The 56,972-nt window shown below is 38.5% G+C and carries 66 protein-coding genes, 1 tRNA gene, 1 other RNA gene and 1 riboswitch (2 of these 69 cut by a window edge); of the genes, 55 read left to right on the top strand and 13 right to left on the bottom strand.

Going from position 1 to position 56,972, the window contains the following annotated elements; genetic code table 11:
* From PB1_RS14000 to phoU, 5 genes are all read left to right on the top strand, one after another.
* Positions 1–239: the final stretch of a PstS family phosphate ABC transporter substrate-binding protein gene (locus tag PB1_RS14000; RefSeq protein ID WP_004437885.1), read on the top strand. It extends 739 nt beyond the left edge of the window; the window shows 239 of its 978 coding nt (coding positions 740–978); the start codon falls outside the window, past its left edge; it ends in the stop codon at positions 237–239.
* Positions 240–311: 72 nt separating this feature from the next.
* The gene (pstC, locus tag PB1_RS13995) at positions 312–1,262 is read left to right on the top strand and encodes a phosphate ABC transporter permease subunit PstC (RefSeq protein ID WP_004437883.1); all 951 of its coding nucleotides are present in this window, start codon (positions 312–314) and stop codon (positions 1,260–1,262) included.
* The gene (gene pstA / locus PB1_RS13990; protein ID WP_004437881.1) at positions 1,262–2,140 is read left to right on the top strand and encodes a phosphate ABC transporter permease PstA; all 879 of its coding nucleotides are present in this window, start codon (positions 1,262–1,264) and stop codon (positions 2,138–2,140) included. The genes pstC and pstA overlap by 1 nt, the downstream gene beginning before the upstream one ends.
* Before the next feature lie 97 nt (positions 2,141–2,237).
* The gene (gene pstB, locus PB1_RS13985; RefSeq protein WP_238533145.1) at positions 2,238–3,008 is read left to right on the top strand and encodes a phosphate ABC transporter ATP-binding protein PstB; all 771 of its coding nucleotides are present in this window, start codon (positions 2,238–2,240) and stop codon (positions 3,006–3,008) included.
* 78 nt (positions 3,009–3,086) lie between these two features.
* Positions 3,087–3,746: a phosphate signaling complex protein PhoU gene (phoU, locus tag PB1_RS13980; RefSeq protein WP_004437877.1), complete on the top strand. Its 660-nt coding sequence runs from the start codon at positions 3,087–3,089 to the stop codon at positions 3,744–3,746.
* A 72-nt stretch (positions 3,747–3,818) separates the two neighbouring features.
* Here the strand turns inward: phoU and PB1_RS13975 are convergent, their stop codons facing one another.
* Positions 3,819–4,325 carry a hypothetical protein gene (locus PB1_RS13975; RefSeq protein ID WP_004437875.1) on the bottom strand — a complete coding sequence of 169 codons (507 nt, stop codon included), beginning with the start codon at positions 4,323–4,325 and terminating at the stop codon, positions 3,819–3,821.
* Entirely contained in the window at positions 4,318–4,707 is a 390-nt protein-coding gene (locus PB1_RS13970) for a hypothetical protein (RefSeq protein ID WP_004437872.1), read from the bottom strand. Before PB1_RS13970 ends, PB1_RS13975 begins: the two co-directional genes overlap by 8 nt.
* 329 nt (positions 4,708–5,036) lie before the next feature.
* Between PB1_RS13970 and PB1_RS13965 the strand changes: the two genes are divergently transcribed.
* The 7 genes from PB1_RS13965 (at position 5,037) to PB1_RS13935 (ending at position 11,672) form a co-directional block, all read left to right on the top strand.
* On the top strand, positions 5,037–5,717 hold the full coding sequence (locus PB1_RS13965) for a DUF4912 domain-containing protein (protein WP_004437870.1): 681 nt from the start codon (positions 5,037–5,039) through the stop codon (positions 5,715–5,717).
* 1 nt (position 5,718) lies between these two features.
* The gene (locus PB1_RS13960; RefSeq protein ID WP_155816459.1) at positions 5,719–8,127 is read left to right on the top strand and encodes a glycosyltransferase; all 2,409 of its coding nucleotides are present in this window, start codon (positions 5,719–5,721) and stop codon (positions 8,125–8,127) included.
* A gap of 84 nt (positions 8,128–8,211) precedes the next feature.
* Positions 8,212–8,805, top strand: coding sequence for a hypothetical protein (locus PB1_RS13955; RefSeq protein WP_004437867.1), 594 nt, complete (start codon positions 8,212–8,214; stop codon positions 8,803–8,805).
* A gap of 76 nt (positions 8,806–8,881) precedes the next feature.
* Entirely contained in the window at positions 8,882–9,031 is a 150-nt protein-coding gene (gene rpmG / locus PB1_RS13950; protein ID WP_004435679.1) for a 50S ribosomal protein L33, read from the top strand.
* Between the two features lie 51 nt (positions 9,032–9,082).
* Positions 9,083–9,664, top strand: a complete 582-nt coding sequence (locus tag PB1_RS13945) for a 5-formyltetrahydrofolate cyclo-ligase (protein WP_004437865.1) — start codon at positions 9,083–9,085, stop codon at positions 9,662–9,664.
* A 67-nt stretch (positions 9,665–9,731) separates the two neighbouring features.
* The gene (locus tag PB1_RS13940; RefSeq protein WP_034645665.1) at positions 9,732–9,917 is read left to right on the top strand and encodes a hypothetical protein; all 186 of its coding nucleotides are present in this window, start codon (positions 9,732–9,734) and stop codon (positions 9,915–9,917) included.
* A gap of 198 nt (positions 9,918–10,115) precedes the next feature.
* A complete protein-coding gene (locus PB1_RS13935; RefSeq protein ID WP_004437860.1) occupies positions 10,116–11,672 on the top strand; it encodes a rhomboid family protein in 1,557 nt (518 codons plus the stop codon).
* On the opposite strand, the gene PB1_RS13930 is transcribed toward PB1_RS13935, so the two are convergent.
* Complete coding sequence (locus tag PB1_RS13930) at positions 11,638–12,513, bottom strand: hypothetical protein (RefSeq protein ID WP_004437856.1); 876 nt, start codon at positions 12,511–12,513, stop codon at positions 11,638–11,640. The genes PB1_RS13935 and PB1_RS13930 overlap by 35 nt on opposite strands.
* Before the next feature lie 164 nt (positions 12,514–12,677).
* Between PB1_RS13930 and PB1_RS13925 the strand changes: the two genes are divergently transcribed.
* The 5 genes from PB1_RS13925 to PB1_RS13905 all read left to right on the top strand — a co-directional run bounded on the left by PB1_RS13925 (position 12,678) and on the right by PB1_RS13905 (position 18,965).
* The gene (locus PB1_RS13925) at positions 12,678–12,908 is read left to right on the top strand and encodes a YqgQ family protein (protein WP_004437851.1); all 231 of its coding nucleotides are present in this window, start codon (positions 12,678–12,680) and stop codon (positions 12,906–12,908) included.
* Entirely contained in the window at positions 12,901–13,878 is a 978-nt protein-coding gene (locus PB1_RS13920) for an ROK family glucokinase (protein ID WP_004437848.1), read from the top strand. The genes PB1_RS13925 and PB1_RS13920 overlap by 8 nt, the downstream gene beginning before the upstream one ends.
* Before the next feature lie 355 nt (positions 13,879–14,233).
* On the top strand, positions 14,234–16,126 hold the full coding sequence (locus PB1_RS13915) for an LTA synthase family protein (RefSeq protein WP_004437845.1): 1,893 nt from the start codon (positions 14,234–14,236) through the stop codon (positions 16,124–16,126).
* 232 nt (positions 16,127–16,358) lie between these two features.
* Positions 16,359–17,546, top strand: a complete 1,188-nt coding sequence (locus PB1_RS13910) for a M14 family metallopeptidase (protein WP_004437843.1) — start codon at positions 16,359–16,361, stop codon at positions 17,544–17,546.
* A gap of 270 nt (positions 17,547–17,816) precedes the next feature.
* Positions 17,817–18,965, top strand: coding sequence for a YqgU-like beta propeller domain-containing protein (locus tag PB1_RS13905; protein ID WP_034645395.1), 1,149 nt, complete (start codon positions 17,817–17,819; stop codon positions 18,963–18,965).
* A 57-nt stretch (positions 18,966–19,022) separates the two neighbouring features.
* Here PB1_RS13905 and PB1_RS17185 read toward each other — a convergent pair whose 3' ends face one another.
* The gene (locus tag PB1_RS17185; protein WP_004437837.1) at positions 19,023–19,196 is read right to left on the bottom strand and encodes a DUF2759 domain-containing protein; all 174 of its coding nucleotides are present in this window, start codon (positions 19,194–19,196) and stop codon (positions 19,023–19,025) included.
* A gap of 275 nt (positions 19,197–19,471) precedes the next feature.
* On the opposite strand from PB1_RS17185, the gene PB1_RS13895 reads away from it, so the two are divergent.
* On the top strand, positions 19,472–20,107 hold the full coding sequence (locus tag PB1_RS13895) for an MBL fold metallo-hydrolase (protein ID WP_004437835.1): 636 nt from the start codon (positions 19,472–19,474) through the stop codon (positions 20,105–20,107).
* A gap of 215 nt (positions 20,108–20,322) precedes the next feature.
* On the top strand, positions 20,323–21,432 hold the full coding sequence (locus tag PB1_RS13890; protein WP_004437833.1) for a class I SAM-dependent methyltransferase: 1,110 nt from the start codon (positions 20,323–20,325) through the stop codon (positions 21,430–21,432).
* Positions 21,433–21,467: 35 nt separating this feature from the next.
* Here PB1_RS13890 and PB1_RS13885 read toward each other — a convergent pair whose 3' ends face one another.
* The 3 genes from PB1_RS13885 to PB1_RS13875 form a co-directional block, all read right to left on the bottom strand.
* Positions 21,468–21,713: a DUF2626 domain-containing protein gene (locus PB1_RS13885; RefSeq protein ID WP_004437830.1), complete on the bottom strand. Its 246-nt coding sequence runs from the start codon at positions 21,711–21,713 to the stop codon at positions 21,468–21,470.
* An 83-nt stretch (positions 21,714–21,796) separates the two neighbouring features.
* On the bottom strand, positions 21,797–22,498 hold the full coding sequence (locus PB1_RS13880; RefSeq protein WP_004437827.1) for a helix-turn-helix transcriptional regulator: 702 nt from the start codon (positions 22,496–22,498) through the stop codon (positions 21,797–21,799).
* Positions 22,499–22,632: 134 nt separating this feature from the next.
* Positions 22,633–22,704, bottom strand: a tRNA-Gln gene (locus PB1_RS13875).
* 155 nt (positions 22,705–22,859) lie between these two features.
* Here PB1_RS13875 and comGA point away from each other — a divergent pair.
* Genes comGA through PB1_RS17180 form a run of 9 tightly spaced genes read left to right on the top strand, consistent with a single transcriptional unit; the run spans position 22,860 to position 27,567 of the window.
* Positions 22,860–23,930, top strand: a complete 1,071-nt coding sequence (comGA, locus tag PB1_RS13870) for a competence type IV pilus ATPase ComGA (protein ID WP_004437823.1) — start codon at positions 22,860–22,862, stop codon at positions 23,928–23,930.
* Positions 23,911–24,948: a competence type IV pilus assembly protein ComGB gene (gene comGB, locus PB1_RS13865; RefSeq protein ID WP_004437820.1), complete on the top strand. Its 1,038-nt coding sequence runs from the start codon at positions 23,911–23,913 to the stop codon at positions 24,946–24,948. Before comGA ends, comGB begins: the two co-directional genes overlap by 20 nt.
* Before the next feature lie 16 nt (positions 24,949–24,964).
* Positions 24,965–25,276: a competence type IV pilus major pilin ComGC gene (gene comGC / locus PB1_RS13860; RefSeq protein ID WP_004437815.1), complete on the top strand. Its 312-nt coding sequence runs from the start codon at positions 24,965–24,967 to the stop codon at positions 25,274–25,276.
* Positions 25,273–25,722: a competence type IV pilus minor pilin ComGD gene (comGD, locus tag PB1_RS13855; RefSeq protein ID WP_004437813.1), complete on the top strand. Its 450-nt coding sequence runs from the start codon at positions 25,273–25,275 to the stop codon at positions 25,720–25,722. The genes comGC and comGD overlap by 4 nt, the downstream gene beginning before the upstream one ends.
* Complete coding sequence (locus tag PB1_RS13850) at positions 25,697–26,026, top strand: hypothetical protein (protein WP_004437811.1); 330 nt, start codon at positions 25,697–25,699, stop codon at positions 26,024–26,026. The genes comGD and PB1_RS13850 overlap by 26 nt, the downstream gene beginning before the upstream one ends.
* A complete protein-coding gene (gene comGF, locus PB1_RS13845; RefSeq protein WP_238533135.1) occupies positions 25,977–26,450 on the top strand; it encodes a competence type IV pilus minor pilin ComGF in 474 nt (157 codons plus the stop codon). The genes PB1_RS13850 and comGF overlap by 50 nt, the downstream gene beginning before the upstream one ends.
* Positions 26,447–26,830 carry a competence type IV pilus minor pilin ComGG gene (gene comGG / locus PB1_RS13840; RefSeq protein ID WP_004437806.1) on the top strand — a complete coding sequence of 128 codons (384 nt, stop codon included), beginning with the start codon at positions 26,447–26,449 and terminating at the stop codon, positions 26,828–26,830. Before comGF ends, comGG begins: the two co-directional genes overlap by 4 nt.
* A gap of 13 nt (positions 26,831–26,843) precedes the next feature.
* Positions 26,844–27,347, top strand: coding sequence for a shikimate kinase (locus tag PB1_RS13835; protein ID WP_004437803.1), 504 nt, complete (start codon positions 26,844–26,846; stop codon positions 27,345–27,347).
* Positions 27,348–27,390: 43 nt separating this feature from the next.
* On the top strand, positions 27,391–27,567 hold the full coding sequence (locus PB1_RS17180; RefSeq protein WP_004437799.1) for a YqzE family protein: 177 nt from the start codon (positions 27,391–27,393) through the stop codon (positions 27,565–27,567).
* Positions 27,568–27,642: 75 nt separating this feature from the next.
* On the opposite strand, the gene PB1_RS13830 is transcribed toward PB1_RS17180, so the two are convergent.
* Both PB1_RS13830 and PB1_RS13825 read right to left on the bottom strand, forming a co-directional pair.
* Positions 27,643–28,434: a YqhG family protein gene (locus PB1_RS13830; RefSeq protein WP_004437795.1), complete on the bottom strand. Its 792-nt coding sequence runs from the start codon at positions 28,432–28,434 to the stop codon at positions 27,643–27,645.
* Positions 28,403–30,100, bottom strand: a complete 1,698-nt coding sequence (locus PB1_RS13825; protein WP_004437792.1) for a DEAD/DEAH box helicase — start codon at positions 30,098–30,100, stop codon at positions 28,403–28,405. The genes PB1_RS13830 and PB1_RS13825 overlap by 32 nt, the downstream gene beginning before the upstream one ends.
* Positions 30,101–30,275: 175 nt before the next feature.
* Positions 30,276–30,365, top strand: a riboswitch (glycine riboswitch).
* Positions 30,366–30,595: 230 nt separating this feature from the next.
* Here PB1_RS13825 and gcvT point away from each other — a divergent pair.
* The 3 genes from gcvT to gcvPB are packed head-to-tail and all read left to right on the top strand — an operon-like array spanning position 30,596 to position 34,520.
* Positions 30,596–31,714 carry a glycine cleavage system aminomethyltransferase GcvT gene (gcvT, locus tag PB1_RS13820; protein ID WP_034645388.1) on the top strand — a complete coding sequence of 373 codons (1,119 nt, stop codon included), beginning with the start codon at positions 30,596–30,598 and terminating at the stop codon, positions 31,712–31,714.
* Positions 31,715–31,717: 3 nt separating this feature from the next.
* Positions 31,718–33,064 (top strand): aminomethyl-transferring glycine dehydrogenase subunit GcvPA, encoded by a 1,347-nt coding sequence (gene gcvPA / locus PB1_RS13815; RefSeq protein ID WP_004437787.1) that lies wholly within the window; start codon positions 31,718–31,720, stop codon positions 33,062–33,064.
* The gene (gcvPB, locus tag PB1_RS13810; RefSeq protein WP_004437784.1) at positions 33,057–34,520 is read left to right on the top strand and encodes an aminomethyl-transferring glycine dehydrogenase subunit GcvPB; all 1,464 of its coding nucleotides are present in this window, start codon (positions 33,057–33,059) and stop codon (positions 34,518–34,520) included. Before gcvPA ends, gcvPB begins: the two co-directional genes overlap by 8 nt.
* 203 nt (positions 34,521–34,723) lie before the next feature.
* On the opposite strand, the gene PB1_RS13805 is transcribed toward gcvPB, so the two are convergent.
* The gene (locus PB1_RS13805) at positions 34,724–35,104 is read right to left on the bottom strand and encodes a rhodanese-like domain-containing protein (protein WP_004437780.1); all 381 of its coding nucleotides are present in this window, start codon (positions 35,102–35,104) and stop codon (positions 34,724–34,726) included.
* A gap of 180 nt (positions 35,105–35,284) precedes the next feature.
* Between PB1_RS13805 and PB1_RS13800 the strand changes: the two genes are divergently transcribed.
* The 3 genes from PB1_RS13800 (at position 35,285) to PB1_RS13790 (ending at position 40,218) form a co-directional block, all read left to right on the top strand.
* Complete coding sequence (locus tag PB1_RS13800; RefSeq protein WP_004437778.1) at positions 35,285–36,121, top strand: lipoate--protein ligase family protein; 837 nt, start codon at positions 35,285–35,287, stop codon at positions 36,119–36,121.
* Positions 36,122–36,477: 356 nt separating this feature from the next.
* Positions 36,478–39,039: a vitamin B12-dependent ribonucleotide reductase gene (locus PB1_RS13795; protein ID WP_004437775.1), complete on the top strand. Its 2,562-nt coding sequence runs from the start codon at positions 36,478–36,480 to the stop codon at positions 39,037–39,039.
* Between the two features lie 294 nt (positions 39,040–39,333).
* Complete coding sequence (locus tag PB1_RS13790; RefSeq protein WP_004437773.1) at positions 39,334–40,218, top strand: patatin-like phospholipase family protein; 885 nt, start codon at positions 39,334–39,336, stop codon at positions 40,216–40,218.
* A gap of 125 nt (positions 40,219–40,343) precedes the next feature.
* Here PB1_RS13790 and PB1_RS13785 read toward each other — a convergent pair whose 3' ends face one another.
* Together PB1_RS13785 and PB1_RS13780 are read right to left on the bottom strand one after the other, a co-directional pair.
* Complete coding sequence (locus PB1_RS13785; RefSeq protein WP_337999025.1) at positions 40,344–40,736, bottom strand: SA1362 family protein; 393 nt, start codon at positions 40,734–40,736, stop codon at positions 40,344–40,346.
* A 57-nt stretch (positions 40,737–40,793) separates the two neighbouring features.
* On the bottom strand, positions 40,794–41,738 hold the full coding sequence (locus tag PB1_RS13780) for a DUF1385 domain-containing protein (RefSeq protein ID WP_004437766.1): 945 nt from the start codon (positions 41,736–41,738) through the stop codon (positions 40,794–40,796).
* A 191-nt stretch (positions 41,739–41,929) separates the two neighbouring features.
* On the opposite strand from PB1_RS13780, the gene PB1_RS13775 reads away from it, so the two are divergent.
* The 5 genes from PB1_RS13775 (at position 41,930) to ssrS (ending at position 44,906) form a co-directional block, all read left to right on the top strand.
* Positions 41,930–42,445 carry a YqhR family membrane protein gene (locus PB1_RS13775; RefSeq protein WP_004437764.1) on the top strand — a complete coding sequence of 172 codons (516 nt, stop codon included), beginning with the start codon at positions 41,930–41,932 and terminating at the stop codon, positions 42,443–42,445.
* Between the two features lie 89 nt (positions 42,446–42,534).
* A complete protein-coding gene (aroQ, locus tag PB1_RS13770; protein ID WP_004437761.1) occupies positions 42,535–42,996 on the top strand; it encodes a type II 3-dehydroquinate dehydratase in 462 nt (153 codons plus the stop codon).
* The gene (pepQ, locus tag PB1_RS13765; RefSeq protein WP_004437758.1) at positions 42,983–44,044 is read left to right on the top strand and encodes a Xaa-Pro dipeptidase; all 1,062 of its coding nucleotides are present in this window, start codon (positions 42,983–42,985) and stop codon (positions 44,042–44,044) included. Before aroQ ends, pepQ begins: the two co-directional genes overlap by 14 nt.
* Positions 44,045–44,070: 26 nt before the next feature.
* Entirely contained in the window at positions 44,071–44,628 is a 558-nt protein-coding gene (gene efp, locus PB1_RS13760; RefSeq protein WP_004437756.1) for an elongation factor P, read from the top strand.
* Between the two features lie 90 nt (positions 44,629–44,718).
* Positions 44,719–44,906, top strand: a non-coding RNA gene (gene ssrS / locus PB1_RS17175) — 6S RNA.
* A 100-nt stretch (positions 44,907–45,006) separates the two neighbouring features.
* Here the strand turns inward: ssrS and PB1_RS13755 are convergent.
* The gene (locus PB1_RS13755) at positions 45,007–45,675 is read right to left on the bottom strand and encodes an SIMPL domain-containing protein (protein WP_004437753.1); all 669 of its coding nucleotides are present in this window, start codon (positions 45,673–45,675) and stop codon (positions 45,007–45,009) included.
* A gap of 219 nt (positions 45,676–45,894) precedes the next feature.
* Between PB1_RS13755 and spoIIIAA the strand changes: the two genes are divergently transcribed.
* The 16 genes from spoIIIAA to PB1_RS13675 all read left to right on the top strand — a co-directional run.
* Entirely contained in the window at positions 45,895–46,818 is a 924-nt protein-coding gene (spoIIIAA, locus tag PB1_RS13750) for a stage III sporulation protein AA (protein ID WP_004437749.1), read from the top strand.
* Entirely contained in the window at positions 46,819–47,334 is a 516-nt protein-coding gene (gene spoIIIAB / locus PB1_RS13745) for a stage III sporulation protein SpoIIIAB (protein ID WP_004437747.1), read from the top strand.
* Positions 47,335–47,352: 18 nt separating this feature from the next.
* On the top strand, positions 47,353–47,559 hold the full coding sequence (spoIIIAC, locus tag PB1_RS13740) for a stage III sporulation protein AC (protein WP_004435581.1): 207 nt from the start codon (positions 47,353–47,355) through the stop codon (positions 47,557–47,559).
* Between the two features lie 14 nt (positions 47,560–47,573).
* Positions 47,574–47,963, top strand: a complete 390-nt coding sequence (spoIIIAD, locus tag PB1_RS13735; protein ID WP_174269867.1) for a stage III sporulation protein AD — start codon at positions 47,574–47,576, stop codon at positions 47,961–47,963.
* Between the two features lie 36 nt (positions 47,964–47,999).
* Positions 48,000–49,196, top strand: coding sequence for a stage III sporulation protein AE (gene spoIIIAE, locus PB1_RS13730; protein WP_004437741.1), 1,197 nt, complete (start codon positions 48,000–48,002; stop codon positions 49,194–49,196).
* Between the two features lie 11 nt (positions 49,197–49,207).
* Positions 49,208–49,837, top strand: a complete 630-nt coding sequence (gene spoIIIAF / locus PB1_RS13725) for a stage III sporulation protein AF (RefSeq protein ID WP_004437738.1) — start codon at positions 49,208–49,210, stop codon at positions 49,835–49,837.
* Complete coding sequence (gene spoIIIAG, locus PB1_RS13720) at positions 49,827–50,495, top strand: stage III sporulation protein AG (protein ID WP_004437735.1); 669 nt, start codon at positions 49,827–49,829, stop codon at positions 50,493–50,495. Before spoIIIAF ends, spoIIIAG begins: the two co-directional genes overlap by 11 nt.
* Positions 50,496–51,065, top strand: a complete 570-nt coding sequence (locus PB1_RS13715; RefSeq protein WP_004437733.1) for a SpoIIIAH-like family protein — start codon at positions 50,496–50,498, stop codon at positions 51,063–51,065.
* Positions 51,066–51,328: 263 nt separating this feature from the next.
* Positions 51,329–51,835 (top strand): acetyl-CoA carboxylase biotin carboxyl carrier protein, encoded by a 507-nt coding sequence (gene accB / locus PB1_RS13710; RefSeq protein ID WP_004437731.1) that lies wholly within the window; start codon positions 51,329–51,331, stop codon positions 51,833–51,835.
* Positions 51,836–51,848: 13 nt separating this feature from the next.
* On the top strand, positions 51,849–53,207 hold the full coding sequence (gene accC, locus PB1_RS13705) for an acetyl-CoA carboxylase biotin carboxylase subunit (RefSeq protein WP_004437729.1): 1,359 nt from the start codon (positions 51,849–51,851) through the stop codon (positions 53,205–53,207).
* Positions 53,208–53,222: 15 nt separating this feature from the next.
* Positions 53,223–53,630 (top strand): Asp23/Gls24 family envelope stress response protein, encoded by a 408-nt coding sequence (locus PB1_RS13700; RefSeq protein WP_004437728.1) that lies wholly within the window; start codon positions 53,223–53,225, stop codon positions 53,628–53,630.
* A gap of 260 nt (positions 53,631–53,890) precedes the next feature.
* Entirely contained in the window at positions 53,891–54,280 is a 390-nt protein-coding gene (nusB, locus tag PB1_RS13695) for a transcription antitermination factor NusB (protein WP_004437726.1), read from the top strand.
* Between the two features lie 41 nt (positions 54,281–54,321).
* Entirely contained in the window at positions 54,322–55,191 is an 870-nt protein-coding gene (gene folD, locus PB1_RS13690) for a bifunctional methylenetetrahydrofolate dehydrogenase/methenyltetrahydrofolate cyclohydrolase FolD (RefSeq protein ID WP_004437724.1), read from the top strand.
* Positions 55,192–55,322: 131 nt separating this feature from the next.
* Entirely contained in the window at positions 55,323–56,678 is a 1,356-nt protein-coding gene (xseA, locus tag PB1_RS13685) for an exodeoxyribonuclease VII large subunit (RefSeq protein WP_004437722.1), read from the top strand.
* On the top strand, positions 56,671–56,901 hold the full coding sequence (locus PB1_RS13680; RefSeq protein ID WP_034645380.1) for an exodeoxyribonuclease VII small subunit: 231 nt from the start codon (positions 56,671–56,673) through the stop codon (positions 56,899–56,901). The genes xseA and PB1_RS13680 overlap by 8 nt, the downstream gene beginning before the upstream one ends.
* Positions 56,901–56,972, top strand: the start of a protein-coding gene (locus PB1_RS13675) for a polyprenyl synthetase family protein (protein ID WP_004437718.1). Its footprint extends 822 nt past the window's final position; 72 of the gene's 894 nt are visible here — the first part of the coding sequence; it begins with the start codon at positions 56,901–56,903; its stop codon lies off the right edge, out of view. The genes PB1_RS13680 and PB1_RS13675 overlap by 1 nt, the downstream gene beginning before the upstream one ends.

Raw genomic sequence — 56,972 nt, 5'->3', positions numbered from 1 at the left:
GCGGAAACGGTCCTGTAGAACCAACAAACGAAACAATTAAGAGTGGAGAATACTCACCGCTTTCTCGTCCGCTTTTCACTTATGTAAAAAATTCAGCAGTGAAAGAGCAGCCGGAAGTATATGATTTTGTGAAGTTTACGCTTGAAAATGCCGGCAAGTTTTCTGAAGATGTTGGCTACGTAAAACTTCCGGATGAAGAGTATAAAAAAGGTCTTGAAACACTAGAAGGTCTAAAGTAAGATAAACAATTGACAGATGGGAAGCTAATTTTGGCTTCTCATCTTGTTGTGTGGATGAAAGGGGTTTTTATTTTGGCCTACCAATCAACAAACAAATCCATTTCCGTACAAGAAATGATTGAGGCTAAGAAAAGAAAGAAAAGTGCAAATGGGGTTGCTGATAAAGTTGTACCTTTTCTATTGTTGCTGACTGCGATCGTTTCCATTTTAACAACAATCGGCATTGTATTTACATTAATTTTTGAAACGTTTACATTCTTTAATCGAGTTTCAATTGTTGAATTTTTTACAGAGAAATCGTGGTATCCATTTTCTGAAACTCAAGGCTCATATGGAATAATGCCGCTAATTTCCGGAACTTTAAAAGTTACGATTATCGCAGTGTTGGTTGCTGTTCCGGTTGGATTGTCTTCAGCCATTTATTTGAGTGAATATGCATCTGATCGAGTCAGACGAATTATCAAACCGATACTCGAAGTGTTAGCGGGAATCCCGACGATCGTTTACGGATTCTTTGCCTTGACATTTGTCACACCGATATTAAGAGAGTTTATTCCTTCCATGGAAGTCTTTAATGCGCTGAGCCCGGGAATTGTCATCGGAATTATGATCACGCCAATGATTGCATCATTATCAGAAGATGCGATGTCTTCCGTTCCGAATTCGATGCGTGAAGGGGCCCTTGCATTAGGTTCAACAAAGTTTGAAGTTTCAATGAAAGTCGTTCTTCCGGCGGCTATCTCCGGGATAATTGCATCTATTGTTTTGGCCACTTCCAGAGCAATTGGAGAGACGATGATTGTAGCAGTAGCGGGTGGATCAACTCCAAACTTAAATTGGAACATAACAAGTTCGATTCAAACAATGACAGCCTACATTGTTCAAGTCAGTCAGGGTGATGCCGGCTTCGGCACTACTATTTATTACAGTATATATGCTGTCGGTACAACATTGTTCGTATTTACTCTTGCAATGAACCTGCTTGCACAATTTATCTCTCGCCGTTTTAGGGAGGAATACTAATGAAATTAATTGATCATTCCAGAGTCTTGAATCGGATGAAACCAAGACTGGTTTCGAATCAAATTTTTAAGGCGCTGTTTTTTGCAGCTACAATGTTTGCTTTGCTCGTACTTGGCATTTTATTGTATCGGATATTCACTCAAGGAATTGGATATTTGGATCTTCAATTTTTACAAAGTTTTCCTTCTCGAAAGCCAGAACAAGCAGGGGTTTACACCGCCTTAATAGGATCCATCTGGCTCATGGCCGTTGTAGCACCGGTATCCTTATTTCTCGGAGTTGGTACTGCTTTATACTTAGAGGAATACGCAAAGAAAAATTCTTTTACTGATCTTATCCGTGTGAACATATCGAATCTTGCCGGAGTTCCTTCGATTGTTTTTGGGCTATTAGGATTAACGGTGTTCGTACGTGCACTTGCGTTAGATAGAAGCGTACTTGCTGCAGGATTGACTATGAGCCTGCTTATCTTGCCAATTATTATCGTCGCATCCCAGGAAGCAATCCGGTCAGTGCCAAAAGATTTAAGAGAGGCTTCATACGCAATGGGAGCAACGAAATGGCAAACAATTGTCAGAGTTGTTCTTCCTGCTGCCATTCCGGGAATTTTAACTGGAGGAATTTTGGCTTTATCCCGTGCTATCGGAGAAACAGCTCCCCTTGTCGTTCTCGGGCTGCCACTTTTCCTGGCCTTTTTGCCAAAAACAGTTTTTGACATGTTTACTGTCCTTCCGATGCAAATTTATAACTGGACCAGCCGCCCGCAGGAAGAGTTTCATGCATTGGCGGCTGCTGGGATCATCGTATTGCTTGCATTGTTGATCTTAATGAATTCTGTTGCGGTATTGATCCGCAATAAGTTTCAAAAAAGATTTTAAAATGGCATTTATGCTTTTGAGTATAAAGGAGGCTTCCAATATGAACATAACTATTGAAAAAGAAAAAAAGACGTTTAGCAAGGATGAGACAGTAAACATGCCAAAAAAGGAAAAAAAGGCTGTTTATGAAACAAAACAACTAAACTTATGGTACGGTGACAATCACGCATTAAAAAATATAGATCTTGATATTTACGAAAATGAAGTAACGGCAATTATCGGTCCGTCAGGATGCGGAAAGTCGACGTATATTAAGACACTAAACCGAATGATTGAACTTGTACCTGGGGTGAGAACTTCCGGAGAAATTTCTTACCGCGGGCGAAATATATTTGATAGCGACTATCGTGTGGAAGAGCTTCGCACAAAAGTAGGAATGGTATTCCAGAAACCAAATCCGTTTCCTAAGTCAATTTACGAAAATGTTGCCTATGGCCCAAAGATTCATGGCATCCGTGACAAAAAGATTCTTGATCAAATCGTTGAAAAAAGTCTTAGAGGAGCTGCGATTTGGGATGAGGTAAAGGACCGTCTTCATACAAATGCATACGGCTTATCTGGCGGGCAGCAGCAGCGCCTTTGCATTGCACGCTGTCTCGCTATTGAACCTGATGTCATATTAATGGACGAGCCTACTTCAGCATTAGACCCAATCTCAACTTTAAAGGTGGAGGAACTTGTCCAAGAATTGAAAAAAAATTTCAGCATCATCATCGTTACACACAACATGCAGCAGGCAGCCCGAATTTCCGATAAGACTGCGTTCTTCCTAAACGGCGAAGTAGTCGAATACTCTGATACAAATAAAATTTTTTCTAACCCATCTGATAAGCGTACGGAAGATTATATTACAGGTCGTTTCGGCTAATTATCGGATCAATCGTGCGGAATATCACGTTTCGCACGATTTTTCTTCAATATTAAGAGGACGAAGGGAGTTTTTAACATGGTAGTTAGGGAACGATTTGAATATGATTTAAAAGAATTGCAAAACAAACTTATAGAACTAGGAGAATTTGCAAATAATGCGTTATCGCGAGCAGTTAAGGCTTTGGAAGAAAAGAACATTGAATTAGCGATCAAAATAATGGAAGATGATACAGAAGCTGATATTTTAGAGGAAGAAATCAATGACTTGGCCATATTGCTCATTGCAAAACAACAGCCTGTTGCCATCGATTTAAGACGCATTATTGTAGCAATCAAAATAGCAACTGATATTGAAAGAATTGCCGATTATGCGGTCAACATCGCAAAATCTGCGATCCGAATTGGAAACGAGCCGTTAGTGAAACCTATTGAGCATATCAAGAGAATGCATGAAACTACTACTGAAATGTTAAGGATGTCGCTGGAAGCTTTTACTGAGGAGGATGTAGTAAAAGCAAAAAAGGTGGCTGAAATGGATGATGAAGTAGATGATTTATATGGGCAAACAATTCGGGATTTATTACAGTTAAACCAGCAAAAACCTGAATTTCTCCCGCAAATAACCCAGTTATCTTTTATATCCCGGTATTTGGAAAGGTCGGCAGACCATATCACTAATATTGCGGAGAGTATTTTTTACCTTGTAAAAGGCAGACGCTTCGACTTAAATAATTAAATGAAGAGGTTTACTAAAAAGGGTCTGACACCTTCCAACAATGAAAATAGAAATTGGAGGGATCTGACCCTGTTAACTTTTTGTCAAAATTTTGGCAATTTGGCTGTAATCCATTTTATTTGTTAAATGAAAAGTCCCTAGTTGTATTCTCGTACTGTAGCCGTTTTCACTTAAATATTCCTCAAAATCTTCAGCATCTTCGATAATACGGACATTTGAAAGAATGGTAGCGATTTGTTCGGTGTTCATCCCGCTCGTTATTTTTAACTCGTAAGAAATTACGTTGTTTTCTTCAGCGTCTGAATCGGAAGCTTGTATATTATCATTTTCAGTATGTATACTTTTCTTAACATTTTTGGCGGTTTCCTGATTTTGTTCCGCTTCGCTTTTTCGATGTAATTGTTTCTGTAATTTTGTATATTCAGATTGCGACAATACAATAAATCCTTTATCTTCAAGTGTTTGTTTTGCTTTGCTTATCGACTCATTTCCAATTTGAAAATAATAATAATACGTTCCAATCAGACTTACAGAAAAAAGAATCCCTAAAGCAAACGCTCTGACCTTTCTTTTATTCATCGTTTTCTCCCCGGATTTGAATAAAATCGTGCAAGATTGTGTTTACATCATCAACTGTTAACGAAGATTGCTTTGCAATTTGTTCTATAGAAAGACCTTGTTGCGCCAACAGAAGAACTTGATTGCGAATGATAGCATGTATTTCTTTCTTTTCCTTAGGAATATTAGGTTTTGTAAATGCTTTTTTGATATCTTCGTCGCTGATCAGCAATTCCTCTTCTAATATTTTTAATTTCTTCTTAATTTGATAAAGCTCTTTAATTTGCTGCATCGAAAGCTCATCGATCTCTTCGCGGATCTTTTTTAATGGATCACTTATAAACAATGAAATTAATAAGAGAAGAACTGAAAATATCAGGAGTCCTGCAAAAATCCACTCCATAAATTACACCCCGAAATAATAGAAGTAACAAACAACAATAATATTTTATCATACATATGACAAAATTCGAGGATTTTTGTTTAAAGAAAATGGACGCAAAAAATCAGATTTTTATGAAATGATACTGTCGAAATATGAAAAGACTGCACCATTGTTGTCGAAAACAAAATATTTTATCTTTCGTTGTACTTGACATAACTGGCATAAACAAATTCCGACAAAATGCGTTCATTGTTTAGCCATTCGGTCAATGCTAACATTAATACAAAGAATATTCAGTTTTTAATTTCATACAATTTATAGTTTATAGAAATGAGGTGCCTCTATAGATGATAGAAGAGATTGTCAAGCTTCGCAAAAAAGGCCTGTCATTTCGAAAAATTGCTCTTGAGCTGAATACGACCGTCGGGAAAGTTCAATATCAGTGGAAGAAATATATGAAAAAGAAAGCCGAACCTTTACGCCATGTCACCCGTTCTCGAATCCAACATAATAAAGAAGAGAAACCATTGTTTATTGCGAAAAAAAATAAACATGTCGATCAAAAGGATCATCTTTGTATTTGGCTCGTTTCGCCAAATAAACTTTACAGTTTTTGGCGCCTGTCAGAAGAGCAGCAAAAACTGATTTCTCATTATTATCAGAGGCCGTTCGCTCATTTTCAGCTTGTGCTTAGATTGTATGATGTGACTTGCATCCTGTTTAATGGGAGCAATGCACATGAGGTATTTGAAATTTTCTTGCCGGAAAATAAAAATAGCTGGTTTATTAAAGGATTAAGACCAAACAGATGTTATTGCGCCGAATTAGGCATAAAATTATCTGATCATAAATTTTTACCGCTTCTGCGCTCAAATGCAATTCATGTACCTAGATCAGCTGTTGAACAAGCAGGGGAATTGGCGAAAGAACTTGAATGGTTTCAAAACAGACGGGAAAGTGCGCCTAAGTGGGTTGAACATATTAGCACATACAGTTTTTATGAAACGAAAGAAGGCATGGTGGACTAAAATGATGAAACCTTTCTTTTTGCCCATTCTGTATACGGATATACCAATAATAAGCATAAAAAACAACTCGATCGTAAGAAAAGACATATTTGTTTTTACAGCAAAATTAATAGAAATACTATCTAAACTTGAAAATGGACTGAAAAAAGCAAAAATATATTTGGCGATTCCCCCTATCTATTATGAAGTTGCAGGACAAGCAAAATTTAAAGATAAAATGACGCAATTTTTAGAAAAAGAAACAGATCAGTTTCCTGGTCTAATTGATATTTGGATGAAATGGGACCAAAGTGTTAACAAAAGCTTGCGCAGTATGATCAGTCAAGAAAAAATTGAACTTCTGGCGGTGCCTGTAACAGGGGCAATTTTGCCGTTTATTGCAACTTCTGCAGGCATTCAAGCACATATTCGTGAAGGATTATCGATATTGGAAAGTTGTTTCTCGGTCCGTCCGCGAGGATTTTGGTTTCCAAAAGGAGCATTTGAGCCTGGGCTTGACCTTTTTCTTATGAATGAGGGAATTCAATACAGTTTTATCAATGAAAATACGATTAAATTTGCCGACCCGACACCCTCGGGAAATGGAAAGAAACCGATACGCTCTCCGCACGGTCTAATATTTTTTCCGATACAGAAAGTGGTAAAGCAAGGAGGAATTTCTGTCGGACCAAGTGACTCCGACTTTTCTATTTATAAATCAAGTCAAGTGTTTGTGGCAGCCGAAAACATATTATCAGATGAAATAGCTGACTTTATTGATTTCGCAAAAAATATGGCGATCAACTCATCCGTTTCGATGGAAGCTTCCAAATTTCTAACAGAATTCGGGAAAACAGCGGAAACAGTTCATATTTGTTCTTCTTTTTCAATAACTGAAAGCAGTTCACCGCTCATTTCGAAAGAATCAATAATTTTGGAAGAAAGCTTTTTGATCGAAACAGAAATTAAAAAGATGGGAAGGTTAATTGAAAATTCTTTTGAAAAAAGAATATTGAAACAGATGATTAAGCATTGGCTTTTGTTATCAGGTTCAGCAGCGGATAGCGGGCAAGCAGAAGAGGCGGCGAAAGAGCAAATATTATCCTTTTATAAATTAAAAGAAATATTGACTGGCAAAAGGCAGGCTGATGAACTGGATGAAATGGAAAATTCGGATTCATTTTTAGAAAACCTTTCATTAAAGGGATGGATCAATAAAGCAAAAAGCAATCTATCAATGGAATCAAAAAGTCAAGGCTTGAAAATTTTAATGCAGACATGGGAGTTTCCTCCGAACATTGTTGGAGGACTTTCCAGACATGTTCACGGACTTTCGGAAAGTCTTGCAAAATTAGGTTATGAAATTCATGTGCTCACCGCACAGACTGCTGATCTTCCTTCTTTTGAAAAGCGAAATGGGGTTTTTATCCACAGGGTAGCCCCATTAAATGAAAAGGATCATGACTTTTTAGCATGGGTGGCAGGGCTTAATTTGGCGATGGCAAACAGAGCAAGAGAGCTCGCTGCTGTTCATGATTTTCATGTTATACATGCCCATGACTGGCTCGTTGGTTCTGCTGCAGTTTCCTTAAAGACTTTTTTAAATATTCCGTTAATCACAACAATGCATGCTACCGAACACGGAAGAAATAATGGAATTTATACAGACATGCAGCACTTTATTCATAAGAAAGAAGAACTTCTCCTTCAAGCATCCGATCAAATTATTGTTTGCAGTGAACATATGAAGGATGAATTGAAGAATGTATTTAATACTAGTGAAGAAATGATAGCGATTATTCCTAATGGTGTATTTAAACAAGAAGAACAATTAAATTTGCATGGATTATTGGATGAACTTCCGGTTTTTCCTGAAAGAAAAATGGTATTTTCAATTGGAAGAATGGTAAGAGAAAAAGGTTTTGATACAATTATTGAAACTGCAATAAAAATGAAAGCAAGAAGTGATGAACTTTATTTTGTAATTGCCGGGAAAGGTCCTCTGTTAGAAGAATACCGGCAAAAGGTTAGAGACAATGGGATGGAAAATTTTGTGTATTTTATTGGTTTTATCCAGGATGAACAGCGGGATGCACTTTTAACGCAATGTGAAGCAGCTGTTTTTCCAAGTCTTTATGAACCTTTTGGCATTGTTGCTCTTGAGGCCATGAGTTTTGGCAAACCAACCATTGTTTCCGAAACCGGCGGATTAAGAGGCATTATTCAGCCGTACAAAACAGGTCTATTTATGGATCCCGGAAATCCGTTTAGCTTATTACAGCAACTCCATTTTGTACTTGAAGACAGGAAAAGAGCAAAAGAAATCGGTGAAAACGGCCGGAAAGTTGTTGAAAGTCTATTCAGCTGGATGAGAATTGCTGAAGAAACGAAAAGAACGTTTGAGGATGTTTTGTTAAATACGAAGATATAAGATATAGAGTGATTTCAGAAAATCCGGATCAACTGAGAATTCTTTAAGAAAAAACTCTAACTACAAATAGAAGGGGTGAAAAGGATGAAAGGGTTAATCATATCAGGGGGTAAAAGAGAAAGATTAAAACTTAGAATGATTCCAGGGTTGTGGATAGAAGGAAAAACATATTGGGCTCAGCATGATTTTGGAAGATTCATTCAAGAAAAAGATGTTTCGTTTGAAATAAAGAGAACAGACCTGCAATCTGAAATTTGTTTATATGACATCATGATCACGAATCATTCTTTAGATGTAAAGGAAGTAAAGCTGTTAATGATGTATAGCAATGAAAGTATATTGAATGATCAACTTGCATTTGTTTCTCCGTCAGAAAAAGTCATCTTTCATCATGTCAATAAAAAGATGTATTTAATTAACGGCAAAACAAACGGAAATGGAATAGAATCAACTACCGTTCATCCAATTTGGACTGTTCCAGCTGAAAACATATGGAGCTGCGAGAAAAAAGGCATTCTTCGCTATATGCCTTTAGCGAAAGGAACGGTTGCAAGTATTTTTTCTCTCAACTTGATTTTGCATGGACATGAGACACAATATGCAAGTTCATGGGTTATTTACGGCAATGAAAGGAAAAAGCTTATTAACTTGAACAATGCACTTTTAAAAACACACTAGCAATTCCTTTTAAAAAGTGGTATTATAGAAAAGTCGTATGAACGAACTAGTTTTCACAGGTTGGAGGGAGTAAAACATGCGTGTGAACATAACATTAGCTTGCACTGAATGTGGAGATCGTAACTATATTTCTACAAAAAATAAACGCAATAATCCTGATCGTCTTGAGCTAAAAAAATATTGCCCAAGAGAAAAGCGCACTACTTTACATCGTGAAACAAAATAAGCAGCGGGGATACCTGCTGCTTTTTTGTTGCTAAATTCGGGAGAGATGATAATGGAAACGAAGCAAATGATCCGAAAAGCAGTAAAAGCGAAACTCGCAAATATACAAAAACCTGAATACGAAGATAAGTCTTATCAAATCGCACAAACGTTATTCTCAGATCCGTATTGGAAAGATGCAAAAACAGTTGCCATTACTGTGTCTAATCCGCCTGAAGCAGACACGCTGCAAATTATCAGAAAAGGATGGGAACTCGGAAAAAAGATCGCAGTTCCAAAATGCATTCCCGAAAGTAAAGGGATGGTTTTTCGTACCTTAACACGTTTTTCCGAACTTGAATCAAGTTTTTTCAATTTATATGAACCGATTGAAGGCCTAACAGAAGCTGTCAGCGCCAATGAAATTGACCTTATGATTGTTCCCGGGGTCGCTTTTACGTACGATTGTTATAGGATTGGACACGGAGGGGGTTATTATGACCGCTATTTAACAAATTTCAACGGAAAAACGGTTTCTCTCGCATTTGAAGAGCAGTTGATTGATCGCTTTCAAGTTGAAGAACATGATATTCCTGTCATGAAACTGATTACCGATAAAAAGGTTATTGAGTTAAATAGAGGAAAAAGGTTCTAATCACTTTACAGGATAAAAACTTCCCTTCTTTCTTAAAATAAGAACGGAGGGATGAAATGTGATAAGAATGCTTACATCTATATTAATGATAGGAACTGTGGTGTATCTTGTTTATCAAAACCGGTATCGGTTGATTAATCTGCTTTTTGGAAACTCTTTTATTCGCCGTCTTTTAATAAAAATATTTATGAATGTTCCGGGTGTAAAGAATAAAATCATTCAATCAGTTTTCCCAAGTAACAGACAGTATTAAAAAGGCCGAACAGGTCTTTTTATTTTTATGATAAGTACATTCAAAGATACTCAAATCTTATATTAAAGTTATTGTATTCTTTGGTTTATAATATTTTTAATAAGGAAAAAATGCATGAAAGTAATTTTCAACGATCGAATATTTTGCAAAACATAATTCTTAGGCATAAGAGATGAATAGCAGAAAGTAGGGGGAAAGTTGAGTTTTCGAGAGGATTTTCTTTTTTGGAGGTTGGCACACTGTCTCATTTCGAAAAAACAGTATAGGGTCATTCAATTATCCGCTGACCAAAAGGAGCTTTGGCTTGAAAAACTGGAGAATAAACAGGCTCAGACCATAAGATTGTTAAGATATGATGTTGATTGGAGCAATTGGATGCAGAGAGATATCGAATTAACTGCAATGAACGGTGAAAGAATTAGAAAACAGCTTGGTCTGAGACATCTTTCTGTTGTCAATGTGTATGTAACCCCTTATCCGCCTGTAGACGATTACCGATTCCGGATTGAAAAACCTTTTACAAGTCCGCATAGTGATCGAACAATGGTTACGACATTTTTAATTGAAAAAAATAATACCGAAAGTTCTCTACAAAATCTCGAACATTATTTTCACGAATCATTATTTTTTGACTTAAAAGATGACTATACGGAAGGCGAAATTGAAGCAGTGAAAGCTTCTGCATTGCTTGCAGCTAAAGCAAATTCGAAAGCTGAAAAAGATGTTTTCAGTAACGGGAAGCCGTTCTTTACATATATTTTTATGCTTTTGCAAATTGCTGTATTTTTGTTATTGACGGTAAACGGAGGAAGCACGAATACGTCAACGCTCATTCGATTTGGGGCAAAATTTAATCTTTTAATCATTGAGGGAGAATGGTGGCGCTTTTTTACTCCTATTTTTCTTCATGTTGGACTGCTCCATTTATTGATGAATACGCTCTCTTTATACTACCTGGGGACAGTTGTCGAGCGACTATATGGAAATGTCCGGTTTTTGCTTATTTATTTGTTTGCCGGATTTGCTGGGTCGCTTACCAGCTTTGTTTTCAGTCCAAGCTTATCTGCAGGTGCCAGCGGGGCCATTTTTGGCTGTTTTGGAGCATTGCTTTATTTTGGGGTCATTCATCCCGGTCTATTTTTTCGGACAATGGGGATGAATATACTCGTTGTACTAGGAATTAACCTGGCATTAGGGTTTACGCTTCCAGGGATAGATAATGCCGGTCACATCGGGGGTCTAATTGGCGGTTTTTTAGCTGCCGGAATTCTTCATTTTCCTGGAAAAAAGAAAATATTATTTCAAGGATTATTTCTTGTACTTGCTTTTTTTGCTGCAACCGGTTTATTAAAGTATGGATATGAAGGAGCGGCCCACAATGTTGATGAGCAGTCTGTTCTCGTCCTAGCCCAAGAGTACATCGAATCAGAAAACTATGATAAAGCTTATGAGCTGTTAAATAATTATGCAAATGTAAACAGACCGACGGAAAATCTTTATTTTCTTTTGTCATATACGGAGATAAAGTTGGGAAATGTCAATGATGCCAAGGAACATTTGCAAAAGGTCATTGAAATGAAACCGGATTTTCATGAAGCGCATTTCAATCTTGCGTTAATTTATTTTGATGAAAATAATATAGAAGCAGCGCGTAATCATGCTGAAAATGCAGTCAGGATAAAACCTGATCAAAAAGAATATAAAGCCTTATTGCGAAAAATTAACGGCTCCGGGGAATCTGCTGGCGAAGCATAATCGGTTCCCCGTCACCAGTTTCCGTTACGGTGAGTAAATGGGATTTATTTTTTGCCAGCAAAATAAGAGGGACGATGCTGCCTTCCGGTTCAACGACGGTGCCGTCTCTTTTTTTAATTCCTAGGAAATAATTTTTATATAACCCTTCCCATAAGTTTCCAAGTATTCGCTCTGTCTCATGTTTCGTAAATCCCGGCAAGGGACGGTTATTGTATTCGATTAATTTTGTCAATGGAATTGTGATATATTGATCACGCTTTATCATAAAATGTTCGATTGCGTTTGTCCAGCTTGAATCCAGATCTTGATTCGTAATCTTGTCAATTGTGGTTTTCCATTCCGTTTCTTCGTTTGTTCCCGGAGTCCGAAAAGAATGTAACGGACTCAATGATGAATGAATGACATACAAATTGTCCGCTGACATCGTTTGGGCGCTAAAGATTTGTTCGTTATCATAATGGATTTCGGCATGATGAAATGAAACTGCTTCTAAATGGCTGCTGTCATTATCATTAATGATTTGTTCTTGGAAAAGATACGCTGTATTTTGTTTCCACTTTCCCATTTTCCCCTTTAATCGACCGTTAGCAAATAAGAAGCCAATATCCTGTCGTAAATAAGCCTCCCGTTCAAGTGTTGACTCAATCTTCCAAGCGACAGAATACCGATCCTGTTTTTTTTCATCCAACAAATCCAATTTTGTAGAAGCATTCAAAAAGACTACTTTAGGATCAATCGGAAAAAAGGTAATGCTCTCTTTTACCTGCTGTGGACGATTTAGGAGAATTATTGATACAGTGATAACAAATATCGTGATAAAAAGAAATATATGTTTCCTCATTATAAAACCCTCTTTTATAACAGAATTGGAGCTATGGTTTGTCCCTAATATTGAATATATATGACAGGCCAGCCGCAATATGTTTACTTGAGCCGTGTTTTTGTTTGGATTATACTTTATTAGTGAAGGAAATTGTCTTAATTTGAGATTTAGAGGTATTTGAAATGAAATCAATCTACGATATTCAACAGTTGTTGATGAAATACGGCTCGCTGATTTATATCGGGGACAGGCTGGCTGATTTGGAATTAATGGAAACCGAATTAAAAGAACTTTACCAGTCGCAGCTTATTGAGACAAAAGAGTTCCAATCAGCACTTTTGCTATTAAGAAATGAAATCGAAAGAGAAAAAGACAAAAAGCTGAAAAGAAAAAAGGGTGAGGAACATGGCTGAAAAGTGGATTGCCGGGGTAGATCTGGGTGGCACGACGACAAAACTTGCATTTATTTCAATTAATGGTGAAATTCTTTACAAATGGGAAATCCCGACTGACAAATCTGAGAGCGGAAAAAAAATTACTACCAATATTGCAAAAACGATTGATCAAAAACTGGATGAACTCGGCCAGCCAAAAAGCAAGCTGATTGGAATCGGAATGGGAGCACCGGGTCCTGTAAATTTAACAACAGGAATCATATACGAAGCTATAAATCTAGGATGGGAAAATGATTATCCTTTAAAAGATTTATTGGAAGCGCAAACATCTCTTCCGGCTGTAATTGACAATGATGCTAATTGCGCTGCGCTAGGAGAAATGTGGAAAGGGGCCGGTAACGGAGCAAAAGACTTAGTTTGTGTAACGCTCGGAACTGGTGTTGGCGGAGGTGTAATCGCCAACGGAGATATCGTCCAGGGCATCAGCGGCGCTGCCGGTGAAATAGGACATATTCCTTCAATACCAGTAGGAGGAGTTCCGTGCAATTGCGGAAAAACGGGTTGCCTTGAAACAATTGCCTCGGCAACAGGCATTGTCCGTATCGCAAATGAAAAACTTGCCGAAAACGAAAATACAGGGGAGTTGGCAGAAAGAAAAGCGCAAAAGGGTGCGATTACAGCAAAGGATGTTTTTGATTGTGCGCGCAATCAAGATCCGCTTGCCAATGAAATCATCGGTGAGGTAGCTTATCACCTCGGTTTAGCGCTTGCCAGTTCAGCAAACACCCTTAATCCTCAAAAGATCGTTTTAGGCGGCGGTGTTTCGAAAGCCGGTGAAGTACTTTTAAAGCCAGTCAAAGATTATTTTAAAAAGTTTGCATTTCCAAGAGTGGCCGTATCAACCGAAATTTTGCTTGCAACTCTTGGAAATGATGCAGGTGTTATTGGAGCAGCCTGGCTCGTTAAGAATAAAATTGACCAAATGTAATGGGAGCTGGCTCATAAGGGTCTGACTTCCTCCGACAATGACAATATATAGCATGTTTATTTGGTGTTTGTCTATATGTTGTATCGGAGGGGTCTGGCCCTTATTTGTTTACTGAAAATTCTTCAAAGGATTCAGACGGATATAAAAAATGGACGGACATGAAACTTTTTTTCGTTTCAAGCGTCTATTTATTTAGGTATACGAATATGGCTAATTTATAATTTTATATTCATAGTCTTAAGGGTGAATTGATTTTTTGTAAAAAAAGTATTAAGATATTGTATAATTGTTTGCCAAAAAATTGATATACATAAAAAAGTCCACATCTGTCCATGTAACAGGGAGGGGAATAAAGATGCGTAAATTTAAGTGGTCAAAGGTATCGTTGATAGCGATTGCAACGGTTCTTCTTTGGCTTAAAACGTACATCGTCTATAAAACTAGTTTTGAAATAAAAATTGAAAACTGGAAACAGGAATTTATACTATTTATTAATCCGTTAAGCTTCCTGTTATTCATTTTTGGCATAAGTTTATTTTTAAAAGAAAAAAACCAAAACCGGTATATCTTGATTACTAGCTTTCTAGTTTCTTCTGTTTTGTTTGCAAACGTTGTGTTTTACCGGTTTTTTAATGATTTCCTGACCATTCCGGTCTTGTTTCAAACAAGCAATATGAGTGATCTTGGAAGCAGTGTAAATGAATTGCTGAATTTAAGCGACTTATTGTATTTTTCTGACTTTTTTATTCTCTTTTTAATAGTCAAATTCAAACCAAAATTTGTTGGCTCCCGAAAGTATTCAAAGGTAGACAGACGCGCATACTTTTTAATTGCAATTGCTATTGCTTTCTTTAATCTGGGCCTTGCAGAAACTGAACGCCCCCAGCTTTTGACACGGACGTTTGACCGTGAAATGCTTATAAAAAATATTGGGACTTACAATTATCATATTTACGACGCTTTTCTTCAGTCAAAATCTTCTGCTCAGCGAGCGTTTGCTGACGGCAGTGAATTAGCGGATATCGATAACTATATTCGTGCTAATTATAAGCTGCCGAATGATGATATGTTTGGTATTGCGAAAGGAAAAAATGTCATTTTAGTTTCGATGGAATCTACACAAAACTTCGTGATTAATCGAACAGTGAATGGCCAGGAAATTACGCCGTTCCTAAATGATTTTATTAAAGAAAGCTATTACTTTGATAATTTCTATCACCAAACAGGCCAGGGGAAAACATCCGACTCTGAGTTTATCGTTGAGAATTCACTTTATCCATTAAGCCGGGGAGCAGTTTTCTTTACCCACTCAGGAAATGAATATAAAGCTACTCCGGAAATTCTGAATGAGCACGGATATTTTACTGCATCTTTGCATGCGAACAACAAAAGTTTCTGGAACCGGGATATTATGTATAAATCGCTTGGCTATAAGCGCTTTTATGATATGAACGACTATGAAATCAGTGAGGAAAATTCAGTTGGCTGGGGCTTAAAGGACATGGATTTCTTTGAACAGTCCGTACAGCACCTAAAAGAAATGCCAAAGCCCTTTTATGCAAAATTGATTACATTAACGAATCATTTCCCGTTTGAGTTAGAGAAAGAAGATATGTTAATTGAGCCGTATACTTCAAATGATAAGACGGTAAATAATTATTTTACTACGGTTCGTTACCAAGATGAAGCTTTAAAGCACTTTATCCAAAAATTAAAAGATGAGGGGCTTTATGAAGACTCGATTATAATTCTTTATGGAGATCATTATGGCATTTCAGAAAACCATAATAAAGCGATGAGTGAATACCTGGGACAGGAGGTAACTCCATTTGTCAGCACACAGCTGCAAAGGGTTCCGCTCATTATTCATATTCCCGGACATAAAGGCAAAACGATTTCAACTGTTTCAGGGCAAATCGACTTAAAACCGACAATTCTGCACTTGCTTGGAATTGATACAAAACAAGACATTCAATTTGGTGCAGATTTATTCTCTAAGAATAAAATGGATTTTACGGTTTTAAGAGATGGAAGCTTTATTACGAAAGACTATATATATACGCGTGAAACATGCTATGATAAGGCAACAGGTGAACCTGCAGCAAATAAGAATGCATGTGAACCGTATATGGAAAAAGCAAAAAACGAGCTCGAATACTCTGATAAAATTATTTATGGAGACTTATTGCGGTTCTATGAAAAAACAGAGTATCGAAATAAAGATAAAGACAAAAATAAAAATAGCTAAAGTTGAAGAGGCTGACTCAAATCCGAAAGATCAGACCTCTCCAATACAATATATAGACAAACATTAATAAGTCCGTTCTATATATTGACATTGTTGGAGGGAGTCAGATCCTTATGAGTAAGCCTCTTTTTTTGATTCTATTGTAATAATTTTTTGAATGAAAAAAGAAAAGAAGAAAGTAATTTTTTTCTTTTATCATCATAGATTTCTTAATGATGGAAGGAGGGGAAACATGAATGTTCGAGTGCGTTCCGGTGATTCTTTTTGGTACTATAGCCAGCTATTTCGAATTCCACTGAGTTTAATAACAGATTCCAATCCTGATATTGACCCCGCAAAGTTACAGGTTGGGCAGGAAATAAGAATTCCGGGTTTTATTGCAAGATCCTATAAGATAAAAAAAGGCGATACATTTTGGAAGCTTTCCGCAACCGGCAACGTGTCGGTCGATGCCTTGTTACTCTTAAATCAAGATGTTAATCCTAATCAGTTAAAGGTGGGAGAGCACATTCTTTTGCCTGTCAGAGTAACCTCCCCTGTTGTAAACGGAAAGAGAAACTATGATTATCAAGCTTTGCAAGCTGATATAAATCAATTAAAAGAAATTTATCCTTTTATTTATAGTAACTCGATAGGAAAAAGCGTGCTTGGATTGCCCATCCAACAAATAAGGCTCGGGAATGGACAAAAAAAGATTCAAATAAATGCTTCATTCCATGCGAATGAATGGATCACAACTTCGATTCTAATGAGCTATTTAAACACTTACCTTCTTTCTTTAACAAATTCAACCTCGATTAGAGGGATATCTACCCTTCCTCTTTATAATAGTGTTGAATTAACGCTGATTCCCATGGTCAATCCGGATGGAGTCAATTTAGTTTTAAACGGGCCTCCGAGAGAATTAAGGGATAGTATCATTAAAATGAATAATGGCAGCACCAATTTTAACGGCTGGAAGGCAAATATACGCGGCGTAGACCTTAATAATCAATATTTGGCAAAATGGGAAATTGAAAAAGAGAGAAAAAACCCGAAAGCTCCTGCACCAAGAGATTATCCGGGTGATGCCCCGCTTACAGAACCGGAGGCCATTGCAATGGAAAACCTGGCCCGAAGCTTTAAATTTGACAGAATGCTTGCACTCCATACACAAGGGAAAGAATTTTATTGGGGATATGAAGGATTTGAACCACCTGAATCGAAAAGATTGGCAGATGAATTCGAAAGGGTCAGCGGATATAAAGCGGTTTGCTACATTGACAGCCACGCAGGTTATAGAGATTGGTTTATCCAGGAATTTCGCCGCCCCGGTTTTACAATTGAATTAGGAGAGGGTGTTAACCCATTGCCGCTTTCTCAATTCGATGAAATTTATGAGGATGTTTTGGGTATTTTTCTTGCAGCTTTATATATGTAGACTTGTTTTTTTTCAAATAACTTTATAAAATGAATAAGCGTTGCAAAAATCACCTTTAACGGTTGGTATCGAAAAGATCATATTTATAAAACATAATTTTAAATAAGGGTCTGACTCCCTCTAAAAAGATAATATATAGAATCTTTACATTATAGTTTGTCTATATATTTGTATTTGAGGGGTCTGGCCCTGTTTTCTATTCACATGAAATTGAAACATTTTAAAGAACATTACGTACAGATAGATAGTTCAAAAAAAGGTGATGTGGAAATGAAAAGTTTGCAAAAAAAAACAATAAGAAATAAAAGCGTGTTTTTGCTTATCGTATTCATTTCCATATTTACGATTTTTGGATGTTCATTCGAATCAAATAAAGAAAAGCAAAACGATATAAAACAGACTGACAATTTGCCTAAAGAAACACCTGAAGGAGGCTATGATATCATTCCCCTTGAAATTCCTGAAGGTGAATTTGATAAAGCAATCGGTTGGCTGGACAATAAAACGATCGTCTACATATCAACTGTACAGCAAGGGTCGAATGTTTATAAATATCATCTACCTACAGGGCGCAGCACTTTATTATATAAGAGTGATTCACCGATTGTAACAGTATATATCAGTCCCTCCCGTGAACGAATCTTAATCCATTCTTCCCTTTCTTCATACGAGGGAATGATTAAAATATTGACAGAAGAAGGCGAGGAATTAGTTTCTGAAACAATCAAATCTTATGAGCTCGCTTTTGAATGGAACCCTTATAATGAAAATTTCCTTCTTGTGTCATCATTTACGGAGGAGTGGGATTTTCATACTTACATTTTAAACATAGAAGACAAAGAATTATCCGAGTTTCAGCTTGCAGAGCCATTTGCAAGCTGGCTGACAGAAGACGAGTTGATCTATTTGGACTGGGATGCAGACCATCCTTCACTTTTAGCTCCTTTAAAAAAGGTGAAATATGGAAACCGAAAAATCGAAATAATCATGACAGATCTCTTTCAAGCTAAAGCTTTTAAGGATAATATTATGACAATCAGGCTCTCACATGAGTCAGATAATATGGGCGTATATGATTTTTATTCAAATGAATTGAAATTAAGTTCGAGTTTTAGTGTTCCATTGTTATCCAGTTATTCCGATTGGCTTGTTCCTTACTTTGAATTTCATCCTGAAAATAAGCGCTTTTATACTTTCAGGCCTCGATCCAGCGGCGGCGCAGATACTTATACAGGTGGTTTTGAATTCATCTATTTTGACATTGAAACAGGAAAAGAAACAATTATTTTGGAAAACGGGGAAAATGAACCGGTCAGTTGTTCACCCGAAGGGACATTGTGCTTATATGGCTATCAACTTGAAAAATTTATTGATGTAAAAAATAGTCTTGTTTTTTCGATTTTAAAGAATGGCCGTTAATATGTCATTCAGAAAAAAAAACTGCCCGGCATAGGCAGTCTTTTTCAAAACTAATTTTTAGTGCGCAACAGGAATACCGTGATGGATTGCAGTCATGATTGTAAACCAGCCGATTACAGCAAAAGTACCCCCAGCAAAAATGAATCCAAGGAAATTTTTGTTTCGCAGTGTGCTATAAGTTGCATAACCGGCAAGCAATGTTACTAAACCAAAAATAATAACAAGTCCCATTATGAAGCCCCCTTTACTGTATAGTTATCAGCAAATGCCGTAAAACGTTTGCTATAACGATTTTGGAACTTATATGTATTCACAAATGTAAAGTTCAAATTATATTTTATCTTTTTTTCGCTAATTTGTCGAGGTCTAAAAATGAAGCTTCTATGTCATATACTTGACAAAGCTTCGATCTCGATCATAAATTTCATTTTTGCGTGTTCCTTTTTTTCATTAACTTATTAATAGTGTAAAATAGAGATTGTATTCCAGCAATTGGAGGTGCTCTAATGGAATGGTTTCAACTTTCTCTAGGACCTTTGCAGACAAACTGCTATATTGTTTACAATCAGAAAAAAAATTGTTTGATTTTTGATCCTGGAGAAGAAGCCGAAAAATTAATAAAGTTTATTAAAGAGAAAGGCTTAAAGCCGCAAGCGATTATGATTACTCATGCTCATTTTGACCATATCGGGGCTCTTGATTACATAAGAGATAAATTTAAGGTTCCCGCTTATATTCATGAAAAAGAGGCGAAATGGCTAATTGATCCGGCACTCAACGGTTCTCAATTTTTTATGTTAGGAAAGATGGTCAGAATGAAACCGGCAGATCATATTTTGACAAGTGAAGGAAAGATGAGTGTAGGAGATTTTTCCTTTCATGTTTATGAAACCCCGGGGCATTCTCCTGGAAGTGTTTCATTTTATTTTGAAGATGAGGGCTTTGTTGTTGCAGGCGATGCTTTGTTTAATGGCAGCATTGGAAGAACGGATTTGCCTGGCGGAAACCATGAACAATTATTGAAAAGTATTCATGATAAATTGTTAACTCTGCCGGAAGAAACAATTGTACTTCCTGGGCATGGACCTGATACTGATATCGGCCGTGAAATGGATTCGAATCCATATTTGCATGGGTTTTGATCGACTGTTTTTTTATTTCCTGTATATTCAAGAAAAAAAATACGAAATGATTGTTTAATTGATCTGATCAAAATAGAAAAACCCTTCTCACCGGAGAAGGGTTTTTCTGGGGGATGTTCTATTCTCATAATGGGAGGGGATATAGTTAAGCTACTACACTAACAATATGATAAAGTAAACACTATGTCAATAGTGAAAATTAAAAAGGAGGCAATATGTTTCAATATCTTAAGAAGCTGATTCAAAGCAAGCCTGAAAAAATGATTTCATATGCACAATATATTGCCGAGGCCCTTTATCATCCCGAACATGGTTATTATATGAGAGAGAGCGAAAAAATCGGACGTCACGGAGATTTCATAACAACAAGCAATATTTCCGATATATATGGAAGAGCGATTGCTAAATGGTATAGAAAACTTGTTCGAGAATTTGATTTGCCTGCTTCTGTATGCGAGATTGGTGCCGGGAACGGCAGATTTGCAAAGGCATTCCTGGAAGAATGGAAACGGGAGCATCATTTGCCACTTCATTATTTTATCGTAGAAGCAAGCCCGTACCATTTAAAAAAACAAAGAGAGCTTCTCAGAAATTTTCCAAATGTAAAACAAATACCCAGCCTTCGGGAAATAAAACCTTTTAAGGGTATGGTATTTTCGAATGAGTTATTTGACGCTCTTCCTGTACATGTCGTCGAAAGAAATGACGGAAAGTTATATGAGATCATGGTTGGAGTTGAACACAATGAACTACTGGAAAAAAAGGTACCGCTCAAAAATGAACAAATCTTTCGTTTTCTAAAAAAAAATCAAATTGTGCTGAACGAAAATCAACGAATCGAAATCCCGCTTGAAATGGAACGAATGTTAGCCGGGATCTCAAATATGATGGCACAGGGATTAGTCGTAACTTCAGATTACGGGTATACAACCGACGAATGGCTGGAGCCTTACAGAAGGAATGGAAGTTTAAGGGGATATTACAATCATACGATGTTTCATAATGTGCTCAACAATCCGGGAGAAATGGATATTACAAGTCATGTTCACTTTGATGCTTTTATAAAAAAAGGAGAGAAACTAGGTTTACGATTTCTTATAAAACAAAGGCAGGATGAATTTCTTGTCGCGATTGGATTATTAATGCAGCTTGAAGAAAATTATGATCCGAACCCATTCTCTGAAACGAGCAAACGAAACCGGGCAATCCGAAGTCTGATTTTGCCGGATGGGATGAGCGGATCCTTTCATATCATTATTCAACAAAAAAATCTTCATTTATTACCCGATCAGCTTTTTAAATTCAACAAAAAAAGCAATGGATAACTTCCATTGCTTTTTTTCTGTCCAGATTCTCTTGATTAATGGCCGCCGGCGCCGGGTACCATCATAAAAGTCGTCCAATAGGTGAACCCTGCAAAGAAAATGGTTAGGTATGCACCAAAGATATACATATACATACGCTCGGACAGTTTTAAGTAGCTTAACAATAAGAAAAATCCTGTTTGACCGAAGAAAATCAGGGACGTTGTATACATGTCTCCTAAATAGAACATGACAGCGAAGATTCCAGTCCAAAATCCCAAAACTCTGTACATACGGTCCATATGTATCCCTCCTTTAACCAAACAAGTCCATCAATACAATATTATAAATGAACTGTAAATGAAAAGTAAATAACCGTTTCCATTTAGTTTGTGACAATTGCCTGATATGTGCAAGACTTGCAACCGCTGAACATATTTTCTTTTTCAACGAATACAACTGAATCAAACAGACTTTCAAACATTCCCTTTAAAAATTCATAATGCATGCTGCACACGATCTCGGAGTTATTAACCGCTATTTCTTTGAATGGACAATTATAAATTTGAAAATAAATTTTAGTTTTTTCTTCATTCACTTCAAACTCAGGATTAAAGCCTGCCACGGTTGCTGCATTTTTAAGTATATTCAGCTTTTGTTCAAAATTTAATCTTTCTCCTCTTTGGGAAGCCTTTGCAATTTGCTGTTCGATCAATTCTGTTCCAAATTTTTTTCCGGTCATATAAAGTGCTTTCTTCCCTTCTTCGCCGAGAGAAAGCATAGTTTGTATTGCCACTTTCGCCAAAAGCTGATAATCACGATATGGGAAATGCAACTGAATAACGTCGTCGGATATACGGTAATATCTGCTCGGCCTGCCTCCCTTGCCTGTTTTTTTTGTTTCAGAAACAAGCATGTTAACATCTTCAAGCTTGGATAAGTGAAGCCTTGCAACGTTTGGATGAATATTAAAGCCATCTGCAATTTCCTGAACGGTAACTTCATGATGATGTTTCGTAATGTATTGATAAATGTAATATCGTGTTGGATCGGATAAAACATTTGTAATGCGTAATGTTTGTTCCACGTATGTTCACCTCGGGGCCAATATCGTTACTTCCATTATAATAAAGCCATAAAAACATTGGAATGAGGTTAACACTGTTAACACTATAATTTTAGAAAATGTTCACAAATTAATGGCTAAACATTGAACAATTACTGGGCTAGCTGGATTCGAACCAGCGCATCACGGAGTCAAAGTCCGTTGCCTTACCGCTTGGCTATAGCCCAATCAAATAATAATATTTTTCGTCGTTACCAAGCTGCAGTATTTATTGTTTGAAAAAGGAAATTATTTATTCAAAAAAATTTGCCGATTGAGAAGGAATTGCAGGGAAACTTGTCGAAGTATTAATCAACTAAATATAAAGGTGGTGCATTACATTGTGAATTCAATAAATCGTCTGGCTGACAGAATTATAAGAGATGCTGTCCGAAATCAAGCAACAGACATTCACATTATCCCAAGAAAAAAAGATACCCTCATTCAGCTTCGAATGGGCAACCGGCTAGTCCCAAGACTTTACCTGCCTAAAGAAGAATGTGACAGACTCATATCTCATTTTAAATTTACGGCGTTAATGGATATCGGAGAAAGAAGACGTCCCCAAAGCGGAGCTTTTTCCTTCTTAGTTGATGGTGAGACAATCGGACTTCGTTTATCCACCCTTCCTGCAAACAGCAGTGAAAGTCTTGTCATCCGTATTCTTCCTCAGCAAAAGCAAATCCCTTTTTATCAATTATCCTTATTTCCAAGTATTACACGAAAATTATTGGCGCTTCTTAAACATGCTCATGGACTAATTATTTTCACCGGACCTACTGGAAGCGGCAAGACAACTACTCTTTATTCACTCCTTAATGAAACTTCCCATTTATTTAATCGAAATGTAATTACGTTAGAGGACCCTATCGAAAAAGATGCTGAATCCGTTCTGCAAGTGCAAGTAAATGAAAAAGCGGGTGTATCTTATGCTGCCGGGTTAAAAGCTATATTGCGGCATGACCCTGACATTATCATGGTAGGAGAAATAAGAGATGCGGAAACAGCAAAAATTGCCGTACGGGCTTCTTTAACGGGGCATCTTGTATTGAGCACAATGCACACAAGGGATGCGAAAGGAGCGATATACAGACTGATGGAATTTGGTGTAAATTGGCTTGAAGTAGAACAAACGCTCGTAGCGATTACTGCCCAGCGGCTTGTCGAATTAACCTGTCCGTTTTGTGAAGGAGATTGTTCTCCTTACTGCTTTTCATACGGAAGATGGAAAAGAGCCAGTGTTTTCGAAATTTTGCACGGCAGGGCTCTATCTTCTGTTATGAGAAAAGCAAATGGAGAAGAATGTGAAGTTTCTTACCCGACGTTAAAGGAGGTTATCAGAAAAGGGATTGCACTTGGCTATATTAAGGAATCAGAATATGAGAGATGGGTATATGATGAAGATTCGCTCTAAATGGAAGGTTGAAGAACAAGCTTTGTTTTTAAAACGGACAGGTGAACTTCTTGCAAGGGGATATCCGTTATCAGAAGCAATTGAATCGATGTCTTTCTATCTGCAAGGAAATAAAAAAGAACAAATTGAAGAATGCCTCATTGATTTAAAGGAAGGTTATCCTCTATATGAAACTCTTTCAAAGCTGAATTTCAATAAAAACTTAATAGGATATGTTTATTTTGCCGAGAAGCATGGTGGGTTGTCTGAAGCTTTTCTTGACGGAAGCAATATGGTCTTAAAAAGAGAAAAAGATCTTAAAAGGCTCATCAGGCTTCTATATTACCCTCTTTTGTTAATGTCAGTTACTTTGTTCCTGTTCATTTTTGTCGAAAGAATACTGCTTCCTAAGTTTACTTCTCTTTTTCAAACAATGCAGCTGCAAATGAACTTTTTTACAAGAATTGTATACTTTTTAGGCGATGCCGGACCGATAGTTTTTCTTGTTTTCTTCAGTCTTCTTCTCCTAACCTCTTTTTACTATTATTCGTATTTCCGCAAAAAAAATCAGCTTGTACAAAAACGATCTATTGTTCGACTTCCACTTGTCGGCCCCGTATTTAGACTTCTTTATACTCACTATTTTTCCGTTCAATTCAGTTATTTGTTGACCGGGGGTATTTCTGTTTTTGAAGCATTAAGCTTATTTGAAAATAATATGAGGCAGCCGTTCTATAAAGAAGTCGGAACTGAAATTAAAAAAAGGCTAACAACAGGGGAGAGGCTAGAAACGATCTTGGCTTCTTTGCCGTTTTTTGAGCATGAGCTATCGAGAATTGTAAAACACGGCCAGGATAACGGCAAACTCGGGCAGGAGCTTTACTTTTTTAGCCAATATTGCTTGACAAAATTAGAGACATTAACAGAAAGATGGCTGAAAATTATACAGCCGTTCCTTTATAGCATCATTGGATTGATGATTGTCTCGATGTATTTGGCTGTCTTGTTGCCAATGTTTCACTTACTTGATGGATTTTAGAAAGGAGAAAATCAAAATGAAAAATGAAAAAGGTTTTACGTTAATAGAAATGTTGATTGTTTTGCTCGTCATTTCGATTTTGTTAATTATTACGATCCCAAATATTACAAAGCACAACGACAATATTAACAATAAAGGCTGTGAAGCATTTGTAAAAATGGTTCAGGCCCAAGTCCAGGCATACGAAATTGAAAATAAAGTGTATCCGCAAACTTTAAATGACCTGATTTCAAAAGGTTATCTGAATCCAAAAGAAGATAAATGTCCGAACGGAAAAGAAATTACAATTACGAACGGTGTCGTAGCTGTGAAGGAAGGCTCCTCATGAGAAATGCCGAAAGAGGTTTTACCTTGGCAGAAGTATTGCTTGTATTGTCTATATTCCTCATAATTTCTTCTTTCGCCGTTTTCACGGTAAAACCCCATTATGATTTTATTGAAAAAACACTTTTTTTCACCCGTTTAAAAGCTGATCTTTATTATGCTCAGCAATATGCAATTTCACACCAGCGGCAAATTCAAGTATTCTTCTTGCCTGATGAGCATCGTTATTTAGTTCACGATTATCTAAACGGAAAGATCATCATTGAAAGATCCTATTCAAAACTCATTAAAGTTAGAGAAGGTTCGTTAAAACTGTCTTTCAAATTCACGTATGACGGGAAAATCGACCGTTTTGGATCCATTTATATCACAATTGGGAAAGAAAAATACCGTATGACTTTTTTGCTTGGCGAGGGGCGATTTTATGTTACGAAAGATACGAGTGAGTGAAGGTTTTTTTCTCGGAGAGCTTCTTTTATCTTTATCAATTTGGCTTCTTGCTATTGGTTTTTTGCTCCCGTTTGTCATGAAGCTTTCGGACCAATCTACGAAAGTAAGGATGGAAACTGGAGCAGTCCATCTTCTTTATGAAGAAGTGCAGGCCAAAATAGCAGATGGATCCGTTCCTGGAAATAAAACCGTTAACAGATACGGATATGAATACGATATTATTTGGAAGAATGATAGAGAGGTGTGTATAAAATTTGCGGAAAGGTTTCAGCATCCAGTCGAAAAATGCGAAGCGATTGAATAATAAAGGATATACGATGGCAGAGATGTTGTTCGCTTTTTCGATATTTTGCATTATTGTTTCCTTTGTACCTATTTTTTACAAGATTGTCATTCATGAAGAAAGCTTGAATAAGCGTTTGGAAATGATGGAATGGGAAGTTTTTGCCAGCCAAGTAAAAAAAGAAATAAGAATGAGCGATCGTCTTCAAATTAGCGGAAGCAAACTATTTTTGGAAAAGGACGGGAAACTCATTTTATATGAAATGTATGGAGATAACTTGAGAAGAAGGGTTGATTTTTTAGGCCATGAAGTTTTGCTGCAACAGATTCGATCCATTCATTTTGATAAGCTCCAAAATGGCGTCCAAATTACTGTTACGGATAAAGGAGGAGCGGAGAAAACAACGTCAATTCGCTCTTTTATTGAAATGGAGGTTGTAGAATGATCAAAAATGAGCATGGTTTTACTTTTCCGTTGTCATACAGCTTATTTCTTGTATTGTCTGTTTTTTTACTCATTCATGCAGAACAATATCTTTCTGAAAAAAAACTTTTGCAAGAAACAGAAAGCATTTTGAAGCAAGAATATTACATGATGAGTTCGGTCAAAAAAATGGAAGCGATGCTGCAAGAAAATCCGTATCTTCAGTCGGGGGGAATCTTTCAATATACGAATGGAAAAGTGTATTATAAAGTAAACCATGTAACGAACAGTATCATTCAAGCCGCTTTCGAATTAAAACTCGATTCCGGGGAGGAGTTTCACGGATTTTGTTTCTATGACAAAGACCTTATGAAAATGATAAAATGGGTAGAAAAAAACTGACAGGGGTTATAGGATGAAATCTATTTATTTAATCGGTTTTATGGGTTCAGGGAAAACGACGGTTGGAAAATCTTTTGGTGTTAAATGGAACTGGCCTGTTATTGATACGGATGAAGAAATTGTAAAAAAAGTTAATAAGAGCATTAATCAGATTTTTGAGGAAAATGGTGAGGATTACTTCCGCCATCTTGAAACAGAGATATTGAAACAGCTGCCAGTAAATCGTTCGATCATTACAACCGGTGGAGGCATTGTACTAAAGGATGAAAACCGCAGGTGGATGAAGGAAAATGGGATTGTCGTATTTTTATACGCCGAACCTGAGGAAATTTTTAAACGGATAGAAAATGATGATTCCAGGCCTTTGCTAAAAACGAATAAAAAAGCCGCAATAGAAGAGCTTCTACGATCGCGGCTCCCGCTTTATATAGAAGCAGCCGATTTTACAATTGATACAACCGGAAAGGACATCAACGAGATTATAAAAAAAATAGAAGAAGGTTTAACAAAGGAATGATTGGACATACTTGTTAACGACAGAATGAAAGCAGGTGTGTACGATGAAAACAAATGATTATGTGAAATACATTACGCAAACAGTAGTCAAATATATTGACCAGCCAAAAGATGACCGGAAACGAATTCGTGCGGAAAAGAAAGAAATGAAAGGAACGTTCTTATTTCGCTGGTTCGGTATCCTTCCATACCTTTTTGCGTCGATAATCAGAAAAAAGTAAGAAGGAAGCAGCCTTCACGACCTGCTTCCTTTTTCTTCGTTTTGTTATTTTATAAATATATAGACAGTCCATTCTTTAGATGGCTTGTTCCGTAAGATAAAATAACCCGCCGTTGATAATAGATATTATTATTTTCGGTTCATATTGTTCTTGCAGAGATTTTTTTTCGATTTCATAACTTTCTCTTTCTTCTTCGCCTTCATAAAAATGATTCAATAAATCCAAATCCTTTTGCCAACGCTGTCTGGCTTCGTCCGCCCATGTATGGTCTTCCTGCCCGAGATTGTTTCTTATATAGTTTTCTATTCTTTTTATTCCGCTTTTTGGTATGATAAGCGGGGAAAGGGTAAATGAATAATCCGGTATTTTTGGTGTTAATGAAATTTTCAGCAGTCTGTCATGAAAATCTTCAACCATTTGTCCGTTAATTAACTGCAAACCGATTGATTTAAAAATATCTCGTTTCCTGTCACACTGATATGATATTTTTACATTTATGCCCAGCCAAGGAAGCAAGGGTGTTTGCTGCTGATGTTTCAAGCTTCGGTTTTCGTAAAGCCTTATATATCCGGCAAGGTTTTTCGTTGATTTGAATATTTGATGAAGCCGGGGTGAGCCGAAGTAAATGTTTTCTCCTTTTAATTGTTCGGGAGCTTCTTTCGGATTTGTAATCAGCGTAAGCTTCATCGGGTTTGGAACTCCGCCGGTCTTTTCAAGATAATGCCAGTAAAAAGGCCTGTTCATAAGTTCTTTATCAAGTTCGATTGTTAGTTGAACGGTTATGTGCCCTGGGCCGTTTTCCGTAATTTCACATCCATTGGCAAGAAAATATCGTTCAAGAAATTGATGAATTTCCTGTTGCTGCACGAAGCTCACCCTCTTTTATTTCTTCTGCTAATTGGATCATCGAAGAAAGGTTTTCCATTTTTATTCTCATTTCTCCTTCAGAAGCTGATCGTCCGAATATTTCTATTAAATGATCTTCAACATTTCCAAACTCAAGCTTCGTCAATATATCATCGAGCTCACCAATCACTTTTTCAAACAAATGAATTTTTTCATATAGCAGTTTTAAAATATGTTCCTCAACCGTATCTTTTGTAGCAAAATTGTATATGATCACATCTTTTTCCTGGCCAAGCCTGTGAATCCGTCCAATCCGCTGCTCTAATCGCATCGGATTCCACGGAAGATCAAAGTTAATGATGTGATTGCAAAACTGGAGGTTAATTCCTTCGCCGCCTGCTTCCGTTGCTATTAATACTTGAGCTTGATTTTCGAACAATTCTCTCATCCAGTCTTTTTTGCCGCGTTTAAAACCTCCCCTAAATGGGACAGAGCTGATGCCGTGTTGTTTTAAAAACCATTGCAAAAACAATTGGGTGGCTCTGTACTCCGTGAAAATAATGACTTTGTCATTTATTTTTTGAATAAGTTCAAGAGCTTTTTCTGCTTTTGAGTTCGTTTTTACAGCTTCGACTTTAGAGACAAGATATTGTATTTGCTCTTGATAAGCTTTTGAAGGAGATTCTTGCTTTTGAAGCATATTTCTTAACGTATGAAAGACAGCTTCCCTGCTGCTGCAGGCCTCCCGCTGCAAGGTCATAACTGAAAATTGGCTTGAGTTAACCCAGTTTCCTTCGCTTTTCAGGTCCGATACCGCATCATAAAGCTCACGTTCTTCTTTTGTAAAATCGATCGGTATTGTTTCTACATGCCGTTTGGTCCATTCAATTCCGGTGTCGGCTCTCCGGTTTCGAATCATTACCTTATTTACGAGCTCACGAAGGTGTTTATCATCATTAAGCGACCGTGAGTCCCGTTTGTACTTTTCAAAGAATGCAGATTCATTGCCAAGATGCCCCGGTTTTAATAAAGAAACTAAATTAAATATTTCTTCAATCCTGTTTTGAATCGGTGTAGCTGTTAATAGCAGGCAAAATTTCTTTTTCAATTTTTGAACAAACTCGTAGTTTTTTGTTTTATTGTTTTTTAGCTTGTGAGCTTCGTCGACAATGATTAAATCATAATCCTGCTCGTAAATAATTTCGCGATGAGGGCTTCTTTTGGCTGTATCAATCGACGATACAACGACATCGTACTGATCCCAAACATAGCTTTTTCGCTGGGCAATGGCAGGAATAAAAAATTTTGTGTTCAGCTCATGCGCCCACTGAGTAACAAGCGAAGCAGGAACAAGAATAAGCACTTTTTTTACAAGGCCTCGAATCATATATTCTTTCAATATAAGCCCTGCTTCAATCGTTTTTCCAAGCCCTACTTCATCAGCCAAAATCGCTTTACCGTTCATGTTTTCCACGACCTGTTTTGCCACTTCAATTTGATGAGGCAAAGGAGTCAAATTCGGCAAGTACTTTGGAGCCTGCAGACCTTCAAATTCCGGAATGACAGTATGTTTTGCCACTTCCACGGCCAGCTTGTACAGCTCCCAGTTTCCCCAGGGTCCGTCATTAGTAATCCGTTGCAAAAACTCATCCTGCCAAGAGGAATCGAACTCAATTTGCACCGTCATGACAAACAGCTCCTTTCATAGAAAATGTTATTGCCTAACCAGGCTCTTTAATGGTAGGATGATATTAGCTTTGAAAGTTTAGAATTTTGCACATTATAAAATCATTAAGAAATGTAAGCCAAGCAGTATCCGTAAAGATTAGTATAACCATAATGGAAAAAATTTATAGATGCGAATGACGACAAGGGGAGAGACTACATTTGTAGCGCCGAAGGAGCAAGCAAAGCTTTGTGAATCTCTCAGGCAAAAGAACTCTTGTCTGACGCTGCTCTGGAGAGTGCTCCATCGTATTTGGAGCCACCAAAGAGGAAAGCCGCTATGGTAAACTTTCAGGTGCAAGGACAGAGACCTTCTCATATTTTGAGGGGTTTTTCTGTCCTTTTTTGTTTGTTTAGATCCTTCGCTTGGCGGAGGTGACCTAGGTGTTTGCATTTTTCCTATTGAGTCAAATTATGGGTAAACTAATATTCAGTTGGAGGATGAAGGGGGATGAAAATGTCTGAGCTTAAGCGTACACCGTTATTTGAGATTTACAAGGAATATGGTGCCAAGACGATTGATTTTGGCGGCTGGGAATTGCCTGTCCAATTCTCAAGCATTAAAGAGGAACACGAAGCAGTCCGGACAAAGGCAGGGTTATTCGACGTTTCTCACATGGGAGAAATTGAAGTAAAAGGGACAGGAACTCTTGAGTTTTTACAAAAAATGTTAACGAATGATGTTTCCAAAATAAAAACGGGAGGAGCTCAATATTCGGCGATGTGCTATGAAAACGGCGGCACTGTTGACGACCTTCTCGTTTATAAGCTGGAAGATGGCCACTATCTGCTTGTTGTCAATGCTGCGAATATCGAAAAGGACTTCGAGTGGCTCAAAAGGCATTTAGATGAAAATGTTGAAATGAATAATTTGTCTGAACAAATGGCTCAATTGGCTTTTCAAGGCCCGCTTGCAGAAGAAGTGCTTCAAAAGCTTATACCGGAAACAAATCTTAACGAAATAGGCTTTTTTAAATTCCGGTATGATGTGAACATAAATGGAAAAAAAGCGCTTGTATCAAGAACGGGATATACTGGTGAAGACGGATTTGAAATTTATTGTGATGCAAGTGATGCACCTGTTCTTTGGAAAGAAATTTTAGAGGCAGGAAGGGAATTCGGTGTATTGCCATGCGGACTAGGAGCACGCGATACGCTGCGCTTTGAAGCAAATCTTGCACTATACGGGCAGGAGCTTTCCCCTGAGATAAGCCCGCTTGAAGCCGGTATCGGTTTTGCCGTGAAACTTTCGAAAGAAACTGATTTTATCGGCAAAGAAGCTTTAAAACAGCAAAAAGAAAACGGAGTGCCGAGAAAGCTTGTCGGCGTCGAAATGATCGACAGGGGGATTCCGCGCCACGGTTATCCGGTATATAAAGGAGATGTAAAAATCGGAGAAATTACGACCGGTACACAATCTCCGACCTTAAAGAAAAATATCGGCCTAGCTTTAATAAAAGCGGAAGAAGCAGAACTGGGAAATGAAGTTGAAATTGAAATCCGCGGCAAGCGTCTAAAAGCAGTTATTTCGCCTATACCATTTTATAAAAGAGAGAAACAACAGGGAGGAAAGTAAACGATGAAGCATCGCTATTTACCGATGACAGAACAGGACAAAAAGGCAATGTTGGAAACAGTCGGCGTTTCTTCTGTAGATGATCTGTTCAGCGATATACCGGAAAAAGTCCGCTTTAAGGGCGACTATAACATTAAACCGGCAAAGTCTGAAACATCTCTAATGAAAGAATTAGCTTCTTTAGCTGAGAAAAATGCAGATTTAAAGAAAAATACTTCATTTCTCGGAGCAGGTGTTTATGATCATTACATGCCGGTCATTGTAGACCATGTTCTTTCCCGTTCAGAATTTTATACTGCATATACCCCGTATCAGCCGGAAATTTCGCAGGGTGAACTTCAGGCCATTTTTGAATTCCAAACAATGATTTGCGAGTTAACAGGAATGGAAGTAGCCAATTCCTCCATGTATGACGGCGCAACAGCTCTGGCGGAAGCTGCCATGTTAAGCGCAGGTCAAACAAGGAGAAAGAAAGTAGTTATTTCCGCAGCCGTTCATCCGGAAGCAAAAGAAGTTGTAAAGACATATGCGAAGGGACAATATATCGAGGTAGTGGAAGTCCCATATAAAGACGGGATCACAGATTTAGAGCAGCTAAAAAATATGGTGACTGATGAAGTGGCGGCTGTCATTGTACAGTATCCAAATTTCTTCGGCCGGATCGAACTTTTAAAAGAGATGGAGGAAATCGCTCATGGCCAAAAAGCGATGTTTGTCGTATCAAGCAATCCGCTGGCACTTGGTGTGTTAACGCCTCCGGGGAAATTCGGAGCCGATATTGTTGTCGGTGATGCCCAGCCGTTTGGAATCCCAACATCATTTGGCGGTCCTCATTGCGGTTACTTTGCTGTTACGAGCAAACTGATGCGAAAATTGCCTGGCCGTCTTGTCGGCCAAACAGTGGATGAGGAAGGGCGCCGCGGATTTGTTTTGACTTTACAAGCACGGGAACAACATATCCGACGCGATAAAGCGACCTCCAACATATGTTCCAATCAGGCCCTAAATGCACTTGCAGCTTCTGTTGCCATGACGGCTTTAGGAAAAAAAGGCGTAAAAGAGATGGCGATAGCCAATATGCAAAAGGCATTTTATGCGAAAAACGTACTCAAAGAAAACGGTTTTGAGATCGTTTTTGAAGGTCCTGCTTTTAATGAATTCATCGTGAAGATGAATAAGCCTGTGAAAGAGATAAACAAGGCTCTTTTACAGAAGGGTTTTATTGGCGGATATGATCTCGGGGGTGATTTTTCAGATCTGGAAAATCACATGTTAGTCGCCGTAACGGAATTAAGAACAAAAGAAGAGATTGATACTTTCGTGAAAGAATTGGGGGATTTCCATGCATAAACAAGATCAACCGCTGATTTTTGAACTTAGCACGCCGGGCCGCATTGGATACAGTCTTCCGGAAATGGATGTTCCGGAAATCGATGTAAACAATCTTCTGCCGGACGGATATTTGCGGGAAGAAGAGCCTGATCTGCCGGAAGTTTCCGAGCTGGATATTATGCGCCATTATACAGCCTTATCAAAGCGTAATCACGGGGTAGATTCCGGTTTTTATCCGCTTGGATCTTGTACGATGAAATACAATCCGAAAATCAACGAAAACGTTGCCCGCTTTAATGGTTTTGCACACATTCACCCGCTTCAGGGCGAAAGCTCCGTCCAAGGCGCGTTAGAATTAATGTATGACCTGCAGCAGCATTTAAAAGAGATTACCGGGATGGATGAAGTAACGCTTCAGCCGGCCGCAGGCGCTCATGGGGAATGGACAGGGCTGATGATGATCCGGGCGTACCATGAAGCAAACGGGGATACAAAACGGACAAAAGTTATCGTTCCTGACTCCGCCCATGGAACAAATCCTGCATCTGCTACTGTTGCCGGGTTTGAAACGATTACCGTCAAATCGAATGAAAACGGACTTGTTGATTTGGATGATTTAAGACGTGTTGTCGGTGAAGATACAGCTGCTCTCATGCTGACAAACCCAAATACACTCGGTTTATTTGAAGAAAATATTTTAGAAATGGCGGAAATTGTCCATAACGCAGGCGGAAAGTTATACTACGACGGTGCGAACTTGAATGCCGTTTTAGCAAAAGCACGCCCCGGGGACATGGGATTTGACGTTGTTCATTTAAACCTTCATAAAACCTTTACAGGCCCGCACGGAGGAGGCGGTCCGGGTTCAGGTCCTGTTGGCGTGAAAGCGGATTTAATTCCGTTTCTTCCAAAACCTGTTGTAACAAAGCGCGATGAGGAATATGTCCTTGATTATGACCGTCCGCAATCGATCGGCCGCGTAAAACCATTTTATGGGAATTTTGGGATCAATGTCCGTGCCTATACGTACATCCGTTCAATGGGGCCGGACGGCTTAAAAGCTGTTACCGAATATGCCGTGTTAAACGCTAACTATATGATGAGAAGACTCGCGGAATATTATGATTTGCCGTTTGATAGACATTGCAAACATGAATTCGTATTAAGCGGAAAGCGCCAAAAGAAACTTGGCGTACGCACCCTTGACATTGCGAAGCGCCTGCTTGATTTCGGCTATCATCCGCCGACCATTTACTTCCCGTTAAACGTGGAAGAGTGCATCATGATTGAGCCGACTGAAACCGAATCAAAAGAAACGCTCGATGCGTTTATCGATGCAATGATTCAGATCGCAAAAGAAGCGGAAGAAAATCCGGAAATTGTACAAGAAGCGCCGCACACAACGGTCGTCGGCCGGCTAGATGAAGCATTGGCTGCCCGCAAACCTGTTTTACGGTATGAAAAACAAGCATAACGTACAAATAAGGCATGGTTTCTGGAACCATGCTTTTTTTGTCGGTTACGACGTGGGTAGCCTTTACTCCCGTTCAAGGGGGATTTACTCCCATTCGAGGAGAGTTTACTCCCGTTCGTGGAGGCAATAACGGGATCAAAGTAAACTCTACCTGTTGAATTAAAGCAAAAAGACCGGGCTAAGCCCGGTTTCCTTAAACTCAATTATTTTGTTTTAATCTTGCCGGACCAATTTTTGAATCCGCCTTGAAGATGGTATAAATCTTTATAGCCTTTCCGATGCAAAATTTGTGCAGCCCGGCCGCTGCGGATGGCGTTTTGGCAATATAAATAAACAGGCTTGTCCGGACGGATTTCCTTCAGTCTCATTTTCATCTGTGAAAGCGGAATATTTCTTGCACCAAGAATATGTCCAGCCTCAAACTCATTCGGTTCCCGTACATCAATAAGCTGTGCCTTGCGATACCCTTGGCGGAACTCCTCTTCTGTTAACGCTTTAACAATTTTTCGCTGATAAAGCCACATAATAATTGAGTAAACAATGATAGAACCGGCCATGATAAAAATAAAAAATAGCGTATACAATCCTTTTTTGCTCCTTTCACTATGCTAAGCCAATCTTAATTATATAAGCCACTGCTCTATTGAGTAAAGAAAATCGGCGAAAAATCTTTGCGAACTTATAACAGGCAAGTGTGTTTGTTTAAAGGAAGAATTTTGATAGACTAAAAAGGAAGCAATAATACTTTTCAAAGAGGGTTGCATATGAGTAAAGAAGTATGGCGTTTTATTGATACAGGCAACGGATCACCGTCTTTTAATATGGCCTTGGACGAGGCTCTTCTTCAATGGCACAGTGAAGGGAAGATTCCTCCGGTGATCAGATTTTATGGATGGAATCCTCCAACATTATCAATCGGTTATTTTCAAAAGGTTGAAAAAGAGATTGATTTAAATGCAGTTAAAAAGCACAATCTTGGCTTTGTCAGAAGGCCTACCGGCGGCAGAGGAGTTCTTCATGAGCATGAGTTAACCTACAGTGTGATCGTTTCTGAAGATCATCCGGAAATGCCGAAAACGGTCATTGAAGCATATCGGGTCATTTCTGAAGGAATTTTAAAAGGGTTCCATCATTTAGGGCTTGAAGCTTATTTTGCTGTACCAAAAACGGCAGATGAAAAAGAATCATTAAAAAAACCGAGATCTTCTGTTTGCTTTGACGCGCCAAGCTGGTATGAGCTTGTGGTTGAAGGAAGAAAAGTAGCCGGAAGTGCGCAGACAAGGCAAAAGGGTGTCATTCTCCAGCATGGTTCGATATTGCTTGATCTTGATGAGGATAAGCTGTTCAGCTTATTTAAGTATCCAAATGAACGAGTAAAAGAAAGGATGCAAAAAGCGTTTAAAGATAAAGCTGTTGCCATTAACGACATAAGTAGCAGGAAAATTACGCTGGAAGAAGCAAAAGAAGCCTTCCGAAAAGGGTTCAGCGAGGGGCTTAACATTGAGTTGGAGCCATATGAACTGACACAAAAAGAGCTTGAATACGTACAAAAAATCGCAAAAGAGCGGTACGAGAATGATGAATGGAATTTTAGAAGATGAAAAAAGAGACTTTGGCTGTTTTTTTACATAATATTTGTCAAAAAGATTTTTTCCTGTTAGCCGAAATTGCAACCTTCGAAATTTGTTAAAATGAATCATTAAATGACGAAAATCGTTTATTAACTCTCTTAATCTCGTTTTTCTAGTTATTTTTATTTTTGACAAAATGAGAATTATTTGACTAAAACACAATATATAGTAGTATCTAAAATATTTTTCATACTATATATTGATTTTTTGTGTTTGAAGTGGTAACTTAAGGGTAATTCGATAACATAACTAGAATCAACACAGCATTCTATTTGAATCGAAAAACAAAAAAGAAGTCTAGAAATTAGTTTGAAGGAGTTGTGATCATGTCTGTTGCGTTAGGACAAAAAATGAATATTAACATTGAGCGATTAAACAAGGACATAGGACTTTTTCCTCAAGTGCACCCAATTACCCCTGATATGAAAATCACTCACAAAGGGGTCTCCCGTTTAGTCATGCTTGATCGTTATACGTTCAAGGATACGGAGAAAATCACGTTAACGAACGGAGACTTTGTCGTACTTACCATCAAAGAAGATCCAAAATTTCCGGCCCGTGGATTAGGATACATTCTTGAAATTGATTGGGAGAACAAATCAGCTAAAGTGTTGGTGGAAGAAGAGTTCAGAGGTGTTCTTGATGATCCGGAAGAAGCAAGTACAGGAGTTATTATCAGATCTTTGGATGTGATTGAGAAACCGCTTGAAATTTTTTATGAACAAATTGCGAAACGCAACGCAACAGGCTTGGCGGCTGTAGAAAAAACGGAAGAAAAGCGCAAGGAATGGTTTGAAAAGTTTTACAATGAACTAGTGAATTTAAACTTCATACCTGCTGGCCGTGTATTATACGGAGCCGGTTCAGGAACAGATGTCACGTATTTCAACTGCTATGTAATGCCGTTTGTTCAGGACTCTCGCGAAGGAATTTCTGAACATCGCAAGCAGGTCATGGAAATCATGAGCCGCGGCGGCGGAGTCGGCACGAACGGTTCAACGCTTAGACCTCGCAATACTTTGGCAAGAGGCGTAAACGGAAAATCGTCAGGTTCCGTTTCTTGGCTAGATGACATTGCGAAACTAACACACCTTGTAGAGCAAGGTGGATCCAGAAGAGGAGCGCAAATGATCATGCTAGCGGACTGGCATCCTGACATTATTGAATTTATTATTTCGAAAATGCAAAACCCACGCATTTTACGCTTTTTAATTGAAAACACAAATGATGAAACGATCAAGAAGCTTGCAAAGGACAAGCTAAAATTTACGCCTTTAACGGAGCAAGAAAAACAAATGTACCAGGGTATTGTTAATTACAAACACATTCCTGGTTATGGCGGATTCAGCGAGAAAATTATTAAAGATGCAGAAGAAAAATTAAGAACAGGCGGAACTTATACTGTTCATAACCCTGAATTTTTAACCGGGGCAAATATCTCAGTTTGTTTAACAAAAGAATTTATGGAAGCCGTTGAAAATGACAGCGAATACGAACTTCGCTTCCCGGATGTTGAAAGCTATGATGAAGAAGAAATGAAAATTTATAACGAAGAGTGGCACAAAGTTGGAGATGTGCGCGAGTGGGAAAAACTCGGCCATAAAGTTCGCACTTACAAGAAAATCAGAGCGAAAGAGCTCTGGAACTTAATCAACATTTGTGCAACATATTCCGCCGAGCCGGGAATCTTTTTCATTGACAACGCAAATGACATGACTAATGCTCAAGCTTACGGACAGAAAGTTGTTGCAACGAACCCATGCGGCGAACAACCACTTGCACCATACAGTGTCTGCAACCTTGCAGCCGTTAACCTTGCAGAAATGGCTGACAAAGAAAATAAAACTGTTAACTTTGAAAAATTAAAACGCACAGTCGAAATTGGCGTCCGCATGCAGGATAACGTTATTGATGCGACTCCATATTTCCTTGAAGAAAATAAAAAGCAAGCTTTAGGAGAACGCCGTATCGGCCTTGGCGTAATGGGCCTTCACGATCTACTCATTTATTGTGAAACAGAATACGGCTCAGAAGAAGGCAACAAGTTAGTTGACAAAGTATTTGAAACGATCGCTACGACCGCTTACCGCGCTTCTATAGAACTAGCGAAAGAAAAAGGAAGCTTCCCTTATTTAGTAGGTGAAACAGAAGAAGTGACAAAACGTTTACGCGAAGCTTTCATCAATACAGGATATATGAAAAAAATGCCTGAAGATATACGACAAGCAATTTTGGAAAACGGAATCCGGAATTCACATTTACTAACTGTTGCTCCCACGGGATCCACTGGTACAATGGTTGGGGTCTCTACAGGACTTGAACCATATTTTTCCTTTTCTTACTACCGAAGCGGACGCCTCGGCAAATTTATTGAAGTGAAAGCCGATATCGTTCAAGAATATTTGGATCAACATCCGGAAGCAGATGAAAACAATCTGCCGCATTGGTTTGTAACAGCAATGGAGTTGTCTCCTGAAGCACACGCTGATGTACAATGTGTTATCCAGCGCTGGGTTGACAGCTCGATCAGTAAAACAGTCAATGCACCGAAGGGCTACACTGTGGAGCAAGTTGAAAAAGTTTATGAGCGTTTGTACCGTGGAGGTGCTAAAGGCGGTACTGTCTATGTAGACGGTTCTCGCGATTCACAGGTGCTGACGTTAAAAGCAGAAGAAAACAGTTTTGAAGAACAAGAGGAACAAAAGGAAGAAAAGCAAAAGCAGCATGTAGTTCTAGTTGAAACCATCAACGAACTTCGCTCGACCGATGTAACGATTGGCTCTGAGGTCGGCAATATATGTCCTGTCTGCCGCAAAGGAACTGTCAAAGAAATCGGCGGCTGCAATACTTGCACAAATTGTAGCGCCCAATTAAAGTGCGGATTATAATTAACACGTGAATGAGGGATGGAAAAAATATCCATCCTCTTTTTTTGCTCATTTATGTAACAAAGTATAGGAAAATCGGGGCGTCCTTGTTATTTCTAATCATTTGGATTCACGATAGCGAAGTGTAAATGATCTTTCCATCTTCCGTTAATCTTCACGTTGTTCTTGGGTATAATATTTTCCAGTAAGCAGAGGTTCAATATTTTAGAACTTTTTTTACTTGTCCGCCGTACTATTTTCACGTACGTTTGCTTAAAGATGTATCAAGTGACTACATCGACAGGAGTGGCGCACATGTTTATAGACGGCGTTTTTTCAGGAGGAGGCATTAAAGGGTTTGCCTTAATTGGTGCTATTGAAGAAGTGGAAAAAAGAGGGTTTCGATTTAAACGCGTTGCTGGAACAAGTGCTGGATCGATTGTCGCTGCCTTAGTCATCGCAGGATATACAAGTGAAGAAATTTATCATCTGCTCGATGAGCTTGATTTACAAACTTTTATGGATCCGCGAACGTCGTTCATACCATTTCCAATTGCAAAGTGGCTGTTTTTTTATTGGAGCCTTGGTTTATATAAGGGAAATGCACTTGAAAAATGGCTGCAAGAGAAATTAGCAGCAAAAGGATTAAGAACATTTGCAGATCTGCCGCCAAAATCTTTGCGAGTCATTGCTTCCGATTTATCAAACGGCCGATTGCTCGTACTCCCTGATGATTTAGAAAAATATGGAATAATCCAAGAATCTTTTCCGATTGCCAAAGCAATCCGAATGAGCTGCAGCCTTCCGTTTTTCTTTGAACCGGTTAAGCTGAGAACGCATTCCGAGACAAACATTATCGTTGACGGAGGAGTATTAAGCAACTTTCCAATGTGGCTGTTTGATAAAGAACATGTACAGAAAGTCAGGCCTGTTCTTGGGATAAAGCTCAGCCGCAATACGTATGAACGTCCGAAAAACAAAATTTCAAATGCTTTCCATTTATTTGAAGCACTTTTTGAAACGATGAAAGATGCCCACGATGCACGGTATATCTCAAGAAAACACGAAAAAAATATTATCTTTATTCCAACCGAAAGATTTATGGCTACCGAATTCACATTAACAGAAGAAGACAAACAAGCATTGCTGTCGCTTGGACGGAAGTCGGCTGAGCAATTCTTAAAAAAATGGAGTTATTAGAAATTAGAAAATAGAGAAGCTCTTGATTAACCATGACTGACAAAATGAGACATCGAACGGAAAAAGTCACCCCTTAATGCAGTGTTGCCAAAAGAGGTTTTCAACATCTGCTTTAAGGGGTGAATCTAAAATGAGGCTCGATTTTTCTTTTTTCCCTTCTTGCCTTCAATAACAGTTAGATGGACAGCTGACTTTTTCTTGTTCCTGCTTTGTTTCTTAAACGATGAAAGAGAGCCGACATTTGAACGACGATTTGTTTGCTTGCCATTCTTTTGCGTGAATCTTTTCTTAGATCTTTTTGCGGCTTTAACAAATGCTCGCTGCTCTTGCTTCTCAGGGGTCGATAGGTAAAAGCGTCGGACGAGAAAAAAAACAATACCACCGATCAAAATAATGACAGCTATTCTCTGTAAAAAACCGGCCGGATTTGCAAGCATACTTTCAATGATGCCTATACTTGCAAGGATAATGAGACCTGTAACAACCAAATTTGCAGTCCGATTTTTCAAGAAAGCCACCTCCCTAAGAGCATGATGAGCATTTTTTCTCTTTTTTAAACTTTCAGTCCGATACTTTTACACAATTTCCTCCGATTTTAATAGTTCATTTGTTTCTTTTTCCATTCTTAAGAGCTCTTTAAACGAAAGAATTGCCACTTCCACTTGCTCATCTTTCGGTTCTTTGGTTGTCAACAGTTGAAGCCATAACCCGGGGAGACCTAGATACTTTAATACCGGAACGTTGCGGAGCTTATTTGTCAGCTGCAGTACTTCAAATGAAATACCGAGTACGACAGGGATTAATGCCAGGCGATTGATTACCCTTACCCATAAAGGCTCCGTTGGAACGAGCATATAAACAAAAACGCCGATAATCACTGTAAACAAAATAAAACTGCTTCCACACCGGTAATGAAGACGAGAATGGGCTTGCACATTTTTAACTGTAAGCTCTTTTCCGTTTTCATAGGTATTAATTACTTTATGCTCTGCACCATGATATTGAAACACTCTTTTAATAATTGGGGTCAAAGACACAAAATAAATATAGGGCAAGAGGAGCAACAGTTTAAAAAAACCTTCAACTAGAATTTGCGCGAAATCGCTTGAAAAAATCGGCCTTGTAAGCTCTGCTAAAAAAACCGGAATTAATGTAAACAGAAATTTTCCGAACAAAAAGGAAATTACTCCGATAGCGGCGACTCCAAGAATCATTGTTAGTTTAGATGTCTTTTGTTCTTTAATAAGATAATCGTTTTCCGGATCTACGTCATATCTTTCCGTTGAAAAATTTAAATGCTTTGAACCGTTTGCACTCGCTTCAATTATCGCAACAATCCCGCGGATAAACGGAATTTTTTTCAAAAATGTAAGAGCTCGATTTGATTTTCGGGGCAGTCGGAAATATTCGATTGATTGATCTTTTCTTCTAATTGCAGTTACGTAATGATGTTTACCCCCAAACATAACTCCTTCGACAACTGCTTGCCCGCCGTAAAGCGGCTTCTGTTTTTGAGACATGTATGTCAACACCAACCTATACGATAAACTTGCACAAAACAGTAATGAAATTCTAAAAGCTGTATGTACTAATTTTTATTCTACTAAAAAATGACTAAAATCTCTAGAACGGACAGATAATCTAATGGTTTTACATTCACGGTGCAAGGAACTTTTTCCTCGGGACATAATAAAAAATGGAGGTGTTCTTTATGGCAGACAATCAAAATAAGTCCGAACACGATCAGCGGGAAAAACCGATGTCATTTATAGCAATGGTTGTTTGGACCGGGCTGATTGGCGGGATTTTAATGAGTTCGATCGCTTATCTTGCTTACGTTTTTAATTTTACAGAAATTCATCCAAACGTTATTTTGGATCCATGGGTAAACGGCAATTGGAAAAAGGGATGGCTTGGAACGGTGATTTCCATTATTTTGATCGGAATTGTTTCTATCGGTGCAGCTCTTATATACTATGCTGCATTAAGAAAATTTAAAAGCATTTGGGCCGGAGCCGTCTATGGAATCATATTATTTTTGCTTGTGTTCTTTGTTTTAAACCCGATATTCCCAGGAATCAGTTCATTTGGTGAGCTAAAACGCGATACGGTTATTACTTCAGTATGTTTCTACATTCTTTTTGGTGTATTTGTCGGTTATTCAATATCATATGAAGAAAATGAAGTGCAAAACCGCGTAGAGGACCAAGCCGAAAATTCCTCTTAATTGTTCCATCTAGTTAAATGCGAAATATATATGATAGAATGTTTTTATTGAACATTCTATTTTTTTACGATATGTGCAGGAGCTGAAATATGAAGAAAATTTTGTTACTAAATGGACCAAATCTAAATTTGCTCGGAAAAAGGGAACCTGGGATTTACGGTGAACAAACACTGAGAGATCTTGAAACACGTATGAAGAAGTTAGGGGAACAGCATAGAGTGGAAATTTCTTGTTTTCAATCGAATCATGAAGGAAAACTGATTGACAGACTTCATCAGGCGAACGATGACAACTATGATGGAATTATTTTTAACCCCGGTGCATATACACATTACAGTTATGCAATTCGTGATGCAATTGCAGGGATATCAGTGCCGGTCATTGAAGTACATATTTCAAATATTCATGCGCGTGAGTCGTTTCGTCATGTATCGGTTACGGCCCCTGTGACAAAGGGACAGATTGTTGGGTTGGGATTAAAGGGCTATGAATTGGCCTTTGAAGCCCTTTTGGAACTAGCGAAGGAGAGAGGATCATATGAAAAAAATTGAAAAATTGCGCTCGGGCTTTGAAAATCTAGGAATTGATGGAATACTCATTACAAGTTCATATAATCGCCGTTACATGACAAATTTTACAGGGAGTGCCGGTGTTGTTTTAATCGGTATAGAAAATGCACAATTTATTACAGATTTCCGTTACACTGAACAGGCAGCAAAACAATGTGAAGGCTATGAAATTGTTCAGCATAAAGGATCCATCCCTGACGAAGTGGCAGAGCAAGTAAAGAAATTGGGGATAAAAAAACTTGGATTCGAACAGGATCACTTATCATATTCATCATTTAAAGCATATGAAAAAGCTGTTGGAGCGGAACTTGTGCCTGTCTCAAGTGTTGTTGAAAAGTTGCGCTTGATTAAGACGGAATCAGAGATTAAGATATTAAAGGAAGCAGCGGACATTGCTGATGCCGCTTTTAAACATATATTAGAGTTTATTCGTCCAGGGGTTACTGAATTGGAGGTTTCGAATGAACTCGAGTTCTTTATGAGAAAAGCCGGCGCAACATCATCATCCTTTGATATTATCGTCGCATCGGGTTATCGTTCTGCACTGCCTCACGGGGTGGCCAGTGAAAAAATAATTGAATCCGGTGATTTTGTTACGCTTGATTTTGGAGCATATTATAAAGGATATGTTTCTGATATCACCAGGACTGTTTCTGTCGGAAAACCTGATGAGAAACTGAAAGAAATTTACGATATTGTGTTGGAGGCCCAATTACGGGGAATGGCAGGAATAAAGCCCGGCATGACCGGAAAAGAAGCGGATGCTTTAACAAGAAACTTTATTGCCGAAAAAGGTTATGGAGAATACTTCGGGCATTCGACAGGCCACGGCATTGGGTTGGAAGTTCATGAAGGCCCTGCATTATCCATCAAGTCCGATATTGTATTAGAACCGGGAATGGTCGTAACCGTGGAACCGGGAATATACATACCTGGCCTCGGCGGTGTTCGCATTGAAGACGACACATTAATAACAAAGGATCATAATGAAACGCTGACTCACTCAACTAAAGAGCTGATTATTCTTTAAACGTATGTATTAGGAGGAAACTTAATATGATTTCTGTTAACGATTTTCGTACAGGATTAACAATTGAAGTAGACGGGGGAATTTGGCGTGTTCTTGAGTTTCAACACGTCAAACCGGGAAAAGGTGCTGCATTTGTACGTTCAAAACTTCGCAACCTTCGTACAGGTGCAATTCAAGAAAAAACATTCCGTGCCGGTGAAAAAGTAGAGCGTGCACAGATCGATAACCGCAAAATGCAATACCTCTATGCAAACGGCGACCAGCATGTGTTCATGGATAATGAAACATACGAGCAAATTGAATTGCCTGCTTCTTCAATTGAACATGAATTAAAGTTTTTGAAAGAAAATATGGAAGTATACATTATGATGTTCCAAGGAGAGACACTCGGAATTGAATTGCCAAACACTGTTGAACTTGAAGTAATAGCAACAGAGCCAGGCATTAAAGGTGATACTGCTTCAGGCGGTTCAAAACCTGCAACTCTTGAAACAGGTTTAGTTGTTCAAGTTCCGTTCTTTGTAAACCAAGGCGACCGTCTTATCATCAATACAGAAGATGGCTCATACGTTTCACGGGCTTAGTAAAATAAAGAAATTCCGGCCAGTGAAAGGATTTAAAATCATTCTTTATCACTTGCAAATCTGCAAGTCACCCTGTAAAATATATAATACTTAAGGCTGAGTTGTTCGTTAGTGTATGAAGTTACAACCTTTGATTTATTAAAGGGAGTCCTACATCAAAACCGGAACGGCATGCCTCCCATTTGGTCTTGAGGACGCTGCGAACGTTTTTGCGGACACCCACCTGGTGGAGCAGGTTTTGAAACTCCATATTGATCGGCGGCAACAGCGGCTTTATATTTTAGAGATGACAAGGCTGTCTCATAAGGGCTGATCCTTAGGCTTTTGAGACAGCCTCACTTTATTGCAGAAAAATTTCTCTCTTCATTCTACGTCCATTTAATAATAGTATTGATATTCAGCGCGAACAACAGCGGAGATCGTTAACTTGCCTGCTTCAATTGGAACAGTTGATTCCCCTTTTACCATAGTTGTTGTAAAAAAAGGAATCGGTTTTGGCGCTTGGCTTTCTTCAATCACTTGCCTTGGAGTTTTGATAAGGGTTACTCCTAGAGAACCGGCGATTGTTTGTGCTTTTAACAAGGTGTCTTGTACTGCGTTTGCTAATGCCTTGTTATAGTAAAGTACTGGGTCTGATACCGAAAAATCAATATTATTAACCGTGTTAGCCCCGTTTTTCACCGCAGTATCCACTAACCTTCCCACTTGATCCACTTGGTCAATCGTTATTTTCAATAAATGGGTAACCTTGTAGCCTATAAAAATTTGTTTTCCGTCTTCATAACGATATTGTGGTTCAGCCCTATAATCAAAAGTTTGAATATTCTCTCTTGGTATACCTATTTCAAGGACCGAACCGATAATGTTTGAAATAGCTTCTGCATTTTCAGATTGAGCTTTTGCCAAATCCTGATCTTCTGTTGTTGCACCAAGAATCACAGTTGCTCTGTCAGGCCGGGCAGAAATGCTTCCTTCTCCAATTACTTTCAAAATATTTTTATCATTTCGTTGGCCGGTTCCCCGATAAACTGGCTGATGATAATGCACCTTCTTTCCACCTCATCCCATTAAACATTTCCTTCCATAAAATGTACGGCTTTGGAGTTTGATTCATTCGTTTAATTTCCGCGCCAAATTCATGGACATGCTTTCATTTATTAAAAGTCATAATGCGGCCAAGCAGGCATACATTTTAATTAGTAAGAGTACACTTTCGAGCCTGAAAACAATAGCGGAGACAATTTATTTCGGGAGGAGGAGTCAAATTTGGAAACTGTTATTCACTTTTTGCCGAAATCAATTTCAGAAAGACTCGAACAAATCCCTTCTTTTCGACAAAAAGAAATAGAAGAAATCCGCGTCCGCATTAACAGACCATTAGAAGTAACAATGAAAGGAACCCACATGTTTTTGCCATACACTGTTCAACCGGAAGATGCGCTTCAGCTTTTGAATAAAATTAGCGGCTATTCAATTTACACGCTTGAAGAAGAATTGAAAAGGGGATATATTACAATCTCCGGCGGACACCGTGTCGGCCTTGCCGGAAAAGTCATTCTTGAAAATAGCAAAGTGAAAGCGATCAGAGATATTTCATCCTTTAATATCCGGATTGCCCGGGAAAGAATAGGAATTGCGGATTGCCTCGTTCCATTCTTATTTCATGATGGCTGGCTTCATACAATGATTATTGGTCCGCCGCAGACAGGAAAAACAACCCTCCTTCGAGATATTGCAAGAATTATTTCAACCGGAAATGAAGACCTTGGGTTCGGGGCATCCAAAGTTGGAATTGTGGATGAACGTTCAGAAATTGCCGGATGTGTAAAAGGCATACCTCAGCTTACATTTGGAAACAGAATCGATGTTCTTGATGCATGCCCTAAGGCAGAAGGAATGATGATGATGATCCGTTCGATGAGTCCGGATGTTCTCGTTGTTGACGAAATTGGGCGGGAGGAAGATGCCCTTGCCATTATGGAAGCTGTCAATGCAGGGATAAAACTGATTATGACTACACATGGCAGTTCCCTAGAGGAAGTTAGAAAGCGCCCTTCCTTAAAAAACATTCTTGAACAGCCGATTTTTCAGCGGTTTATTGAATTAAGCCGCAAAGATGGTCCGGGAACAGTGACTTTCATTAAAGACGGAAACGGTAAAGAGATTACTTCAAAAGTGAGAGTGACTTAGATGATGAAAATAATCGGGGCTCTATTGATTATTGTTGCAACTACTTGGACTGGTTTTGAAGCATCAAGGCATTTAAGCGAAAGGCCACGGCAGCTGAGGCAACTAAAATCAGCTCTTCAATCATTGGAAGCGGAAATCATGTTCGGGCATACTCCGCTTCATGAAGCTGCCAGGCGATTAGCTCAACAGCTCTCTAAGCCTGTATCATGGTTGTTCGAATCCTTTGCAAACCGGTTGACAAATTCAGAAACAACTGTAAAAGAGGCATGGGAAGAAAGCATGGCGGAAATATGGAAATTTACAGCTTTTAAACAAGGTGAATTTGAAATTATGAAACAATTTGGCGAAACGCTCGGCCGCCATGACCGCGTGTCCCAGCAAAAACAAATCCAGCTGGCTCTTTCCCATTTGGAACGGGAAGAAGGAGATGCCAGGGATAAACAGGCAAAATACGAGAAAATGGTCAAAAGTCTCGGATTTTTGTCCGGATTATTATTAATCATTTTGCTTATGTAGCGTTTAGGAGGAGAAACGATGGGTTTAGAGGTGGATGTAATATTTAAAATTGCCGGTGTTGGAATTGTTGTTGCCTTTTTGCATACAATTCTTGACCAAGTTGGGAAAAAAGAATATGCCCAATGGGTTACACTTTTTGGTTTTATTTATATTTTGTTCATGGTTGCATCGATCGTCGATGATCTTTTTCAAAAGATTAAATCAGTATTCTTATTTCAGGGGTAAAGGGGGGCTCTCCCATTGAAATCATCAAAATAGCAGGAATTGCGCTCATCGCCACTTTCCTTGCTCTAATCGTAAAAGAACAGAAACCAAACTTTGCTTTTTTATTAATTGTTTTTGTCGGATGCACGATTTTTTTATTTCTGGTCGATAAGATTAATGAAATTATCCATATGATTGAAAAAATTGCTGTCAATGCAAATGTCAATCTTATCTATGTTGAAACAATCTTGAAAATCATTGGAATTGCATATATTGCCGAATTTGCCGCTCAGATTTCGAAGGATGCCGGCCAGGGCGCCATTGCTTCAAAAATTGAACTCGCAGGTAAAATCCTCATTCTAGCTATGGCAATTCCAATCTTAACGGTTTTGATTGAAACAATCATTCAAATGGTTCCGAATTAGTCACAGCAATTTTCCTTCTATGGAAGAGGTGTAATAATGAAGCGGATCTTGCATGTTTTATCCATTGTAATACCTTTCTTTTTTTTGATCGTCCCGGTTGTACAAGCCTCTCCGGGACAAGCTGAAACCGGAGAATTCACTGATGCAGAAATGCTTGTCGATTCACAGCTGGAAAATTTAAATATTGATGAATTGAAGGGATTTTGGGAAGACATTCTTCGCCAGTATGGCGGGTTTTTACCGGAAAGCCAAAAAGGCAGTTTGTATGATTTTATAAAAGGAGAAAAAAAATTCTCTTTTGAACAATGGATTACCGGGATTGTGAAATTTGTTTTTCATGAATTTATCGTGAATGGAAAACTGCTAGGTTCTCTGATTTTGCTGACGATATTCAGCATGTTTTTGCAGTCTTTGCAAAATTCATTTGAAAACAGCACAGTCAGCAAAGTTGCTTATTCTATCGTTTTTATCGTGCTGATCATTATTGCATTAAATAGTTTTCACGTTGCGATAACTTACTCAAAAGAAGCAATTGGATCAATGATTCACTTTATCTTTGCCCTGATACCGCTCTTGCTCGCGCTGATTGCTTCATCAGGCGGAGTAATTTCCGCAGCTTTTTTCCACCCGGTTATTCTTTTTTTAATGAACACGAGCGGACTTATTATTCAAAACATTGTTCTCCCGCTTTTATTTTTATCAGCATTGTTAAGCATTGTCAGTATACTGACCGAGCATTACAAAGTCACACAGCTTGCCCAATTGCTCAGGAATTGGAGCATTGGCTTGCTTGGTTTATTTTTAACAGTCTTTCTGGGTGTAATATCTGTCCAGGGGGCTTCAACCGCGATTACGGACGGAGTAACGATTAGAACGGCGAAGTTTCTTACGGGGAATTTTATTCCGGTTATTGGACAAGCATTCACCGACGCAACAGATACAGTCATCAGTGCGTCTGTTCTTTTAAAAAATACAGTGGGAATAGCAGGAGTCGTCATTTTACTGTTAATTGCTGCGTTTCCGGCACTCAAAATATTGATGATTGCCTTTATATACAAATTTGCTGCGGCGATCTTACAGCCGCTTGGCGGCGGTCCGGTTATCGCATGCCTTGATGTTATCAGCAAGAGTGTCGTTTATGTATTTGCCGCATTGGCAATCATATCGCTTATGTTTTTTTTAAGCGTCACCGTTATCATTGCCGCCGGAAACTTGACGATGATGGTGAGATAGGAGGGAGAATGATGAATTTTTTAAAGGAATGGATCACAAATATCATTCTCTTTATCTTATTGGCAACGGTCATCGATATGCTTCTCCCCAACTCGAATCTTCAAAAATACGCAAAGATTGTGACCGGCTTGCTGTTGATTGCGATTATTTTAACGCCCGTGCTAAAGCTATTTTCCAACGATTTTGAAACAGCTCTTTCATCCATTGCTCTTTTTGAAAATTCTAGAGAAAAAAATATGGAAAATTTAATAGAAATGAAGAAAAAAGAAATACAAGCTTCTCAACATGCATATATTTTAGAACAAATGGCTGTCCAGTTAGAAAAGGACGCAGAGGGGGAGTTGATGGAACAGTACGGCTTGGAAATTACTAAAATTGATTTTTTAGTAAATGAAGATGACAAGAGTTCCTTTCCGGAAAATCTGGAAAAAATAGTGGTCCAGTTGCGCAAACCAAAAGAACAATCCGGAGCAATTGAAGTGGTAAAAAAAGTAGAAATTAATACAAAACATCCTCTTCCATCAGAACAGCCTGCCGAAACGAAAAAAATCACTTCTTTTCTCTCGCAAAAATGGAATATGAAAGATGAAGTTATCGAAGTAATGATAGAAGGGGGGATACCGGAAGAGAATGAACAATGATAAAGGACCGCTGACTTGGCTTAAAAATCTCTTTTTGAAAGAAGGACAATCAGAAAAAAAACCGGGAAAATACCATTATTTGCTTCTCGTTATTTTATTTGGTGCAGCGATTATGCTCATAAGCAATTTGCTTTACAGCGGGAATGCTTCAACGTCGGATATGCAGGTTTTTAACAATAAAGAAACAAATGAAACAGAAGATGTTCCAGCCTTTGGACAAAAGAAATCAGAAGAAAAAAGTTTGATGCAGCACTATGAAGAAGCTTATGAAACCCAGTTAAAAGAGGCACTGGAAGGAATCCTTGGTGTAGATGATGTCACCGTTGTAGTCAATGTGGATGCAACTGAAAAACAGGTATTAGAAAAAAATTTCGTTACACAGTCTCAAACGACGACCGAAACGGATCGGGAAGGCGGAACAAGAAAAGTAGAAGATGCTTCTAAAGATGAACAATTGGTTATCATTCGCAACGGAGAAAAAGAGATTCCGATTGTCGTTGAAACGAAGAAACCTGAAATTCGCGGAGTTCTTGTTGTGGCAAAAGGGGCAGACAACATACAAATAAAAAAATGGATTATTGAGGCTGTGACGAGAGTGCTGGATGTACCAAGCCATCGGGTTGCAGTTATGCCGAAAAAAACAAAGGGGGATTCATAAATGTTATTGAAAAAGCAAACAGTTTGGCTATTAACAATGTTAAGTTTGGTGGTTGTTCTTTCAGTTTATTACATTACCTCGCCAGAACAAAACGGCAACGGAGTGGCAGGAATAGAACAAAAAAGCGATGATCTTAAACCAGCGGTAAAAGGAGAAGAAAATGAAGCGGCAACCACTCAAACCGATTCAGGCGCCAAAATTATATCAGAGACGGCAAGCGACGAAGTGTTTGAAGCATTAAGGATGGATCTTGATGATCAGCGGAGCAAAAGGAAAGAGCAGCTTGAAGAAATTGTTGCTTCTACAGACCTTCCAACAGAAAAACGCAATCAGGCATATGACGAAATGAAAAAACTTGACGAAATTGCCTTAAAAGAAGAATTGCTTGAATCGTTAATAAAAGCAATGAACTATGAAGATGCTTTAGTTCGTGTTGACGGCGGCCAGGTGCGAATTACCGTTAAAGCAGATAAGCTTTCTCCATCTGCTGCAAATGAAATTATCCAAATGGTGAAACAAGAAATCAATGATTTGGAACATGTTGCAGTGAAATTTCAGCCGAATAAATAAAATACTTGATAAGCAATATGGAGAGCCCTTTGGATCGGGCTTTCCTTTATTTTTGTTGGATCTTCAATTATTTATTCAACAGAATCTTCGGTTTTATTATTTACACTCTATATATGGATTTTAAAAAAACCGCAATTGTTTAAAACAAATTGAAATTGGAAGACTGAAAAACAACCATACATTTATAATGTTGAACTTGCATTATGTATTATCGTATGATGTTATTAGTTAGTCTTAATTTTTGAATGACTGAGGTGTAAAAAATGTTAAAAGTGCAAGAAATTCGTGAACTGATAAAACTCATTGACAAATCAAGCATTGAAGAATTCATATTTGAACATGAAGGTTCAAAAATAAAATTGAAAAAAAGCAGTACTGAAACGATTGCTGTTTCACAGCCTGTTATACAGACTGCTGTTAATGAAACGCCAAAATCAGCAGCAGAACCGGTTCCGGTAGTGCAGGCCGAAGCAAAAGAATCAGAGCCGAAAGAGGAAACAACGCAAGAAACTGCCGCTGATACAGCGAATTTACATAAAATCACATCTCCTATGGTTGGTACTTATTATCAAGCACCTTCTCCGGATGCTGAACCGTTTGTCAAAAAAGGGTCTGTCGTTTCGAAAGATACTGTTGTGTGCATCATCGAAGCAATGAAGCTGTTTAATGAAATTGAAGCGGAGGTAAACGGTGAAATAGTTGAAATTCTTGTGAAAGACGGACAGCTTGTTGAATACGGCCAGCCTTTATTTTTGGTAAAACCTGAGTAAGGAGAATATTAAAATGATAAAAAAATTATTGATTGCCAATAGGGGAGAGATTGCCGTCCGTATTATCCGTGCTTGCCGAGAAATGGGGATTGAATCAGTTGCCGTCTTTTCTGAAGCAGACAGGGATTCTTTGCACGTGCAAATTGCCGATGAAGCATATTGTATCGGTCCGACTGCATCAAAGGACAGTTATTTGAACTTTACGAATATCATCAGCGTCGCCAAACTGACAGGTTGTGATGCCATCCATCCAGGGTATGGTTTTCTGGCTGAAAACGCTGATTTTGCAGAGCTTTGCCGGGAAGTAAATATTACTTTCGTCGGACCGAGCCCTGAAGCGATAACAAAGATGGGTACGAAGGACATTGCCAGAGAAACGATGAGGGAAGCTGGGGTGCCAATTGTCCCGGGATCGCAAGGCATTATTAAAAGTTCTGAAGAAGGAGTCGAATTGGCGGAAAAAATCGGTTTTCCGGTAATCATTAAGGCAACTGCCGGAGGAGGCGGAAAAGGGATCCGCATTGCAAAGACCGAGCAGGAATTAATCAAAGGTATTAAGATAACCCAGCAGGAAGCATTAACGGCATTTGGCAATCCAGGCGTATATATTGAAAAATATATTGAAGATTTTCGCCATGTTGAAATTCAAATTCTTGCCGATTCATATGGAAACGTCATTCATCTTGGAGAAAGAGATTGCTCTATTCAACGGCGCCTGCAAAAACTGTTGGAAGAAACGCCGTCGCCGGCTCTTGATGGTGAAATCCGTGAAGAAATGGGTACTGCCGCAGTAAAAGCTGCGAAAGCTGTTGATTATACAGGCGCAGGCACGGTAGAATTTATATATGATTATCGCAATCGCAAGTTTTATTTCATGGAAATGAATACACGCATTCAGGTGGAACATCCTGTTACGGAAATGGTGACGGGTGTTGATTTGATTAAAGAACAAATAAAAATTGCTTCAGGTGAGAGGCTAAATTTAAGACAGGAAGATGTAACCTTTAATGGTTGGGCTATTGAATGCCGAATAAATGCTGAAAATCCTGAGAAAAATTTCATGCCTTCTCCCGGAAAGATTAATATGTATTTACCGCCAGGTGGACTTGGCGTACGCATCGATTCAGCCGCTTATCCGGGTTATTCCATACCGCCATATTATGATTCAATGATTGCGAAAGTAATCACATACGGAAGTACTCGTGAAGAAGCAATTGATCGGATGAAAAGGGCGTTAAGCGAATTTGTGATTGACGGGATTCATACAACCATTCCATTCCATTTAAAGCTGCTCAACCACGAAAAATTTGTGGAGGGTCAATTCAATACAAAGTTTCTTGAAATGTATGATGTGATGAAAACAGACGATTAATTGGAGGTGCCATAAATGACTGAGAATCAAATTCTTGACATGAATCAAGAAAATACGGGCTTAGGGAAAGTGGAAATTGCCCCTGAAGTTATTGAAGTAATCGCAGGAATTGCCGCATCTGAAGTAGAAGGAGTTTCACAAATGCGCGGCAATTTTGCAACAGGTGTCGTCGAACGTCTTGGAAGGAAGAACCACGGCAAAGGCGTTAAAGTCGAGTTAACGGAGGACGGCATAAAGGTAGATGTGTATTGCATAATGAAGTTCGGTGTCTCCATCCCGGCTGTTGCCCAAAAAATTCAGGATAATATCCGCCAAGCGCTTTTGAACATGACCGCCCTTGAAGCACAGGAAGTCAACATCCATGTTGTCGGAATTCAATTCGAAAACCAAAAACCTGAAAGCGATTCCGAACAAGAAATATAGAAAGAAATGAGATCAGGGGCTGACTCATAAGGGTCTGAATCCCTCCGAATTTAACAATATTATAGAATGGGCTTTTTCAAAGTTTGTCTATATATTGTTTGGAGGGGTCTGACCCTTTACTTATGAGTCAGCCCCTTTATTTCATAAAAAATTTGCAAATACAAAAATAATAACACAAACCAATGCAGAGCACTTTTACTTATGCTATTATATTTGTTGTGAAAAAGTGGACAAACTAGCCGAAAAAGGAGCATTACAAAATGAAGAGACGGACAGCCAGAGAAAAAGCATTGCAGGCATTGTTCCAAATTGATGTAAGTAATGCGGAACCTGATGCAGCAATTGAACACGTATTGGAAGATGGCCATGGTGATGAATATTTAACCCGATTGGTAGACGGAACCGTTCAATACCGGGATGAAATAGATGAAACGATTAAAAAGCATCTTGAAAAATGGAAGCTGGAACGGCTGGCAAATGTGGACCGGAATTTATTAAGGATGGCAGTATTTGAATTAAAATATTGCCGTGATGAGGTTCCGGCCAATGTCGTACTTGATGAGGCAATTGAAATTGCAAAAATTTATGGTGATGAACAATCCAGCAGATTTATTAACGGTGTTCTTTCGAAAGTAAAAGATAGTTTATAACAAGCAAACTGTTTTATTTTTAATAAAGTGGAGGAAAGATCATGACAGCTCAAATTATTAACGGAAAAGAAATTGCAAAGAAAAAAAGGAGCGAAATTGCTAAAGAGGTAGACGAATTGAAAAAAAATCATGTGATCCCCGGTTTGGCAGTCATCCTCGTCGGAAACAACCAGGCATCAAGAACATATGTGAAAAGCAAGCAAAAAGCCTGCCAAGAACTTGGAATGCATTCTTTGTTAATTGAGTATCCAGAAACGGTTCAAGAATCAGAATTGTTAAGTAAGATTGATGAATTAAATCATGATGATGCCATTCATGGTATCCTCGTTCAGCTGCCTCTTCCTGACCATATTAATGAAGTGAAAGTGATAGAGGCGATTTCGCCAGCAAAAGATGTAGATGGTTTTCATCCCATCAATATCGGGCGGATGATGACAGGTCAGGATGCCTTTTTGCCTTGTACGCCGTATGGGGTAATGGTGATGCTGGAAGAAATGAATATTGAAATTGCAGGCAAACATGTTGTGATTATTGGACGAAGCAATATCGTCGGAAAGCCATCAGGACAATTGTTCCTTAATGAAAACGCAACTGTTACATACTGCCATTCAAAAACGAAAAATTTAGAAGAACACACGAAAAACGCTGATATCCTTGTAGCAGCAGTCGGTAGGGCGAATTTTATAACGGCCGATTATATTAAGGAAGGTGCGGTTGTAATTGATGTTGGAATTAATCGGAACGAAGAAGGAAAACTGTGCGGAGATGTTGACTTCGAGGAAGCAAAAGAAATTGCCAGTTATATAACCCCTGTACCCGGAGGGGTCGGACCGATGACGATAACGATGCTTATGTATAATACTTTAAAAGCAGCCAAAAACTTTCAATCAAAGCTGCAAAAAACAAAATAAAGGTAAATGAAAAAAGTCCCTTTCTATTTAATTTTTACTCCTTTCCGCTTTTGCACTAGGTGACGGATTTGGAATCTGAATTTATAATAGAAAGGGATAGTTTTTTATTTGTAATATAGAAGGAGCTTTCTATGAAAGAAACGCGTTATTTAACGGTCAACGCTTTAACAAAATATATTAAAAGAAAATTTGATGCCGATCCACATTTGCAAGATGTTCTAGTTAAAGGGGAAATTTCAAATTTTAAACAGCATTCGAGCGGCCATATGTATTTTACATTAAAAGATGATAAGGCGCGTATTCTGGCCGTTATGTTCACGAGTTATAATCGTTATATGAAATTCACTCCGGAAAATGGGATGAAAGTATTAATTAGAGGTGATATAACGGTTTACGAACCGAGCGGCCAATACCAAATTTATGTGAAAGACATGCAGCCGGATGGGATTGGCGAATTGTACCTTGCATTCGAGCAGCTGAAAGAAAAGTTGGAAAAAGAAGGACTGTTTGACCCTGATGTGAAAAAATCTATTCCAAAATTTCCGGAAATTGTCGGTGTCATAACTTCACCAACGGGAGCGGCGATCAGGGACATATTAACGACAATTAAAAGGCGGTTTCCGATTGCCAAAATTCTTATTTTTCCTGCTCTCGTACAGGGTGAACAGGCAGGGCGTTCCATTTCAAAGGCGATTGAATTGGCAAACGAAAGAGCAGACATTGACGTCTTAATTGTCGGGAGGGGCGGCGGTTCCATCGAAGAACTGTGGGCGTTTAATGAAGAGATCGTAGCAAGAGCTATATTTGTTTCTAAGATACCGATTATTTCGGCAGTCGGGCATGAGACAGATTATACGATCGCAGATTTTGTTGCCGATCTCCGTGCTCCGACTCCGACGGCAGCTGCCGAGCTTGCTGTACCTCATATTGATGAACTGACGGAAAGAATTATGAACAGAAAGTCCCGCCTTTTAAGAGCAATAAAAGAGAAAATCGGGATTCATAAAGAGCAGTTAACGCGAATTCAGAAATCGTATGCGTTTAAATATCCGCAAAAATTATATGAACAGAAGCTTGAACAGCTTGATAAGCTGACGGAGCAGCTGATGAAAGGGGCACGCAATATTTTTGGCTTAAAGGCCGAACAGCAAGACCAGCTGCTAAAGAGGCTTGAACGAAATCATCCGGCCCAATTGATGCAATTAGCCCGAGAGAATCATCAAAGGTTAAGGCGATCGCTGAACAAGGCGATGACAGGAATTTTTATAGAAAAGCAGAAAGATTTTCAATCTATTTTGTCAACATTAGAAGCATTAAGTCCGCTGAAAATAATGGAGAGGGGATACAGTCTGACATACACCGATGATGGAAATCTCATAAAAAGCGTATCACAAATAAAAAATGGCGAATCTGTTCAAGTCAGGTTATCTGATGGACAATTATATTGCAAAGTGACCGGAAAGAAAGTGAGTGGAAATAATGCTTGAAAATAATATAACTTTTGAAGAAGCAATGGAAAAGCTTGAGAGGATTGTAGAGCGGCTCGAAGAGGGAGATGTTCCTCTGGAAGAAGCTATTTCCATTTATAAACAAGGAATGGAACTTTCAAAGATTTGCCATGATAAATTGAAGAACGTTGAAGAGCAGTTAACGCAAATCTTAACAGAAGATGGGAAAACCGAAAACTTCTCTATCCAAGAGGAGGAATAATGTTGACTGTAAAACTGAAAGACTTTGCAAAAGAACATAAGGAGATGCTTGAAAACTGTTTGCGAGCATCG

The organism is Bacillus methanolicus PB1 (genome assembly GCF_000262755.1).
Lineage (GTDB): Bacteria > Bacillota > Bacilli > Bacillales > Cytobacillaceae > Bacillus_Z > Bacillus_Z methanolicus.
Note: the sequence above shows the minus strand (reverse complement) of the source record. Positions and strands in the feature narration are given on the sequence as shown.

Coding starts and splice junctions, on each gene's coding strand:
- pstA (WP_004437881.1), top strand. CDS start 1,262: ATGAAATTAATTGATCATTCCAGAGTCTTGAATCGGATGAAACCAAGA.
- pstB (WP_238533145.1), top strand. CDS start 2,238: ATGCCAAAAAAGGAAAAAAAGGCTGTTTATGAAACAAAACAACTAAAC.
- phoU (WP_004437877.1), top strand. CDS start 3,087: ATGGTAGTTAGGGAACGATTTGAATATGATTTAAAAGAATTGCAAAAC.
- PB1_RS13975 (WP_004437875.1), bottom strand. CDS start 4,325: ATGAATAAAAGAAAGGTCAGAGCGTTTGCTTTAGGGATTCTTTTTTCT.
- PB1_RS13970 (WP_004437872.1), bottom strand. CDS start 4,707: ATGGAGTGGATTTTTGCAGGACTCCTGATATTTTCAGTTCTTCTCTTA.
- PB1_RS13965 (WP_004437870.1), top strand. CDS start 5,037: ATGATAGAAGAGATTGTCAAGCTTCGCAAAAAAGGCCTGTCATTTCGA.
- PB1_RS13960 (WP_155816459.1), top strand. CDS start 5,719: ATGATGAAACCTTTCTTTTTGCCCATTCTGTATACGGATATACCAATA.
- PB1_RS13955 (WP_004437867.1), top strand. CDS start 8,212: ATGAAAGGGTTAATCATATCAGGGGGTAAAAGAGAAAGATTAAAACTT.
- rpmG (WP_004435679.1), top strand. CDS start 8,882: ATGCGTGTGAACATAACATTAGCTTGCACTGAATGTGGAGATCGTAAC.
- PB1_RS13945 (WP_004437865.1), top strand. CDS start 9,083: ATGGAAACGAAGCAAATGATCCGAAAAGCAGTAAAAGCGAAACTCGCA.
- PB1_RS13940 (WP_034645665.1), top strand. CDS start 9,732: ATGCTTACATCTATATTAATGATAGGAACTGTGGTGTATCTTGTTTAT.
- PB1_RS13930 (WP_004437856.1), bottom strand. CDS start 12,513: ATGAGGAAACATATATTTCTTTTTATCACGATATTTGTTATCACTGTA.
- PB1_RS13925 (WP_004437851.1), top strand. CDS start 12,678: ATGAAATCAATCTACGATATTCAACAGTTGTTGATGAAATACGGCTCG.
- PB1_RS13920 (WP_004437848.1), top strand. CDS start 12,901: ATGGCTGAAAAGTGGATTGCCGGGGTAGATCTGGGTGGCACGACGACA.
- PB1_RS13915 (WP_004437845.1), top strand. CDS start 14,234: ATGCGTAAATTTAAGTGGTCAAAGGTATCGTTGATAGCGATTGCAACG.
- PB1_RS13910 (WP_004437843.1), top strand. CDS start 16,359: ATGAATGTTCGAGTGCGTTCCGGTGATTCTTTTTGGTACTATAGCCAG.
- PB1_RS13905 (WP_034645395.1), top strand. CDS start 17,817: ATGAAAAGTTTGCAAAAAAAAACAATAAGAAATAAAAGCGTGTTTTTG.
- PB1_RS17185 (WP_004437837.1), bottom strand. CDS start 19,196: ATGGGACTTGTTATTATTTTTGGTTTAGTAACATTGCTTGCCGGTTAT.
- PB1_RS13895 (WP_004437835.1), top strand. CDS start 19,472: ATGGAATGGTTTCAACTTTCTCTAGGACCTTTGCAGACAAACTGCTAT.
- PB1_RS13890 (WP_004437833.1), top strand. CDS start 20,323: ATGTTTCAATATCTTAAGAAGCTGATTCAAAGCAAGCCTGAAAAAATG.
- PB1_RS13885 (WP_004437830.1), bottom strand. CDS start 21,713: ATGGACCGTATGTACAGAGTTTTGGGATTTTGGACTGGAATCTTCGCT.
- comGB (WP_004437820.1), top strand. CDS start 23,911: ATGATGAAGATTCGCTCTAAATGGAAGGTTGAAGAACAAGCTTTGTTT.
- comGC (WP_004437815.1), top strand. CDS start 24,965: ATGAAAAATGAAAAAGGTTTTACGTTAATAGAAATGTTGATTGTTTTG.
- comGD (WP_004437813.1), top strand. CDS start 25,273: ATGAGAAATGCCGAAAGAGGTTTTACCTTGGCAGAAGTATTGCTTGTA.
- PB1_RS13850 (WP_004437811.1), top strand. CDS start 25,697: ATGTTACGAAAGATACGAGTGAGTGAAGGTTTTTTTCTCGGAGAGCTT.
- comGG (WP_004437806.1), top strand. CDS start 26,447: ATGATCAAAAATGAGCATGGTTTTACTTTTCCGTTGTCATACAGCTTA.
- PB1_RS13835 (WP_004437803.1), top strand. CDS start 26,844: ATGAAATCTATTTATTTAATCGGTTTTATGGGTTCAGGGAAAACGACG.
- PB1_RS17180 (WP_004437799.1), top strand. CDS start 27,391: ATGAAAACAAATGATTATGTGAAATACATTACGCAAACAGTAGTCAAA.
- PB1_RS13825 (WP_004437792.1), bottom strand. CDS start 30,100: ATGACGGTGCAAATTGAGTTCGATTCCTCTTGGCAGGATGAGTTTTTG.
- gcvT (WP_034645388.1), top strand. CDS start 30,596: ATGTCTGAGCTTAAGCGTACACCGTTATTTGAGATTTACAAGGAATAT.
- gcvPA (WP_004437787.1), top strand. CDS start 31,718: ATGAAGCATCGCTATTTACCGATGACAGAACAGGACAAAAAGGCAATG.
- gcvPB (WP_004437784.1), top strand. CDS start 33,057: ATGCATAAACAAGATCAACCGCTGATTTTTGAACTTAGCACGCCGGGC.
- PB1_RS13800 (WP_004437778.1), top strand. CDS start 35,285: ATGAGTAAAGAAGTATGGCGTTTTATTGATACAGGCAACGGATCACCG.
- PB1_RS13795 (WP_004437775.1), top strand. CDS start 36,478: ATGTCTGTTGCGTTAGGACAAAAAATGAATATTAACATTGAGCGATTA.
- PB1_RS13790 (WP_004437773.1), top strand. CDS start 39,334: ATGTTTATAGACGGCGTTTTTTCAGGAGGAGGCATTAAAGGGTTTGCC.
- PB1_RS13780 (WP_004437766.1), bottom strand. CDS start 41,738: ATGTCTCAAAAACAGAAGCCGCTTTACGGCGGGCAAGCAGTTGTCGAA.
- PB1_RS13775 (WP_004437764.1), top strand. CDS start 41,930: ATGGCAGACAATCAAAATAAGTCCGAACACGATCAGCGGGAAAAACCG.
- aroQ (WP_004437761.1), top strand. CDS start 42,535: ATGAAGAAAATTTTGTTACTAAATGGACCAAATCTAAATTTGCTCGGA.
- pepQ (WP_004437758.1), top strand. CDS start 42,983: ATGAAAAAAATTGAAAAATTGCGCTCGGGCTTTGAAAATCTAGGAATT.
- efp (WP_004437756.1), top strand. CDS start 44,071: ATGATTTCTGTTAACGATTTTCGTACAGGATTAACAATTGAAGTAGAC.
- spoIIIAB (WP_004437747.1), top strand. CDS start 46,819: ATGATGAAAATAATCGGGGCTCTATTGATTATTGTTGCAACTACTTGG.
- spoIIIAC (WP_004435581.1), top strand. CDS start 47,353: ATGGGTTTAGAGGTGGATGTAATATTTAAAATTGCCGGTGTTGGAATT.
- spoIIIAE (WP_004437741.1), top strand. CDS start 48,000: ATGAAGCGGATCTTGCATGTTTTATCCATTGTAATACCTTTCTTTTTT.
- spoIIIAF (WP_004437738.1), top strand. CDS start 49,208: ATGAATTTTTTAAAGGAATGGATCACAAATATCATTCTCTTTATCTTA.
- spoIIIAG (WP_004437735.1), top strand. CDS start 49,827: ATGAACAATGATAAAGGACCGCTGACTTGGCTTAAAAATCTCTTTTTG.
- PB1_RS13715 (WP_004437733.1), top strand. CDS start 50,496: ATGTTATTGAAAAAGCAAACAGTTTGGCTATTAACAATGTTAAGTTTG.
- accB (WP_004437731.1), top strand. CDS start 51,329: ATGTTAAAAGTGCAAGAAATTCGTGAACTGATAAAACTCATTGACAAA.
- accC (WP_004437729.1), top strand. CDS start 51,849: ATGATAAAAAAATTATTGATTGCCAATAGGGGAGAGATTGCCGTCCGT.
- PB1_RS13700 (WP_004437728.1), top strand. CDS start 53,223: ATGACTGAGAATCAAATTCTTGACATGAATCAAGAAAATACGGGCTTA.
- nusB (WP_004437726.1), top strand. CDS start 53,891: ATGAAGAGACGGACAGCCAGAGAAAAAGCATTGCAGGCATTGTTCCAA.
- folD (WP_004437724.1), top strand. CDS start 54,322: ATGACAGCTCAAATTATTAACGGAAAAGAAATTGCAAAGAAAAAAAGG.
- xseA (WP_004437722.1), top strand. CDS start 55,323: ATGAAAGAAACGCGTTATTTAACGGTCAACGCTTTAACAAAATATATT.
- PB1_RS13680 (WP_034645380.1), top strand. CDS start 56,671: ATGCTTGAAAATAATATAACTTTTGAAGAAGCAATGGAAAAGCTTGAG.